The sequence below is a fragment of the Micromonospora matsumotoense genome (assembly GCF_900091525.1).
GTDB lineage: Bacteria > Actinomycetota > Actinomycetes > Mycobacteriales > Micromonosporaceae > Micromonospora > Micromonospora matsumotoensis.
On the sequence record NZ_FMCU01000025.1, the window covers coordinates 1 to 56,708 of the forward strand.

56 protein-coding genes and 1 riboswitch (1 of these 57 running past the window's edge) are annotated in these 56,708 nt (G+C 73.1%); of the genes, 47 read left to right on the forward strand and 9 right to left on the reverse strand.

Annotated features, from left to right (window positions below):
- On the forward strand, positions 1-328 hold a 328-nt coding region (locus tag GA0070216_RS30010; RefSeq protein ID WP_141723243.1), incomplete at its 5' end, for a chorismate synthase.
- A gap of 148 nt (positions 329-476) precedes the next feature.
- Entirely contained in the window at positions 477-983 is a 507-nt protein-coding gene (locus tag GA0070216_RS30015) for a shikimate kinase (RefSeq protein WP_091253146.1), read from the forward strand.
- Here the strand turns inward: GA0070216_RS30015 and GA0070216_RS30020 are convergent.
- Both GA0070216_RS30020 and GA0070216_RS30025 read right to left on the reverse strand, forming a co-directional pair.
- Positions 973-1,764: a cytochrome c oxidase assembly protein gene (locus GA0070216_RS30020; protein ID WP_091253148.1), complete on the reverse strand. Its 792-nt coding sequence runs from the start codon at positions 1,762-1,764 to the stop codon at positions 973-975. The two genes, GA0070216_RS30015 and GA0070216_RS30020, sit on opposite strands and share 11 nt — an antisense overlap.
- Positions 1,761-2,282 (reverse strand): DUF2243 domain-containing protein, encoded by a 522-nt coding sequence (locus GA0070216_RS30025; protein WP_091253151.1) that lies wholly within the window; start codon positions 2,280-2,282, stop codon positions 1,761-1,763. The genes GA0070216_RS30020 and GA0070216_RS30025 overlap by 4 nt, the downstream gene beginning before the upstream one ends.
- A 248-nt stretch (positions 2,283-2,530) precedes the next feature.
- Here GA0070216_RS30025 and aroB point away from each other — a divergent pair, with 248 nt between their 5' ends.
- From aroB to nusB, 4 genes are all read left to right on the forward strand, one after another.
- Positions 2,531-3,607: a 3-dehydroquinate synthase gene (aroB, locus tag GA0070216_RS30035; protein ID WP_091253155.1), complete on the forward strand. Its 1,077-nt coding sequence runs from the start codon at positions 2,531-2,533 to the stop codon at positions 3,605-3,607.
- The gene (gene aroQ / locus GA0070216_RS30040; RefSeq protein ID WP_091253158.1) at positions 3,604-4,077 is read left to right on the forward strand and encodes a type II 3-dehydroquinate dehydratase; all 474 of its coding nucleotides are present in this window, start codon (positions 3,604-3,606) and stop codon (positions 4,075-4,077) included. Before aroB ends, aroQ begins: the two co-directional genes overlap by 4 nt.
- A 115-nt stretch (positions 4,078-4,192) precedes the next feature.
- Positions 4,193-4,750: an elongation factor P gene (gene efp / locus GA0070216_RS30045; RefSeq protein WP_091253160.1), complete on the forward strand. Its 558-nt coding sequence runs from the start codon at positions 4,193-4,195 to the stop codon at positions 4,748-4,750.
- 23 nt (positions 4,751-4,773) lie between these two features.
- Complete coding sequence (nusB, locus tag GA0070216_RS30050) at positions 4,774-5,184, forward strand: transcription antitermination factor NusB (protein WP_176739216.1); 411 nt, start codon at positions 4,774-4,776, stop codon at positions 5,182-5,184.
- A 122-nt stretch (positions 5,185-5,306) separates the two neighbouring features.
- On the opposite strand, the gene bldD is transcribed toward nusB, so the two are convergent.
- On the reverse strand, positions 5,307-5,795 hold the full coding sequence (gene bldD / locus GA0070216_RS30055) for a transcriptional regulator BldD (RefSeq protein ID WP_013285505.1): 489 nt from the start codon (positions 5,793-5,795) through the stop codon (positions 5,307-5,309).
- A gap of 288 nt (positions 5,796-6,083) precedes the next feature.
- On the opposite strand from bldD, the gene pyrR reads away from it, so the two are divergent.
- From pyrR to GA0070216_RS30145, 18 genes are all read left to right on the forward strand, one after another.
- The gene (pyrR, locus tag GA0070216_RS30060; RefSeq protein WP_088645219.1) at positions 6,084-6,665 is read left to right on the forward strand and encodes a bifunctional pyr operon transcriptional regulator/uracil phosphoribosyltransferase PyrR; all 582 of its coding nucleotides are present in this window, start codon (positions 6,084-6,086) and stop codon (positions 6,663-6,665) included.
- Positions 6,666-6,714: 49 nt separating this feature from the next.
- Entirely contained in the window at positions 6,715-7,686 is a 972-nt protein-coding gene (locus GA0070216_RS30065; RefSeq protein ID WP_091253165.1) for an aspartate carbamoyltransferase catalytic subunit, read from the forward strand.
- Positions 7,683-9,014: a dihydroorotase gene (locus GA0070216_RS30070; protein ID WP_091253167.1), complete on the forward strand. Its 1,332-nt coding sequence runs from the start codon at positions 7,683-7,685 to the stop codon at positions 9,012-9,014. The genes GA0070216_RS30065 and GA0070216_RS30070 overlap by 4 nt, the downstream gene beginning before the upstream one ends.
- 118 nt (positions 9,015-9,132) lie before the next feature.
- Positions 9,133-10,338, forward strand: a complete 1,206-nt coding sequence (carA, locus tag GA0070216_RS30075; RefSeq protein WP_091253170.1) for a glutamine-hydrolyzing carbamoyl-phosphate synthase small subunit — start codon at positions 9,133-9,135, stop codon at positions 10,336-10,338.
- Positions 10,331-13,732, forward strand: coding sequence for a carbamoyl-phosphate synthase large subunit (gene carB, locus GA0070216_RS30080; protein WP_091253172.1), 3,402 nt, complete (start codon positions 10,331-10,333; stop codon positions 13,730-13,732). The genes carA and carB overlap by 8 nt, the downstream gene beginning before the upstream one ends.
- A 142-nt stretch (positions 13,733-13,874) precedes the next feature.
- Complete coding sequence (locus GA0070216_RS30085; protein ID WP_091253282.1) at positions 13,875-14,927, forward strand: quinone-dependent dihydroorotate dehydrogenase; 1,053 nt, start codon at positions 13,875-13,877, stop codon at positions 14,925-14,927.
- 679 nt (positions 14,928-15,606) lie between these two features.
- On the forward strand, positions 15,607-16,881 hold the full coding sequence (locus GA0070216_RS30090) for an adenosylmethionine--8-amino-7-oxononanoate transaminase (protein WP_091253174.1): 1,275 nt from the start codon (positions 15,607-15,609) through the stop codon (positions 16,879-16,881).
- 75 nt (positions 16,882-16,956) lie between these two features.
- Positions 16,957-17,796: an orotidine-5'-phosphate decarboxylase gene (gene pyrF, locus GA0070216_RS30095; RefSeq protein WP_091253177.1), complete on the forward strand. Its 840-nt coding sequence runs from the start codon at positions 16,957-16,959 to the stop codon at positions 17,794-17,796.
- A gap of 174 nt (positions 17,797-17,970) precedes the next feature.
- On the forward strand, positions 17,971-18,288 hold the full coding sequence (mihF, locus tag GA0070216_RS30100) for an integration host factor, actinobacterial type (RefSeq protein WP_067309448.1): 318 nt from the start codon (positions 17,971-17,973) through the stop codon (positions 18,286-18,288).
- A 25-nt stretch (positions 18,289-18,313) separates the two neighbouring features.
- Complete coding sequence (locus GA0070216_RS30105; protein ID WP_091253179.1) at positions 18,314-18,814, forward strand: guanylate kinase; 501 nt, start codon at positions 18,314-18,316, stop codon at positions 18,812-18,814.
- Positions 18,815-18,991: 177 nt separating this feature from the next.
- A complete protein-coding gene (rpoZ, locus tag GA0070216_RS30110) occupies positions 18,992-19,255 on the forward strand; it encodes a DNA-directed RNA polymerase subunit omega (protein WP_007075826.1) in 264 nt (87 codons plus the stop codon).
- A 14-nt stretch (positions 19,256-19,269) separates the two neighbouring features.
- The gene (gene coaBC, locus GA0070216_RS30115; RefSeq protein WP_091253180.1) at positions 19,270-20,478 is read left to right on the forward strand and encodes a bifunctional phosphopantothenoylcysteine decarboxylase/phosphopantothenate--cysteine ligase CoaBC; all 1,209 of its coding nucleotides are present in this window, start codon (positions 19,270-19,272) and stop codon (positions 20,476-20,478) included.
- A gap of 89 nt (positions 20,479-20,567) precedes the next feature.
- Complete coding sequence (gene metK / locus GA0070216_RS30120) at positions 20,568-21,761, forward strand: methionine adenosyltransferase (RefSeq protein WP_091253183.1); 1,194 nt, start codon at positions 20,568-20,570, stop codon at positions 21,759-21,761.
- Positions 21,762-21,820: 59 nt separating this feature from the next.
- Complete coding sequence (locus GA0070216_RS30125) at positions 21,821-23,824, forward strand: primosomal protein N' (RefSeq protein WP_245722833.1); 2,004 nt, start codon at positions 21,821-21,823, stop codon at positions 23,822-23,824.
- A 190-nt stretch (positions 23,825-24,014) separates the two neighbouring features.
- Positions 24,015-24,998: an AAA family ATPase gene (locus GA0070216_RS30130; RefSeq protein ID WP_091253284.1), complete on the forward strand. Its 984-nt coding sequence runs from the start codon at positions 24,015-24,017 to the stop codon at positions 24,996-24,998.
- Positions 24,999-25,107: 109 nt separating this feature from the next.
- Positions 25,108-25,668 (forward strand): peptide deformylase, encoded by a 561-nt coding sequence (gene def / locus GA0070216_RS30135; protein WP_091253187.1) that lies wholly within the window; start codon positions 25,108-25,110, stop codon positions 25,666-25,668.
- Positions 25,669-25,675: 7 nt separating this feature from the next.
- A complete protein-coding gene (gene fmt / locus GA0070216_RS30140; RefSeq protein ID WP_091253189.1) occupies positions 25,676-26,602 on the forward strand; it encodes a methionyl-tRNA formyltransferase in 927 nt (308 codons plus the stop codon).
- The gene (locus tag GA0070216_RS30145; RefSeq protein ID WP_245722834.1) at positions 26,599-28,143 is read left to right on the forward strand and encodes an RsmB/NOP family class I SAM-dependent RNA methyltransferase; all 1,545 of its coding nucleotides are present in this window, start codon (positions 26,599-26,601) and stop codon (positions 28,141-28,143) included. Before fmt ends, GA0070216_RS30145 begins: the two co-directional genes overlap by 4 nt.
- 160 nt (positions 28,144-28,303) lie before the next feature.
- Here GA0070216_RS30145 and GA0070216_RS30150 read toward each other — a convergent pair whose 3' ends face one another.
- Together GA0070216_RS30150 and GA0070216_RS30155 are read right to left on the reverse strand one after the other, a co-directional pair.
- Positions 28,304-29,194, reverse strand: coding sequence for a septum formation family protein (locus GA0070216_RS30150; RefSeq protein ID WP_091253192.1), 891 nt, complete (start codon positions 29,192-29,194; stop codon positions 28,304-28,306).
- An 81-nt stretch (positions 29,195-29,275) separates the two neighbouring features.
- Positions 29,276-30,166, reverse strand: a complete 891-nt coding sequence (locus GA0070216_RS30155; protein WP_091253194.1) for a septum formation family protein — start codon at positions 30,164-30,166, stop codon at positions 29,276-29,278.
- 257 nt (positions 30,167-30,423) lie between these two features.
- On the opposite strand from GA0070216_RS30155, the gene rpe reads away from it, so the two are divergent.
- The 7 genes from rpe to ribH all read left to right on the forward strand — a co-directional run bounded on the left by rpe (position 30,424) and on the right by ribH (position 36,743).
- The gene (rpe, locus tag GA0070216_RS30160) at positions 30,424-31,104 is read left to right on the forward strand and encodes a ribulose-phosphate 3-epimerase (RefSeq protein WP_091253196.1); all 681 of its coding nucleotides are present in this window, start codon (positions 30,424-30,426) and stop codon (positions 31,102-31,104) included.
- Complete coding sequence (locus tag GA0070216_RS30165) at positions 31,070-32,065, forward strand: GGDEF domain-containing response regulator (protein ID WP_176739212.1); 996 nt, start codon at positions 31,070-31,072, stop codon at positions 32,063-32,065. The genes rpe and GA0070216_RS30165 overlap by 35 nt, the downstream gene beginning before the upstream one ends.
- 62 nt (positions 32,066-32,127) lie before the next feature.
- Positions 32,128-32,298, forward strand: a riboswitch (FMN riboswitch).
- Positions 32,299-32,437: 139 nt separating this feature from the next.
- The gene (gene ribD, locus GA0070216_RS30170) at positions 32,438-33,499 is read left to right on the forward strand and encodes a bifunctional diaminohydroxyphosphoribosylaminopyrimidine deaminase/5-amino-6-(5-phosphoribosylamino)uracil reductase RibD (RefSeq protein ID WP_091253200.1); all 1,062 of its coding nucleotides are present in this window, start codon (positions 32,438-32,440) and stop codon (positions 33,497-33,499) included.
- Between the two features lies 1 nt (position 33,500).
- The gene (locus tag GA0070216_RS30175; RefSeq protein ID WP_091253202.1) at positions 33,501-34,274 is read left to right on the forward strand and encodes a riboflavin synthase; all 774 of its coding nucleotides are present in this window, start codon (positions 33,501-33,503) and stop codon (positions 34,272-34,274) included.
- Positions 34,271-34,966: a nicotinamide riboside transporter PnuC gene (gene pnuC, locus GA0070216_RS30180; protein WP_091253205.1), complete on the forward strand. Its 696-nt coding sequence runs from the start codon at positions 34,271-34,273 to the stop codon at positions 34,964-34,966. Before GA0070216_RS30175 ends, pnuC begins: the two co-directional genes overlap by 4 nt.
- The gene (locus GA0070216_RS30185; protein ID WP_091253207.1) at positions 34,963-36,240 is read left to right on the forward strand and encodes a bifunctional 3,4-dihydroxy-2-butanone-4-phosphate synthase/GTP cyclohydrolase II; all 1,278 of its coding nucleotides are present in this window, start codon (positions 34,963-34,965) and stop codon (positions 36,238-36,240) included. Before pnuC ends, GA0070216_RS30185 begins: the two co-directional genes overlap by 4 nt.
- 2 nt (positions 36,241-36,242) lie before the next feature.
- Positions 36,243-36,743 carry a 6,7-dimethyl-8-ribityllumazine synthase gene (gene ribH / locus GA0070216_RS30190; protein WP_091253209.1) on the forward strand — a complete coding sequence of 167 codons (501 nt, stop codon included), beginning with the start codon at positions 36,243-36,245 and terminating at the stop codon, positions 36,741-36,743.
- 145 nt (positions 36,744-36,888) lie between these two features.
- Here ribH and GA0070216_RS30195 read toward each other — a convergent pair whose 3' ends face one another.
- The 3 genes from GA0070216_RS30195 to GA0070216_RS30205 are packed head-to-tail and all read right to left on the reverse strand — an operon-like array spanning position 36,889 to position 39,412.
- Entirely contained in the window at positions 36,889-37,632 is a 744-nt protein-coding gene (locus GA0070216_RS30195; RefSeq protein ID WP_091253211.1) for an amino acid ABC transporter ATP-binding protein, read from the reverse strand.
- A 32-nt stretch (positions 37,633-37,664) separates the two neighbouring features.
- On the reverse strand, positions 37,665-38,546 hold the full coding sequence (locus GA0070216_RS30200) for an amino acid ABC transporter permease (protein ID WP_091253214.1): 882 nt from the start codon (positions 38,544-38,546) through the stop codon (positions 37,665-37,667).
- Complete coding sequence (locus GA0070216_RS30205; protein WP_091253216.1) at positions 38,543-39,412, reverse strand: ABC transporter substrate-binding protein; 870 nt, start codon at positions 39,410-39,412, stop codon at positions 38,543-38,545. The genes GA0070216_RS30200 and GA0070216_RS30205 overlap by 4 nt, the downstream gene beginning before the upstream one ends.
- Before the next feature lie 240 nt (positions 39,413-39,652).
- Here GA0070216_RS30205 and GA0070216_RS30210 point away from each other — a divergent pair, with 240 nt between their 5' ends.
- The 9 genes from GA0070216_RS30210 (at position 39,653) to pheT (ending at position 47,872) form a co-directional block, all read left to right on the forward strand.
- The gene (locus GA0070216_RS30210) at positions 39,653-39,916 is read left to right on the forward strand and encodes a phosphoribosyl-ATP diphosphatase (protein WP_091253220.1); all 264 of its coding nucleotides are present in this window, start codon (positions 39,653-39,655) and stop codon (positions 39,914-39,916) included.
- A gap of 46 nt (positions 39,917-39,962) precedes the next feature.
- Positions 39,963-40,808 (forward strand): ATP phosphoribosyltransferase, encoded by an 846-nt coding sequence (hisG, locus tag GA0070216_RS30215; RefSeq protein WP_091253222.1) that lies wholly within the window; start codon positions 39,963-39,965, stop codon positions 40,806-40,808.
- A 203-nt stretch (positions 40,809-41,011) separates the two neighbouring features.
- Positions 41,012-41,485 (forward strand): PH domain-containing protein, encoded by a 474-nt coding sequence (locus tag GA0070216_RS30220; RefSeq protein ID WP_176739213.1) that lies wholly within the window; start codon positions 41,012-41,014, stop codon positions 41,483-41,485.
- A 346-nt stretch (positions 41,486-41,831) separates the two neighbouring features.
- Positions 41,832-42,482: a translation initiation factor IF-3 gene (gene infC / locus GA0070216_RS30225; protein ID WP_091253224.1), complete on the forward strand. Its 651-nt coding sequence runs from the start codon at positions 41,832-41,834 to the stop codon at positions 42,480-42,482.
- Between the two features lie 19 nt (positions 42,483-42,501).
- Positions 42,502-42,696, forward strand: coding sequence for a 50S ribosomal protein L35 (gene rpmI / locus GA0070216_RS30230; RefSeq protein WP_026267805.1), 195 nt, complete (start codon positions 42,502-42,504; stop codon positions 42,694-42,696).
- A gap of 32 nt (positions 42,697-42,728) precedes the next feature.
- Positions 42,729-43,121, forward strand: coding sequence for a 50S ribosomal protein L20 (gene rplT, locus GA0070216_RS30235; protein ID WP_091253226.1), 393 nt, complete (start codon positions 42,729-42,731; stop codon positions 43,119-43,121).
- Between the two features lie 31 nt (positions 43,122-43,152).
- Positions 43,153-43,992 carry a TrmH family RNA methyltransferase gene (locus tag GA0070216_RS30240; RefSeq protein WP_091253229.1) on the forward strand — a complete coding sequence of 280 codons (840 nt, stop codon included), beginning with the start codon at positions 43,153-43,155 and terminating at the stop codon, positions 43,990-43,992.
- 213 nt (positions 43,993-44,205) lie between these two features.
- Positions 44,206-45,285 (forward strand): phenylalanine--tRNA ligase subunit alpha, encoded by a 1,080-nt coding sequence (gene pheS / locus GA0070216_RS30245; RefSeq protein WP_091253232.1) that lies wholly within the window; start codon positions 44,206-44,208, stop codon positions 45,283-45,285.
- A gap of 40 nt (positions 45,286-45,325) precedes the next feature.
- Positions 45,326-47,872, forward strand: coding sequence for a phenylalanine--tRNA ligase subunit beta (gene pheT, locus GA0070216_RS30250; RefSeq protein WP_091253234.1), 2,547 nt, complete (start codon positions 45,326-45,328; stop codon positions 47,870-47,872).
- A 48-nt stretch (positions 47,873-47,920) separates the two neighbouring features.
- Here the strand turns inward: pheT and GA0070216_RS30255 are convergent, their stop codons facing one another.
- Positions 47,921-48,799, reverse strand: a complete 879-nt coding sequence (locus GA0070216_RS30255) for a Crp/Fnr family transcriptional regulator (protein ID WP_245722835.1) — start codon at positions 48,797-48,799, stop codon at positions 47,921-47,923.
- A gap of 172 nt (positions 48,800-48,971) precedes the next feature.
- On the opposite strand from GA0070216_RS30255, the gene GA0070216_RS30260 reads away from it, so the two are divergent.
- The 7 genes from GA0070216_RS30260 to GA0070216_RS30290 form a co-directional block, all read left to right on the forward strand.
- Entirely contained in the window at positions 48,972-49,769 is a 798-nt protein-coding gene (locus GA0070216_RS30260; RefSeq protein WP_091253235.1) for a hypothetical protein, read from the forward strand.
- 179 nt (positions 49,770-49,948) lie between these two features.
- Positions 49,949-52,048, forward strand: a complete 2,100-nt coding sequence (locus GA0070216_RS30265) for a hypothetical protein (protein ID WP_141723244.1) — start codon at positions 49,949-49,951, stop codon at positions 52,046-52,048.
- The gene (locus GA0070216_RS30270) at positions 52,045-52,866 is read left to right on the forward strand and encodes a hypothetical protein (RefSeq protein ID WP_091253237.1); all 822 of its coding nucleotides are present in this window, start codon (positions 52,045-52,047) and stop codon (positions 52,864-52,866) included. The genes GA0070216_RS30265 and GA0070216_RS30270 overlap by 4 nt, the downstream gene beginning before the upstream one ends.
- Positions 52,867-53,069: 203 nt before the next feature.
- Positions 53,070-54,071, forward strand: coding sequence for an N-acetyl-gamma-glutamyl-phosphate reductase (gene argC, locus GA0070216_RS30275; RefSeq protein ID WP_091253238.1), 1,002 nt, complete (start codon positions 53,070-53,072; stop codon positions 54,069-54,071).
- Positions 54,072-54,186: 115 nt separating this feature from the next.
- Positions 54,187-55,359, forward strand: coding sequence for a bifunctional glutamate N-acetyltransferase/amino-acid acetyltransferase ArgJ (argJ, locus tag GA0070216_RS30280; RefSeq protein ID WP_091253239.1), 1,173 nt, complete (start codon positions 54,187-54,189; stop codon positions 55,357-55,359).
- Positions 55,356-56,282: an acetylglutamate kinase gene (gene argB, locus GA0070216_RS30285; RefSeq protein WP_091253240.1), complete on the forward strand. Its 927-nt coding sequence runs from the start codon at positions 55,356-55,358 to the stop codon at positions 56,280-56,282. The genes argJ and argB overlap by 4 nt, the downstream gene beginning before the upstream one ends.
- Positions 56,279-56,708: the beginning of an acetylornithine transaminase gene (locus tag GA0070216_RS30290; RefSeq protein WP_091253241.1), read on the forward strand. Its footprint extends 830 nt past the window's final position; the window shows 430 of its 1,260 coding nt (coding positions 1-430); its start codon is at positions 56,279-56,281; its stop codon lies off the right edge, out of view. Before argB ends, GA0070216_RS30290 begins: the two co-directional genes overlap by 4 nt.

The window sequence follows — 56,708 nt, forward strand, 5'->3', positions numbered from 1 at the left end:
GGCGGCCGGGGTGCGTCGGGTGACGGATCGGGCGGGTGGTCTGGAGGGTGGGATCACGACGGGTGAGCCGGTGCGGGTGCGGGCGGCGATGAAGCCGATCTCGTCGCTGAACCGGGCCCTGGCCACGGTGGATGTGACCACGGGGGAGCCGGCGACCGCGATCAACCAGCGGTCGGATGTGTGTGCGGTTCCTGCTGCGGCGGTGGTCGCGGAGGCGATGGTGGCGTTGGTCCTCGCCGAGGCCGCGGTGGAGAAGTTCGGTGGTGACTCGGTGGCCGAGATCCGCCGCAACCTCGCCGGCTACCTCGACGCGCTGATCATCCGGTGAGCGCCGGCAGCCAAGAAAGGCTGGCTCCGGTGAGGGCGAGGAGTGCAGCGCAGCGGAGCCCCGCAGTCGCGAACGAAAGGCTGGCTCCGGTGAGGGCGAGGAGTGCAGCGCAGCGGAGCCCCGCAGTCGCGAACGAAAGGCTGGCCCAGTGACGAAGCCTGTCTGCGTGCTGGTCGGTGCGCCCGGTTCCGGCAAGAGCACCGTCGGCGCGGAGTTGGCCACCCTGCTCGGGGTGACGTTCCGGGACACCGACACCGACATCGAGGAGATGGCCGGCAAGCCGATCCCGGAGATCTTCATCGACGAGGGTGAAGCGCACTTCCGGGCCCTGGAACGGGCGGCGGTGCTGGCGGCGCTGACGTCGCACGCCGGGGTGCTCGCCCTCGGCGGTGGGGCGATCCTCGCCGAGGAGAACCGGGCCGCCCTGGTCGGGCACACCGTGGTCCACCTGTCCGTGGAGCTTCCCGACGCGGTGAAACGGGTCGGGCTCGGTGCCGGCCGGCCGCTGCTGTCGGTCAATCCGCGCGCCACCCTCAAGTACCTGATGGATCAGCGTCGACCGCTCTACACGGAGGTCGCGACGGCGACGGTGGTCACCGACGGCCGGGCGCCGGAGGAACTCGCCGCCGAGATCGTCGCCCTGCTCAAGCCCTGACCACGTCCATCCGGTGGCGGTCCGGGCCGGCCGACGCCGACCGGTCCCGGCGGGGTGCGGGCCGCCAGGTCACCAGCAGGGCCAGGGCGAGCAGGATCTCGGCCAGGTCGCCGACGTAGTACATCAGGGTCGCCGCCGTCCGTAGCTGATCGGCGGGGACGGCGGCGTCGACCAGGCCGGCGTACATCAGCTGGGCCAGGGTGGCGTGGGCGGCGACGGACAGGCCCAGCACCACCAGGCGCACCGGCACGCCGGGGCGGTGCGGTCCCGGGTCGGGGCCGGCGATCGCCCAGGTGAAGACGTACCCGCTGACCAGGAAGTGCAGCAGGAGCAGCGGGTGCAGGCCGGGGTGGGTCAGGGTGGCCCGGTACAGCGGCGTCAGGTGCAGCAGGTAGAGACCCCCGGTGGCGAGCAGCAGGCCGGTGACCGGGTGGGTGGCCACCGTCAGGGCGGGCCGCCGCAGCAGCCGCAGCGCAGCCCGGCCGGTCCGGGGCCGTACCGTCCGCAGGGCCAGCGTGCCGGGTGCGCCGAGCACCAGCCCGAGCGGCGTCAGCATGCCGACCAGCAGGTGCTGCCACACGTGCCCGACCAGGTCGTGGGCGGGCAGCAGCAGGGCCACCGCCAGCAGCGCCGTGCCCGCGCCGAAGCTGGCCGTCCGCCAGTGGCTCCAGCCGGCCCGGCCCGGGTCGCGCTGGCGCAGGGCGGCGGCCAGATAACCCCAGAACACCACCGCCGGTACGAGCAGCAGCGGCCCGACCCCGCCGCCGTGCGCCCCGGTCATCGCCGCTCGGCGCAGGTGTCCACGGCGGCGGCACGACGCTGGATCGCCCAGCCGAGGGCCACCAGCGCCGCCCCGAGCAGCAGGAAGCCGATGTCCCAGGCGGTCTGGTGCGGGCCACCGTGGACGTGGTGGATGCCGAGCAGGTGGTGGTCGATCACCCCCTCGACCAGGTTGAACAGCCCCCACCCGACCAGCGCCCAGCCCCAGAGCATCCCGGAGCGCCACAGCCGGCCCCGGGACCGGGTGACCCGGGAGTAGAGCAGGGCCAACCCGGTGAGCACCGCCACCCAGGTCACCACGTGGAACAGTCCGTCCCACAGGGTGTTCATCTGCAACCCGGACACGGTGTCCACCGGGTACGCCCTGATCCCGACGTTGTCGCTGCCGGTGCTGCTGAGCATGTGGTGCCACTGGAGCACCTGGTGCAGGACGATGCCGTCGACGAACCCGCCGAGGCCGACGCCGAGGATGACGGCCGGTAGCCGGATGTCCGCGCCGTCGATGGTGGTGCTGGCCATGGGTTCCTCCGCGTTCGGGTCGATCCCGTCCCCGGTGCCCGGGTCCCGTCCGGCTAAACGCCGACCCCGCCGTCCCGGTCACGCGGCGGGGGTCCGGCACCCGGCCGGGGTCCGGCACCCGGCGGAGGTCCGGCGTCCGGTCGGGGTCCGGTCACCCGGCTGACGGCCCGGTCGGCCACCCCGTCCCGGTGCCGCCATCAGGTGGACAGTCGCCGTGTCGGGGTCGACGCTCGACTAGGCTCCCGGCGATGGACGAGGTGACCCGGATTCCGGTCGGCGGCGAGCGGCCGTACGACGTACTGGTCGGGCGGGGCCTGCTGGCCGAACTGCCCGCGTTGCTGCCCGAGGCGACCCGGGTGGCGGTGCTGCACGCGCCACCGCTCAGGGAGTTGGCCGAGGCGCTCGGCGAGCGGCTGGCCGCCGCCGGGGTGACGCCACTGGCGATCGAGGTGCCCGACGCCGAGGCGGGCAAGCGGGTCGAGGTGGCCGCCGACTGCTGGGAGCAGCTCGGTGCGGCCGGCTTCACCCGTACCGACGCGGTGGTCGGGGTGGGCGGCGGTGCGGTGACCGATCTGGCCGGCTTCGTCGCGGCCTGCTGGTTGCGCGGGGTGCGCTGGGTGCCGGTGGCGACGTCGCTGCTCGGCATGGTCGACGCCGCCGTCGGCGGCAAGACCGGCGTCAACACCGGGGCCGGCAAGAACCTGGTGGGCGCCTTCCACCCGCCGGTCGGGGTGCTGGCCGACCTGGGCACCCTGGACAGCCTCCCGCCGGCCGACCTGGCCGCCGGGCTGGCCGAGGTGGTCAAGTGCGGCTTCATCGCCGACCCGGCGATCCTGGACCTGGTCGAGGCGGACCCGGCCGCCGCCACCGATCCGACCGGCCCGGTGGCCCGGGAGCTGATCGAGCGGGCGATCCGGGTCAAGGCCGACGTGGTCTCCGGTGACCTGCGGGAGTCGGGCGTCCGGGAGGTGCTCAACTACGGGCACACGCTGGCGCACGCGATCGAGAAGGTCGAGCGGTACCGCTGGCGGCACGGGCACGCGGTCTCGGTCGGCACCGTCTATGCCGGCACCCTGGCCCGGTTGGCCGGGCGGCTCGACGCGGCGACCGCCGAGCGGCACCGCAGCGTGCTGTCCGCGCTGGACCTGCCGACCAGCTACCCGGCGGATGCCTGGCCCGACCTGCTGGCGGCGATGCGGGTGGACAAGAAGACCCGGGGCAGCCGACTGCGGTTCGTGGTGCTGGACGGCCTGGCCCGGCCGGCGATCCTGGAGGGTCCGGACGACGCGCTGCTGCACGCCGCCTTCCGGGAGGTCAGCCGGTGACCGGGCCCGCCACCCCCCGGGTGTACGTGCTCAACGGGCCGAACCTGGGCCGGTTGGGCACCCGCCAGGTCGACGTGTACGGCCTGACCAGCTATGCGGATCTGGTGACGCTCTGCGTCGAGACGGGCCGCGAACTGGGGCTGGACGTGGTGGTCCGGCAGACCGACGCCGAGCACGAGATGTTGGGCTGGCTGCACGGCGCGGCGGACGAGGGCGCGGCGGTGGTGCTCAACCCGGCGGCCTGGTCGCACTACTCGATCGCCGTGCGGGACGCCTGTGCGTTGCTGCGCGGGCCCCTGGTCGAGGTGCACATCTCCAACATCCATGCCCGGGAGGAGTTCCGGCACCACTCGGTGGTCTCGGCGGTGGCCACCGGCGTCATCTGCGGGCTCGGCGTGGACGGCTACCTGCTGGCCCTGCGGCACCTCGCCACCCGGCTGGCGGCCGACCTTCATCGTCGCTCTGAGTGACAATCGGGGCGGTACGGTCGGTCGGGCCGGTACCCCGGCCGCCGGAACCGCCGCCGATTAGACGCAGCTAGTAGACTTGCCTGGTCTGTCCGCCAATTGATGATCAAGGCAGGAAATGGCATCCACCAACGACCTCAAGAACGGCCTGGTACTCAACCTCGACGGGGAGCTCTGGGCCGTCGTCGAGTTCCAGCACGTCAAGCCTGGTAAGGGTGGGGCGTTCGTCCGCACCACGCTGAAGAACGTGCTGTCCGGCAAGGTCGTCGACAAGACCTTCAACGCGGGCACCAAGGTCGAGACCGCCACCGTCGACAAGCGCACCATGCAATACCTCTACGCCGACGGCGAGGACTACGTCTTCATGGATCTGGAGACGTTCGACCAGATCACCGTCCCCGGTGGCACCGTCGGCGAGGCCGCCAACTACCTCCTCCCCGAGGCCGAGGCGACCGTCGCCACCCATGAGGGCGTGCCGCTCTACATCGAGCTGCCGACCAGCGTGGTGCTCCAGGTCACCTACACCGAGCCGGGTCTGCAGGGCGACCGGTCGACCGGCGGCAACAAGCCGGCCACCGTCGAGACCGGCGCGACCGTGCAGGTGCCGCTCTTCATCACCACCGACGAGAAGATCAAGGTCGACACCCGCGACGGCCGTTACCTCGGCCGAGCCTGATGGCCGAGGGCCCCAAGCAGCAGATGCCGTCGCGCCGCAAGGCGCGTAAGCGGGCGCTGGACGTGCTCTTCGAGGCGGACCTGCGGGACCGGCCCCCGGTCGAGGTGCTCGCCGGCTACGTCGAGCGGATCGAGAAGCCGCGTCCCGAGCACCTGGACTACGCGGTCGGCCTGGTCGAGGGGGTCGCCGCGCACCTCGACCGGATCGACGAGGTGATCGCCAGCTACGCCGAGGGCTGGACCCTGGACCGGATGCCGGCGGTCGACCGCAACCTGGCCCGGATCGCCGTCTACGAGCTGCTCTACGTCGACGAGATCGACGACGCGGTGGCGATCAGCGAGGCGGTGGAGCTGGCCCGGCAGATGTCGACCGACGATTCGCCGCGCTTCCTCAACGGCATCCTCGGCCGGATCGCCGAGTACGCCACCCGCTGACCGGGTCGCGCGCGTGCCGCCCCACCAGGGCCGGTCGTTCGGGGCGCCAGGGGCGGGAGACGGTGTGACAGAAGGGCCCGTGCCGGACGGCACGGGCCCTTCTCGTTGTCAACGACCGCGGATCAGGAGGCGAAGAACGCCCGCGGGTCGGCGACCAGCACACCGTGCTCGGTGAGCCGCTCGATCAGCCCGGACGGCGAGGCGTCGTAGACGATCGCCAGGGCGCGCAGGTCGTCGGCGCGGATGGAGAGCACCCGGCCGTTGTAGTCGCCACGTTGCTGCTGGATCGCCCGGGCGTAGCGGGCGACGTACGCGAGGTCCTCGGAGGCCTCGTCGTAGAGCCGCTCCAGGTCCAGGACGATCTTGCTGGTGGGCTCGTGCCGTACACCGCTGCCGTCGGGCAGCAGCTCCGAGACGGGAACGCGGTAGAAGTCGGCCAGCTCCGCCAGCCGGGACACGGTGACGGCCCGGTCGCCGCGCTCGTACGAGCCGACCACCACCGCCTTCCAGCGTCCGTTTGACTTCTCCTCCACCCCCTGCAGGGACAGGCCCTGCTGCTGGCGGATGGAGCGCAGGCGGGCGCCCAGCGACTTGGCGTATTCAGAGGGCATTCGGACACTCCCAGTGCTGTGCTTTGGGGTTCTCCCAGCGATCGCTACGGAGCGTGACGGTACGGGGATTGCGACACGTGGTCAAGTGCTCGTGACATTCCCATCGGAGATAGTGGGGGAGTTGTCCCCATTTCACCGTCCTGATCCGGGGATCAGTGGGTCGCGGCGAACGGCCAGGTGACCGCTGGTAACGTGGCCGTCAGCCCCGGTCGGGCCGTCCGCGACCTGACCGGACACCCCCGACATCCTTTAACGACCCGTCCCGTGAGGCGGGGAAGGAGGTCCGCCGTGGCCTGCCCACCGGCTGCCCACCCGTCGCCCGAGCGACAACCCTCGGTGAAGGTGATCCTCGCCAGCGCCGACGTCCAGCGCGTGGTCGACCGGATCGCCCACCAGATCCTGGAGAAGACCCAGGGCGCCGCCGACACCGTCCTGCTGGGCATCCCCACCCGGGGCGCCCCGCTCGCCCGGCGGCTCGCCGCCCGGATCAGCACCTTCGAGGACGTCGACGTCCCGGTCGGGGTGCTCGACATCACCCTCTACCGCGACGACCTGCGTCGGCACGCCACCCGCGCGGTCGGCCCGACCCAACTGCCCCCCGGTGGCATCGACGGCAAGCGGGTCGTCCTCGTCGACGACGTGCTCTTCTCCGGCCGTACCGTCCGGGCCGCCCTCGACGCCCTGAACGACGTCGGCCGACCCGCCTCGGTGCAGCTCGCCGTGCTGGTCGACCGGGGCCACCGGGAACTGCCGATCCGCGCCGACTACGTCGGCAAGAACATCCCGACCGCGCTCGCCGAGAGCGTCAAGGTCACCCTCGTCGAGACCGACGGCGCCGACGAGGTCCGGCTCTGCGGGGGTACCCGGTGAGCGCGACACGACGGCATCCCGCAGGCGCGAACGAGAGGCGGCCCCGCTCATGATCAGACACCTGCTCTCCGGGGCCGACCTGGACGCTGACACCGCCACCCAGATCCTCGACACCGCCGCCGAGATGGCCACCGTCGCCGGCCGCGAGGTCAAGAAGCTGCCGGCGCTGCGCGGCCGGACCGTGGTGAACCTCTTCTACGAGGACTCCACCCGGACCCGGATCTCGTTCGAGGCCGCCGCCAAGCGACTCAGCGCCGATGTGATCAACTTTTCCGCCAAGGGTTCCAGCGTCACCAAGGGCGAGAGCCTGAAGGACACCGCGCTGACCCTCCAGGCGATGGGGGCCGACGCGGTGGTCGTCCGGCACCCCGCCTCCGGCGCCCCGCACCGGCTGGCCAACTGGGTGGACGGGTCGGTGGTCAACGCCGGCGACGGCACCCACGAGCACCCGACCCAGGCGCTGCTCGACGCGTACACCATGCGGGCCCGGCTCGGACGGCTCGCCGGCCTGCACGTGGCGATCGTCGGGGACGTCCTGCACTCCCGGGTGGCCCGCTCCAACGTGCTGCTGCTGAGCACCCTCGGCGCCAAGGTCACCCTGGTCGGCCCGCCGACGCTGATCCCGGTCGACTGGGCCGCCCGCGCGGGTGCCGCGCCGGCGGTCACCGACGCCGGCCCGGCCGCCGGGTCCCACCCCGGCACCGACGTCTGCTACGACCTCGACGCCGTGCTGCCCGGGGTGGACGTGGTGATGATGCTGCGGGTGCAGCGGGAGCGGATGAACGACTCCTACTTCCCGTCCGCCCGTGAGTACGCCCGCCGCTACGGGCTGGACGGCCCACGCATGCGCCGGCTGCCCGAACACGCGATCGTCATGCACCCCGGGCCGATGAACCGGGGGATGGAGATCACCCCCGAGGTCGCCGACTCACCCCGCTCCACCATCGTCGAACAGGTCGCCAACGGGGTCTCCGTGCGGATGGCCGTGCTCTACCTGCTGCTCGGAGGAAACAACCGGTGACCGCGTACCTGATCAAGAACGTGAGCGTCGTCGGCGGTGCGCCGACCGACCTGCTGATCCGCGACGGCGTCGTCGCCGCGACCGGGTCCGGGCTGACCGCCCCGGACGCCGCCGTCATCGACGGCACCGGGCTGGTCGCCCTGCCCGGCCTGGTCGACCTGCACACCCACCTGCGCGAACCCGGCCGGGAGGACGCCGAGACCGTGGAGTCCGGCTCCCGGGCGGCGGCGCTCGGCGGCTACACCGCGGTCTGCGCGATGGCGAACACCTCGCCGGTCGCCGACACCGCCGGCGTGGTCGAGCAGGTCTGGCGGCTCGGCCGGCAGGCCGGGCTGGTCGACGTGCAGCCGATCGGCGCGGTCACCGTCGGGCTGGCCGGCGAGCGGCTCGCCGAACTCGGCGCGATGGCCGACTCGGCGGCCCGGGTGCGGATCTTCTCCGACGACGGGCACTGCGTCGCCGACCCCAAGCTGATGCGCCGGGCCCTGGAGTACGTCAAGGCGTTCGACGGGATCATCGCCCAGCACGCCGAGGAGCCCCGGCTCACCGAGGGCGCGCAGATGCACGAGGGCGAGGTCTCCACCCGGCTCGGGCTGACCGGCTGGCCGGCGGTCGCCGAGGAGGCGATCATCGCTCGCGACGTGCTGCTCGCCGAGCACGTCGGCAGCCGGCTGCACGTCTGCCACGTCTCCACCGCCGGCAGCGTCGAGGTGCTGCGCCAGGCCAAGGCCCGGGGGGTACGGGTCACCGCCGAGGTCACCCCGCACCACCTGCTGCTCACCGACGAGGTGGTGGGCGGCCGGGGTGAGCTGGCGAGCCCCGCGCTCTCGCCCGACTGGAGCCCGACGGCCAGCTACGACCCGGTCTTCAAGGTCAATCCGCCGTTGCGGACCGGCACCGACGTCGCCGCGCTGCGCGCCGCGCTCGCCGAGGGCGTCATCGACATCGTCGCCACCGACCACGCCCCGCACGCGGTGGAGGACAAGGAGTGCGAGTGGGCGTACGCCCGGCCGGGCATGCTCGGTCTGGAGACGGCGCTGTCCATCGCCCTCGACGTGCTCGGCCCGCAGTGGGACCTGATCGCCGACCGGATGTCGCGGACCCCGGCCCGGATCGCCGGACTCGACGGCCACGGCCTCGACCCGGCACCCGGGGCACCGGCCAACCTGACCCTGGTCGACCCGGCCGCCCGTCGGGTGATCGAGCCCACGGAGCTGGCCAGCCGCAGTCGCAACACCCCGTACGCCCGCATGACGCTGCCGGGTCGCATCGTGGCGACCTTCCTGCGCGGCGAGCCGACGGTCCTGGACGGAAAGGCTGTCAAGTGATTCGAGCGAGGAACGCAGCGAAGCGGAGTCCCGCAGTCCGGATCGGGGGAGGGCGCGTGATTCGAGCGAGGAACGCAGCGAAGCGGAGTCCCGCAGTCCGGATCGGAGGTGACGTGTGATGGCGAAGCGCAGATCGGCGATCCTGGTCCTGGAGGACGGGCGGACCTTCCACGGTGAGGCGTACGGCAGTGTCGGGGAGACCTTCGGCGAGGCGGTCTTCAACACCGGGATGACCGGCTACCAGGAGACCCTGACCGACCCGTCCTACCACCGGCAGGTGGTGGTGCAGACCGCGCCGCACATCGGCAACACCGGCGTCAACGGCGAGGACGACGAGTCCGACCGGATCTGGGTCGCCGGGTACGTGGTCCGCGACCCGGCCCGGATCGGCTCCAACTGGCGGTCCACCGGTGGCCTGGAGGACCGGCTCGGCGTCGAGGGCGTCGTCGGCATCGCCGGGGTGGACACCCGGGCGCTCACCCGGCACCTGCGCGAACGCGGCGCGATGCGGGTCGGCATCTCCAGCGTCGAGGACGATCCGCGCGCCCTGCTGGAGCGGGTCCGGCAGTCCCCGCAGATGGTCGGCGCGGACCTCTCCGCCGAGGTGACCACCGCCACCCCGTACGTGGTCGAGGCGGAGGGCGTGCACCGCTACACCGTCGCCGCGGTGGACCTGGGCATCAAGCGCAACGTGCCGCGGCGGTTGGCCGCCCGGGGGGTCACCACCCACGTGCTGCCCGCCGGTTCCACCATCGACGACCTGCTCGCCACCGGCGCGGACGCGGTCTTCTTCTCGCCCGGCCCGGGTGACCCGGCCACCGCCGACGGGCCGGTGACGCTGGCCCGGGAGGTGCTGAGCCGGCGGATTCCGCTGTTCGGCATCTGCTTCGGCAGCCAGATCCTCGGCCGGGCGCTCGGCTTCGGCACCTACAAGCTGGGCTACGGCCACCGGGGCATCAACCAGCCGGTGCTCGACCGGGTCACCGGCAAGGTCGAGGTGACCAGCCACAACCACGGCTTCGCGGTGGCCTGGCCGGGTCGCGAGCCCGGGACGGCGGCCGGCCCGGTCGTTCCCGACGAGGTCATCGAGACCGAGTTCGGTGGCGTGCAGGTGTCGCACGTCTGCCTCAACGACAACGTCGTCGAGGGGCTGCGGGCCGTGGACGTGCCCGCCTTCACCGTCCAGTACCACCCGGAGGCGGCAGCCGGCCCGCACGACGCCGACTACCTCTTCGACCGCTTCGCCGAGCTGATCGAGGGCCGTGGCCCCGACGGGCAGCCCGGCGCGGGCCGGAACCACAGCGAGGGGCGCACGAATGCCTAAGCGCGACGATCTCAAGCACATCCTGGTGATCGGCTCCGGGCCGATCGTGATCGGGCAGGCCTGCGAGTTCGACTACTCCGGCACCCAGGCCTGCCGGGTGCTGCGCAGCGAGGGGATCCGGGTCAGCCTGGTCAACTCCAACCCGGCGACCATCATGACCGACCCGGAGTTCGCCGACGCCACCTACGTCGAGCCGATCACCCCGGAGTTCGTCGAGCTGGTCATCGCCAAGGAGCGCCCCGACGCGCTGCTGGCCACCCTGGGCGGGCAGACCGCGCTGAACACCGCGGTCGCCCTGCACGCCGCGGGCGTGCTCGACAAGTACGGCGTCGAGCTGATCGGCGCGAACATCGAGGCGATCAACCGGGGTGAGGACCGCCAGCTGTTCAAGGAGATCGTCGCCAAGGCCGGCGTACGGCTGGGGCTGGCCGATCCGGACGGCCTGGTGCCCCGGTCCCGGGTCTGTCACTCGATGGACGAGGTCCGCGAGACCGTCGCGGAGCTGGGCCTGCCGGTGGTGATCCGGCCGTCGTTCACGATGGGCGGCCTGGGTTCCGGCATGGCGCACACCGACGAGGACCTGACCCGGATCGCCGGCTCGGGCCTGGCCGCCAGCCCGGTGCACGAGGTGCTCATCGAGGAGAGTGTGCTCGGCTGGAAGGAGTACGAGCTGGAGCTGATGCGCGACCGGCACGACAACGTGGTGGTGGTCTGCTCGATCGAGAACATCGACCCGATGGGCGTGCACACCGGCGACAGCGTCACCGTCGCCCCGGCGATGACGCTCACCGACCGGGAGTACCAGAACCTGCGCGACCTGGGCATCGCGGTGCTGCGCGAGGTCGGGGTGGACACCGGCGGCTGCAACATCCAGTTCGCGGTCAACCCGGCCGACGGCCGGATCGTGGTGATCGAGATGAACCCCCGGGTGTCCCGCTCGTCGGCGCTGGCGTCGAAGGCCACCGGCTTCCCGATCGCCAAGATCGCCGCGAAGCTGGCCATCGGCTACACCCTCGACGAGATTCCCAACGACATCACCCGCAAGACCCCGGCGGCGTTCGAGCCGGCCCTGGACTACGTGGTGGTCAAGATCCCGCGGTTCGCGTTCGAGAAGTTCCCCGGCGCCGACCCGGAGTTGACCACCACGATGAAGTCGGTCGGTGAGGCGATGAGCCTCGGCCGCAACTTCACCGAGGCGCTCAACAAGGCGATGCGCTCGATGGAAACCACGTCGTCGGGTTTCTGGACCACCCCGGACCCGGAGGGGGCGACGCGGGAGAGCACCCTCGCCGCGCTGGGGATGCCGCACGACGGCCGGCTCTACACCGTCGAGCGGGCGCTGCGGCTGGGCGCGTCGATCGCCGAGGTCACGGCGGCGTCCGGCGGAATCGACCCGTGGTTCCTGGACCAGATCGCCAGCCTGGTCGAGCTGCGGACCGAGATCGTGGCCGCCCCGGTGCTCGACGCCGACCTGCTGCGCCGGGCCAAGCGGGCCGGGCTGTCCGACCGGCAGCTCGCCGCGCTCCGCCCGGAGCTGGCCGCCGAGGACGGCGTCCGCATCCTGCGGCACCGGCTCGACGTACGCCCGGTCTACAAGACGGTGGACACCTGCGCCGCCGAGTTCGAGGCGACCACCCCTTACCACTACTCGACGTACGACGAGGAGACCGAGGTCGCCCCGTCGGACCGGCCCAAGGTGCTGATCCTGGGCTCCGGCCCGAACCGGATCGGGCAGGGCATCGAGTTCGACTACTCCTGTGTGCACGCCGTCCAGGCGCTGCGCGCCGCCCCGCTCGGCGCGGCGGGTTCCGCCGCCACGGACGCGGCCGGGTCGGGTGCTGTCGGCTACGAGACCGTCATGGTCAACTGCAACCCGGAGACGGTCTCCACCGACTACGACACCGCGGACCGGCTCTACTTCGAGCCGCTGACCTTCGAGGACGTGCTGGAGGTCTGGCACGCCGAGGACTCCTCCGGGAAGGCGGCCGGCGGCCCCGGCGTGGTCGGGGTGATCGTGCAGCTGGGCGGGCAGACCCCGCTGGGGCTGGCGCAGCGGCTCAAGGACGCCGGGGTGCCGGTGGTCGGCACCTCCCCGGAGTCGATCCACCTGGCCGAGGAGCGCGGCGCGTTCGGCCTGGTGCTGGCCCGGGCCGGCCTGCGCGCCCCGGCACACGGCATGGCCACCTCGTACGACGAGGCGAAGGCGATCGCCGACGAGATCGGCTACCCGGTGCTGGTCCGGCCGTCGTACGTGCTCGGTGGGCGGGGCATGGAGATCGTCTACGACGACGCCACGCTGCGCGACTACATCGGGCGGGCCACCGAGATCTCCCCGGACCACCCGGTGCTGGTCGACCGGTTCCTCGACGACGCCATCGAGATCGACGTGGACGCGCTCTGCGACGCCGACGGTGAGGTCTATCTGGGTGGCGTGATGGAGCACATCGAGGAGGCCGGCATCCACTCCGGCGACTCCTCGTGCGCGCTGCCGCCGATCACGCTGGCCGGGTCGCACCTGACCGAGGTGCGCCGCTACACCGAGGCGATCGCCCGGGGGGTGGGGGTGCGCGGCCTGCTCAACGTCCAGTACGCCCTCAAGGACGACATGCTCTACGTGCTGGAGGCGAACCCGCGGGCCTCCCGTACCGTGCCGTTCGTCTCGAAGGCCACCGCCGTGCCGCTGGCCAAGGCGGCGGCCCGGATCGCCCTCGGCGCGACCATCGCCGAGCTGCGCGCCGAGGGGCTGCTCCCGGCGACCGGCGACGGCGGGGTGCTGCCGCCCGACGCCCCGATCGCGGTCAAGGAGGCGGTGCTGCCGTTCAAGCGGTTCCGCACCCCGGCCGGCAAGGGGGTCGACTCGCTGCTCGGCCCGGAGATGAAGTCCACCGGCGAGGTGATGGGCATCGACACCAGCTTCGGGCACGCCTTCGCCAAGAGCCAGTCCGCCGCGTACGGCTCGCTGCCGACCGCCGGGAAGATCTTCGTCTCGGTGGCCAACCGGGACAAGCGTGGCATGATCTTCCCGATCAAGCGGCTCGCCGACCTGGGCTTCGAGATCGTCGCCACCACCGGCACCGCGGAGGTGCTGCGTCGGCACGGCATCGCCTGCGAGCAGATCCGTAAGCACTACCAGACGGGCGAGGGCGCGGACGCGGTCTCGATGATCCTCGCCGGTGACGTGGCACTGGTGGTGAACACCCCGCAGGGCTCCGGCGCGAGCGCCCGCTCGGACGGTTACGAGATCCGTAGCGCCGCCGTCACGGCCGACATCCCCTGCATCACCACCGTGCCGGGCGCGGCGGCGGCGGTCATGGGCATCGAGGCCCGCATCCGGGGCGACATGCGCGTGCGCCCCCTCCAGGAACTCCACGCCGCCCTCCGAGCCGCCCAATGACCCCCCACCCCCCGCGCGCCCCCCGCGCCCCCCGCCCCCCGCTCGGTCCGGTGATCAAGAGGTTTCGGTCACCGGACGGCGGGTGGGGTGACGCAAACCTCTTGATCACCGACGAGAGTGTCGAGCGGGAGGTCGGGGCGTGGTGATGTTCGAGAAGGGGGTTCGGGAGGTTCTGTTCCGGATCGGGGGTGGGGACGCCGAGGCGGCGCACGAGTGGACGCTGCGGCGGTTGGCGAGTGTGTCGCGGCGGCCGGCGGCGCTGGCGTTGCTGCGGGCCCGCAATCTGCACCGGGCACCTCGGACGGTGTTCGGGGTGGAATTCCCCAACCCGGTGGGACTGGCGGCGGGGATGGACAAGAACGGGGTGGCCCTGCCGGCCTGGCCGGCGCTGGGGTTCGGCTTCGTCGAGGTGGGCACCGTCACCGCGCACGCCCAGCCGGGCAACCCACGGCCCCGGCTGTTCCGGCTGCCCGACAGCGCGGCCGTGATCAACCGGATGGGCTTCAACAACGCCGGTGCGCAGGCCCTCGCCGACCGGCTGGCCGCCCTGCCCCGCCCGCTCGGGGTGCCGCTGGGCATCTCGCTCGGCAAGTCCAAGGTGACCCCGCTGGACGAGGCGGTCGAGGACTACCTCACCTCGTACCAGGCGTTGCGTGGGCACGGTGACTACTTCGCGGTCAACGTCTCCTCCCCGAACACCCCCGGGCTGCGGTCGTTGCAGGACAAGGCGCACCTGGACGCCCTGCTGACCGCCCTGGTGGGGGAGAAGCCCGTCCTGGTGAAGATCGCCCCTGACCTCACCGAGCCGGCCGTGGCCGAACTGTTGGAGGTCTGCCTGGCCCGTGGGGCGGCCGGGGTGATCGCCACCAACACCACCCTGGCCCGCGACGGCCTCGCGTCCGCCGACGGGGAACGTGGCGCGCAGGCGGGCGGTCTGTCCGGTCGCCCGCTGACCGGGCGGGCCCGGGAGATGGTCGCCTTCGTCCACCGGGAGACCGGCGGCCGGCTCCCGGTGATCGGCGTCGGCGGCATCCTCGACCCGGACGACGCGGCCCGGATGTTCGACGCCGGAGCCAGCCTGGTCCAGCTCTACACCGGCTTCATCTACCGGGGCCCGGCCCTGGTCCGGGCCGCCGCCCGCGTCTCCACCGGGGCCGGGGTGTCGGCCGGCGATCCGGCGGTGAGCGGCCGGTGAACCGGCGGGCACGTCCGGCGGACCCGGTCGTGCCCGCCGTGGCGCGGCCGGGAACACGACACTCCCCGGCCGCCCCCAGGACTCCCGCTGCCGCTGCTCGCGCTCGGGCACGAGGAAGGGTGGCCACAGCGCGCGCCACCGCCGGAGTCACCGCGGCGGCGGCGCGCGCCCGCTCCGGGCTGGCCATGGCAGCAGTACGCGCCGACGCTGCCGCCGCCACAGCGGCAGCGTCCGCCCACCCCGGCCCGGCCGGGTGCGCCCGCTCCGGGCTCACCCCGGTGACGGTCGCTGCCGAAGCGGGGCGACCGGGCCGGCAGCGTGTTCCTGCTCCAGGGCGACCGGCTCGGCAGCGGGCACCGGACTCGGGGCGACCGGTCCGCCGCACCTCCCCACGGCCGCGGCGCACCGCCTCCTCTCGCCTCACCGTCACCGGCGCCGCGCAGGCGGATCGGCGCACCGCCCTCGCCGTCGTGATCGCCGGACGGGCGGGCCGGAGCGCAGTGGTAGCCGTGCGGGCGGGCCGGAGCGCATTGGCCGCCATGGGAGCGGGCCACGGCACCGCTGTCCCCGTCGCGGTCGCCGTGCGGCCGGTCCAGACCGACCGCTGTCGCCGTCAGGGCAGCAGAGCAGGGCCGGCCGCCGGTGGTGCGGCGGCCGACGAGGGTACGGAGGAACGCGCGTGACGCCCGAGGAGATCCTGGCCGTCGACCGGGCCCGTGTCTGGCATCCGTACGCGGCGCTGCCGCCGGCACACCCGCCGTACGTGGTGCACAGCGCGCAGGGTGTCCGGTTGCGCCTGGCCGACGGCCGGGAACTGGTCGACGGGATGTCGTCCTGGTGGGCGGCGATCCACGGTTACCGGCATCCGGTGCTGGACGCGGCGGTCACCGACCAGCTCGGCCGGATGAGTCACGTGATGTTCGGCGGGCTCACCCACGAGCCGGCGGTCCGGCTGGCCGAGACCCTGGTCGAGTTGGCCCCGGACGGGTTGGCGCACGTCTTCCTGGCCGACTCGGGCTCGGTGTCGGTCGAGGTGGCGATCAAGATGTGCCTGCAGTACCAGCGGGCCGTCGGCCGGCCGCAGCGCCGTCGGCTGGCCACCTGGCGGGGCGGTTACCACGGTGACACCTTCCACCCGATGAGCGTCTGCGATCCCGAGGGCGGGATGCACCACCTCTGGGGGGACGTGCTGCCCCGGCAGGTCTTCGCCCCGGTGCCGCCCGGCGGCTTCACCGACCCGCCCGACCCGGCGTACGTGACGGCGCTCACCGACGCGGTCGCCCGGCACGCCGACGAGTTGGCCGCGGTGATCGTCGAGCCGGTGGTGCAGGGCGCCGGCGGGATGCGCTTCCACCATCCGGGTTACCTGCGGGTACTGCGCGAGGTGACCCGGGCGCACGGGGTGCTGCTGATCTTCGACGAGATCGCCACCGGGTTCGGTCGGACCGGGCGGATGTTCGCCGCGGAGTACGCCGGGGTGACCCCGGACGTGCTCTGCGTCGGCAAGGCGCTCACCGGTGGCTACCTCACCCTGGCGGCGGCGCTGTGCACCCCGGAGGTGGCCCGGGGGATCTCCGCCGACGGGGTGCTGGCACACGGCCCGACGTTCATGGGCAACCCGTTGGCGTGTGCGGTGGCCAACGCCTCTCTGGGGCTGTTGCGGGCCGGCGACTGGGCCGCCGAGGTGGCGCGGGTGGGTGCGGGGCTGCGGACCGGCCTGGAGCCGCTGCGGGGGGCGTCGGGGGTGGTGGACGTCCGGGTGCTGGGCGCGATCGGTGTGGTGCAGCTGGACCACGAGGTGGACGTGGCGGCGGCGACGGCCGCTGCGGTGGCCCGGGGCGTGTGGCTGCGCCCCTTCCGCGATCTGGTGTACACCATGCCGCCGTACCTGACCGGGGATGACGACGTGGCCCGGATCGCCGCCGGGATCGCCGCCGCGGTGGCGGCCGGCTGACCGGGCCGCAGGAGGACTGAGGCCGGGGTGGCGACCGCCGCTGCCGGCGCGCAGTAGGAGACGAGAGGAGCATCGATGGAGACCTTCGGAACCCGGTTGCACCGGGCGGTGGCGGAGCGTGGGCCGCTCTGCGTGGGCATCGACCCGCATCCCGGGCTGTTGGCCCGCTGGGGTCTGCCGGACGACGTGGACGGGTTGGCGCGGTTCGCCCGGACCGTCGCGGAAGCGCTTGGTGACCGGGTTGCGGTGATCAAGCCTCAGTCGGCCTTCTTCGAGCGATTCGGGAGCCGCGGAGTGGCGATTCTTGAGTCAACTATCCGACAGTTGCGCGAAGCTGGCTCGCTCGTTCTGCTCGACGTCAAGCGCGGCGACATCGGTTCGACCGTCGCGGCGTACGCCTCCGCGTACCTTGATCCATCCAGCCCGCTGTATGTCGACGCGGTCACCGCGAGCCCCTACCTGGGAGTAGGTTCGCTGGCCCCGATGTTCGAGTCGGCCGCCGCGCACGGCGGTGGGGTGTTCGTGTTAGCGCTCACCTCGAACCCGGAGGGGGCGCAGGTGCAGCGCGCCGTCACCTCCGGTGGGCGGACGGTCGCGCAGCTTGTTATCGATGAGATTTCCCAGCTCAACAGGGGTGCGGAGCCGCTCGGCAGCATCGGTCTGGTGGTCGGCGCGACCATCGGCGACACCGGTCACGACCTGTCCCGGGTCAACGGTCCACTGCTGGCTCCGGGCCTCGGCGCGCAGGGCGCGACGGCTGCCGACCTACCGACCGTGTTCGGTTCGAGCCTGTCCGCAGTGCTGCCGTCGTACTCCCGGGAGGTGCTCAACGCGGGCCCGGACGCCGACGCGTTGCGGGCCGCCGCGGACCGTGCGGTGGCCGACTGCCGACACATTCTGGCTGCGCGTCACTGACTGACGGCTCGGTCACTTTACGTTGATCATCGCGCGTCCACGTTGCCGAAAGCTCCGCCGAACGCTAGTTTTCCCCGCGCTGGGAACCACGGACCCCTTTGGTTTTCAGCGACACCACGTTTCACAGAGCGGCGGTGCGTACCGCCCGTCGCGATAGGGACCTGAGGAGAACTGGTGCCGCTCCCGTCACTGACCCCCGAGCAGCGCGCTGCCGCGCTGGAAAAGGCCGCGGAGATCCGCAAGGCCCGTGCTGAGCTGAAGGAGCAGCTCAAGCAGGGCAAGACCACCCTGGCCGCAGTCCTTGCGCGAGCCGAGTCCGACGATGTCGTCGGCAAGCTCAAGGTGTCGGCCGTGCTTCAGGCGATGCCGGGTATCGGCAAGATCCGGGCCACCCAGATCATGGAGAAGCTCAAGATCGCCGACAGCCGCCGCCTGCGTGGCCTGGGCGAGCAGCAGCGTAAGGCGCTGCTTGGAGAGTTCGCCGCCAACTGAACGCCGCAGCAGGTAGAAACAAGCGGTGAGCACGGATGACGAGGCGTGCCCGGCGGCACGACTCACCGTCCTGACCGGACCTTCGGGTGCCGGTCGGGGCGGTGTGGTCGAGGCGGTCCGGGCACGTTCTCCATCCGTGTGGGTGCCGGTTCCGGTGACCACCCGGGCACGTCGCCCCGGCGAGTCCGACGGCGTCGACCGGCTCTTCCGGGAGCCGGCCGAGTTCGATCGGATGATCGCCGCGGGCGGATTGCTGGAGTGGTCCCGGGCCGGGCCGTACCGCCGGGGCACGCCGCGTGCCCCGCTGATCGACCGACTGGGGCGGGGACGGCCGGTGCTGCTTCCGCTGGACCCGCCCGGGGCGCTCGCCGTGACCGCGGCTGTGCCATCGGCCCGGCTGGTGCTGCTGCTCCCGCCCGGACACCGCGCGGACCCGGCCCTGGCGGCCCTCGCCGCGCACACCGTCCACCACGACCGCACCGAGCGCGCCGCCGCTGAGCTGGTAGGCTTGCTCGGTTCGTCCTAATCTGGCTCCCGTCCGACCGCAGACCGTGTTCGAGCGACCGCCTTGTTCGAGCGACCGCCTTGTTCGAGCGACCGCCTTGTTCGAGCGACCAGCCGGGATCGAGCGCCCAGCCGCGTCCGCGCGGCCCGAGCGACCAGCTGCGCTCGCGCGGACACCTTTCAGACGCAGAGGTATTTCGTGGGATCCATCGCCAACCCCGAGGGCATCACCAACCCGCCGATCGACGAGCTGCTCGAGAAGACCACCTCGAAGTACGCGCTGGTGATCTTCGCTGCCAAGCGTGCGCGTCAGGTCAACGCCTACTACAGCCAGCTCGGTGAGGGCCTGCTGGAGTACGTCGGCCCGCTCGTGGAGACCACCCCGCAGGAGAAGCCGCTCTCCATCGCCATGCGCGAGATCAACGCGGGCCTGCTCACCGCCGAGCCGACCGACCAGCCGTAACCCCCGTAGCCCCGATGTCCGCCGAGATCGTGCTCGGAGTCGGCGGCGGCATCGCCGCCTACAAGGCGTGTGAGCTGCTGCGACTCTTCACCGAATCGGGTCACCGGGTCCGGGTCGTGCCGACCGCGTCGGCGCTCCGCTTCGTCGGGGCGCCGACCTGGGCGGCGCTGTCCGGCCAGCCGGTCGCCGACGACGTCTGGTCCGAGGTGCACGAGGTCCCGCACGTCCGGCTCGGCCAGCGGGCCGACCTGGTGGTGGTCGCGCCGGCCACGGCGGACCTGCTCGCCCGCGCCGCCCACGGCCTCGCCGACGACCTGCTCACCAACACCCTGCTCACCGCCCGCTGCCCGGTGGTGCTCGCCCCGGCGATGCACACCGAGATGTGGGAGCACCCGGCCACCGTCGCTAACGTGGCCACCCTGCGGGCCCGCGGCGTCCGGGTGATCGAGCCCGCTGTGGGCCGGCTCACCGGCGCCGACAGCGGCAAGGGGCGGCTGCCCGACCCGGCCGAGATCTTCGCGGTCGCCCGCCGGGCCCTCGCCCGGGGTGTCGACGCCCCCGCCGATCTGGCCGGCCGGCACCTGGTGGTCACCGCCGGCGGCACCCGGGAACCCCTCGACCCGGTCCGGTTCCTCGGCAACCGCTCCTCCGGCAAGCAGGGTTACGCGTTCGCCCGCGCGGCCGTCGCCCGGGGCGCCCGGGTCACCCTGATCGCCGCCAACGTGTCGTTGGCCGACCCGGCCGGGGTCGACCTGGTCCGGGTGGGCACCACCGAGGAGTTGCGCACGGCGACCCTGACCGCCGCCGCCGGTGCCGACGCGGTGGTGATGGCGGCGGCACCGGCGGACTTCCGACCGGCGACCTACGCGACTGGCAAGATCAAGAAGCCGGACGACGGCAGCGCGCCGACCATCGCCCTCGTCACCAACCCGGACATCGCCGCCGAGTTGGGCCGCCGCCGTCGTCCGGAGCAGGTGCTGGTGGTGTTCGCCGCCGAGACCGGCGACGCCGAGGCCAACGGCCGGGCCAAACTCGCCCGGAAACGGGCCGACCTCGTCGTCGTCAACGAGGTCGGCGTCGACAAGGTCTTCGGGGCCGAGACCAACGCGGCCACCGTGATCGGCGCCGACGGCGCCGTGCACCGCCTGCCCGAGCAGGACAAGGAGGACCTGGCCGACCGTGTCTGGGACCTCGTGCTCGCCCGGTGGGCGACCCGGTCCTGAACAGTGGATGCCGACTCGCCCAGTCGTGAGCGGTACGCGAGGGTGACTAGACTGCTGCGGAACGATTATCTAAAGAGCTTAGGAGTGCCGTGACACGCCGCCTCTTCACGTCCGAATCGGTCACGGAAGGCCACCCGGACAAGATCGCCGACCAGATCAGCGACGGAATCCTCGACGCCCTGCTCACCCAGGACCCGCACAGTCGGGTGGCGGTCGAGACCCTGATCACCACCGGTCAGGTCCATGTCGCCGGTGAGGTGACCACCAAGGCGTACGCCGACATCCCGACAATCGTCCGCGAGACGATCCTCGGCATCGGGTACGACTCGTCGAAGAAGGGCTTCGACGGCGCGTCCTGCGGCGTCAGTGTCTCCATCGGCGCCCAGTCGCCGGACATCGCACAGGGTGTCGACAACGCCTTCGAGCTGCGGACCGGGGCGTCGGAGAGCGCGCTGGACGCGCAGGGCGCCGGCGACCAGGGCATGATGTTCGGCTTCGCCTGCTCCGAGACGCCGGAGCTGATGCCGCTGCCGATCGCGCTCGCGCACCGGCTGGCCCAGCGGCTGTCCGCGGTGCGCAAGGACGGGACCATCCCGTACCTGCGGCCGGACGGCAAGACGCAGGTCACCATCGAGTACGAGGGGCTGCGCCCGGTCCGGCTGAACACCGTCGTGGTGTCCAGCCAGCACGCCGCGGACATCTCGCTGGACTCGCTGCTCACCCCGGACGTGCGCGACCACGTCATCGCGCCGGAGCTGGAGAGCCTGGGCCTGGACATCGACGGCTACCGGCTGCTGGTCAACCCGACCGGCCGGTTCGAGATCGGTGGCCCGATGGGCGACGCCGGGCTGACCGGTCGGAAGATCATCGTCGACACCTACGGCGGGTACTCCCGGCACGGTGGCGGCGCGTTCTCCGGCAAGGACCCGTCCAAGGTGGACCGCTCCGCCGCGTACGCGATGCGCTGGGTGGCCAAGAACGTGGTCGCCGCCGGCCTGGCCGAGCGCTGCGAGGCGCAGGTCGCGTACGCGATCGGCAAGGCCCACCCGGTCAGCCTCTTCATCGAGACCTTCGGCACCGAGACGGTGCCGGTGGCCGCGATCGAGAAGGCGGTCGGTGAGGTCTTCGACCTGCGACCGGCGGCCATCATCCGGGATCTCAACCTGCTCCGCCCGATCTACCAGCAGACTGCGGCCTACGGCCACTTCGGCCGGGAGTTGCCGGAGCTGAGCTGGGAGAGCACCGACCGGGCGGCCGACCTGAAGTCGGTAGCGGGCGCCTGACCGGCACCACGCCCAGCGACCGGCGACCCGCAGACGGGTCGCCGGTCGCTCGGGTTTGCGTGGATGTCCCGTTGCCGCACCTCGACCGTCCCTTCGACTATCTGGTCCCCGCAGGTCTGGCCGACGTCGCGGTGCCCGGGGTCCGGGTCAAGGTCCGTTTCGCCGGCCAACTGGTCGACGGTTGGCTGCTGGAACGTGTCGACGCCTCGGCGCACGGCGGCAGGTTGGCATACCTGGAGAAGGTGGTCTCCCCGGAGCCGGTGCTGGCCGCCGAGGTGGCCGGGCTGGCCCGGGCGGTCGCCGACCGCTACGCCGGCAACCTCGCCGACGTGCTCCGGCTGGCCGTCCCGCCCCGGCACGCCCGGGTCGAGAAGGAACCCCGCACCGTCCCCGAGCCGGCTGGCACCGATTCGGCCGGCATTGAGCCGGCTGGCACCGGTCCGGCCGGCATTGAGCAGGCTGGCACCGGTCCGGGCGGCGGAGCGGCGGTGGCACCGCGTCGGACCGTGCCCGACCCGCGCGGGTGGCGGGACTATCCGGCCGGCCCGGCATACCTGACGGCGCTCGCCGACGGGCGGGCGCCCCGGGCCGTCTGGTCGGCGCTGGCCGGGGAGGACTGGGCGGCCCGCTACGCCGACACGGTCGCCGCCACCCTCGCCGGAGGGCGGGGCGCGCTGGTGGTGGTGGCCGACGCCCGGGACCTCGACCGGCTCGACGCGGCGTTGACCGCGTTGCTCGGCCCCGGACAGCACGTGACCCTCTCGGCGGCGCTCGGCCCGGCCCGTCGCTACCGGGCGTTCCTGGCCGTCCGGCGGGGCGACGTGCCGGTGGTGATCGGCACCCGGGCCGCCATGTTCGCCCCGGTGGCGCGGCTCGGCCTGGTGGCGATCTGGGACGACGGGGACGACCTGCACGCCGAGCCGCGCGCGCCCTACCCGCACGCGCGGGAGGTGCTGCTCACCCGGGCCCGGCTCGGCGAGGCCGCCGCGTTGGTCGGCGGCTGGACCCGGACCGCCGAGGGGCAGTTGCTGGTGGAGACCGGCTGGGCCCGTGAGGTGGTCGCGGACCGGGCGACCCTGCGGGCGCGTACCCCGGCCATCGCCCCGACCGGCGACGACCCGCAGTTGGCCCGCGACCCGGGGGCCGCGACGGCCCGGCTGCCCAGCCTGGCCTGGACCACCGCCCGGGACACCCTGCGCGCCGACGCGCCGGTGCTGGTCCAGGTGCCCCGCCGGGGCTACCTGCCGTCGGTCTCCTGCGCCGACTGCCGGACCCCGGCCCGCTGCCCGCACTGCGCCGGCCCGCTGGCGTTGCCCGCCGCCGACGCCCCACCGGCCTGCCGTTGGTGCGGCCGGGTCGCTGCCGCGTACGCCTGCCCGCAGTGCGGTGGGCGGCGGCTTCGGGCGGCGGTCACCGGTGCCCGGCGAACCGCCGAGGAGTTGGGTCGGGCCTTTCCCGGGGTGCCGGTGCGCACCTCGGGCCGCGACGAGGTGCTGACCGACGTCCCGGCCGGCGCTGGACTGGTCGTCGCCACCCCCGGCGCCGAGCCGGTGGCCGAGGGGGGGTACGGCGCGGTCCTGCTGCTGGACTCCTGGGCCCTGCTCACCCGGGCCGATCTGCGGGCCGGCGAGGAGACCCTGCGCCGGTGGCTGTCCGCCGCGGCCCTGGCCCGACCCGCTCCGGCCGGTGGGAAGGTGGTGGTGGTCGCCGACGGCGCGCTCGCCCCGGTGCAGGCGTTGCTGCGCTGGGACCCCGGCTGGTTCGCCGCCCGGGAGTTGGCCGAGCGCCGGGAGTTGGGTTTCCCCCCGGCGGTGAAGATGGCCAGCGTCACCGGCGGCGCGGACGCGGTGGCCGACCTGCTGGCTCAGGCCCGGCTGCCTGACGGGGCGGAGGTGCTCGGCCCGGTCCCTGCCGATCAGGACCGGGAACGGATGCTGGTCCGGGTGCCCCGGTCCCGGGCCGCCGCGCTGGCCGAGGCGCTGCACACCGCGGCCGGGGCACGCAGCGCCCGCCGGGCTGCCGATCCGGTCCGCCTCCAAGTCGATCCGCTCAGCCTCTTCTGAGTCACCAGTCAGTGTCGGGAAGCGCCTGGCCAGTCGTCCGTCGCACACCGCGTGCGGCGGGAGGCGACAGGCCGCGTGATAGCATCGCCCGTCATACCCGGGCGCACGATGGCGCGACGAAGGCGGAAGCGCGTCGGATCTACGCCGGATCGATGAAGTCAAGCAGCCGGTGAGCAGGGGTGGACCAGTGGTGACCGTTCGTCAGTCGATCGTCTTCAACGGTGACCTCGGCAGCGGCAAGAGCACCGTCTCCGTCGAGATCGCCCAGCGGTTGGGCCTGCGCCGAGTCAGCGTCGGCGATCTCTACCGGCAGATGGCGCAGGAGCGGCAGATGACCGCCCTCCAGCTCAACCTGCACGCCGAGCTGGACCAGGCCGTCGACGGCTACGTCGACCAACTCCAGCGCAACATCGCCGCCTCCGGCGAGTCGCTGGTGATGGACTCCCGGCTGGCCTGGCACTTCTTCACCGACGCGCTCAAGGTGCACATGATCACCGAGCCGGCCGAGGCGGCCCGACGGGTGCTGCTGCGTCCGTCCGGCCCCGCCGAGAGCTACACCTCGCTGGACGAGGCGGAAGCCAAGCTGCGCGAACGCAGCGAGAGCGAGCGGAACCGGTTCATCCTCCGCTACGGCGTCGACAAGGCCCGGCTGCGCAACTACGACCTGGTCTGCGACACCACCCGGGCCTCCGCCGAGGAGGTCATCACGCACATCATCGACGCGTACGAGGGCCGGCTCGGTGCCGACGTGCTGCGCGACGCCCCGCCGCTGCTGCTGCTGGACCCGGCCCGGGTCTACCCGACCGAGGACGTCACCACCCTGCGCGGGCTCGACGGGTCCGAGTTCGTCGGAGACCTGGCGGCAGCCGGCGACGAGACCCTCGAACCGCTGCGGATCGGCTTCACCGGCGAGTACTTCTTCGTGGTCGACGGGCACCGCCGGCTCAGCGCCGCCCTGCGCAACGGCTTCCCGCTGGTGCCGGCGCACCTGGTCGCCGAGGTGGACGAACCGGTCGTCGGCGGGACGAGTGCGGTCGACTACTTCGCCAGCCAGGTCCGCCCGAGCCTGGTCCACGACTGGGAGGCCGCCCACGGCACCCGGCTCCCGCTGCCCGCGCACGCCCTGCTCGGCGGGGACGCCGTGCTCGCCGGCGAACCGGGCACCAGCGCCTGAGCCGGCGTCACGGCCCGATCCCGACCCGTCGCGGTACGCCGGCCGGCACCCCCTCGGCACTCCGTAGACTGGTACGGCACCACGCCGTCCAACGAAGGAGCCACCCCGCGTGACCGTCCAGCCCATCCGTCTGTTCGGGGACCCGGTGCTGCGCACGCCGGCCGATCCGGTCGTCGACTTCGACGTCGAGCTACGTAAGCTCATCGCCGACCTCACCGACACGATGCGCGACCGTGGCGGCGCCGGGCTGGCCGCGCCCCAGCTCGGGGTGAGCCTGCGGGCCTTCACCTTCGAGGTGGACGACGTGCTCGGCCACCTGGTCAACCCGGTGCTGGAGTTCCCCGACACCGAGGAGCAGGACGGCCCGGAGGGCTGTCTGTCGATTCCCGGGCTCTACTTCGACACCAAGCGCCGGCAGAACGTGATCGCCAAGGGCTTCAACGGCTACGGCGACCCGATGCAGATCGTCGGCACCGGGCTGATGGCGCGCTGTGTCCAGCACGAGACCGACCACCTCGACGGGGTGCTCTTCCTCGACCGGTTGGACCCGGCCGGCCGCAAGGAGGCGATGAAGGCGATCCGCCAGGCCGACTGGTACGACGCCGCCGCCCCGCCCACGGTCAAGGTCAGCCCGCACGCCGCCGGCGGCCCCTTCGGTCTGGGTCGGTGACCCGCCGATGCGTCTGATCTTCGCCGGTACCCCGGCCGTCGCCGTCCCCGCCCTGGCCGCGGTGCACGCCTCCGGGCACGACCTGGTGGCCGTGGTGACCCGCCCCGACGCGCCCGCCGGCCGGGGCCGGGGTGTGCTCCGCTCGCCCGTCGGCGCCTGGGCCGACGAGCACGGCGTCGAGGTGCTCACCCCGGCCCGGCCCCGGGAGCCCGAGTTCCTCGACCGGCTCGGCGCGCTGGCACCCGACTGCGTGCCGGTCGTCGCGTACGGCGCGCTGGTGCCCCCGACGGCGCTGGAGATCCCCCGGTTCGGCTGGATCAACCTGCACTTCTCGCTGCTGCCCGCGTGGCGTGGCGCGGCGCCCGTGCAGCACGCGGTGCTGCATGGCGACGAGCTGACCGGGGCCAGCGTCTTCCAGTTGGAGCAGGGGCTGGACACCGGCCCGGTCTACGGCACGCTCACCGACGAGGTCCGCCCCACCGACACCTCCGGCGACCTGCTGGAGCGGCTCGCCCACTCCGGTGCGGGGCTGCTGGTGGCCGTCCTGGACGCGATCGAGGCGGGCACCGCGCGGGCCGAGCCGCAGCCCGCCGACGGGGTCTCGCTGGCCCCGAAGCTGACCGTGGACGACGCCCGGGTGCGCTGGACCGACCCCGCCTTCGCGGTGGACCGGCGGGTCCGCGCGTGCACCCCGGCACCCGGCCCGTGGACGACCTTCCGGGGCGACCGGGTCAAGCTCGGCACGGTGACACCGGTCGGCAACGGCCCCGATCTGAAACCTGGAGAACTGCTGGTGGAGAAATCCCGCGTGTGGGCCGGCACGGCGACCGTGCCCGTGCAACTCGGTGAGGTACGCGCGGCGGGCAAGCGGGCCATGCCGGCGACCGACTGGGCGCGTGGCGTACGGGTCGGTGCCGGGGAGGAGTTCGCGTGACCGGGCCGACGCACCGACCCGAGCGTCCCGTCGACGGCGCGCGGCGCGAGCAGCGCGGCGACGACCGGCGGCCCGAGCGGTCGGCCGGCGGCTTCCGGGGGGACCGCACCGCCCGCACCGGCGGGTGGGGTGACCGGGGTGGCGCCGACCGGTGGGGCGGGCGACCCGGCCGGCCGGTCCGCCCGGCGGTGGACCTGCCCCGCTACGCGGCGTACCAGGCGGTCGCGGCGGTGCACCGCGACGACGCGTACGCCAATCTGGTGCTGCCGGCGATCCTGCGCGAGCAGGGGCTGACCGGGCGGGATGCCGCCTTCGCCACCGAGCTGACCTATGGCACGCTGCGTCAGCTCGGGACCCTGGACACGATCCTCACCGCCGCGGCCGGCCGGGACGTGGAGCGGATCGACCCGCCGGTGCGCGACGCGCTGCGGCTCGGGGCCTACCAACTGCTGCACACCCGGGTGCCGGCGCACGCGGCCGTGTCGTCCACGGTCGACCTGGTCCGCACGGTGGGGGAGGGCGCCACCGGGTTCGCCAATGCGGTGCTGCGCGAGGTGGCCGGCCAGGACCTCGACGCCTGGGTGACCAAGCTCGCCCCGTCCCCGGCGGCCGACCCGATCGGCCACCTGGCCGTGACCTACAGCCACCCGCAGTGGATCGTGCGGGCCTTCGCCGACGCCCTCGGCGGTGACCTGGGCGAGGTCACCCGGCTGCTGATCGAGGACAACGAGCGCCCGCCGGTGCACCTGTGCGTCCGTCCCGGCCGGGCCGACGCGGTGGAGTTGGCCGACGAGGTCGGCGGCGCCCCGGGCGCGTTCTCCCCGTATGCGGTCTATCTGTCCGGTGGTGCCCCCGGTGACCTGCCGGCGCTGACCGACGGTCGGGCGCACGTGCAGGACGAGGGCTCCCAGTTGGTGGCGAACGCGCTGGCGACGGCCCCCCTCGACGGCCCCGACGGCCGCTGGCTGGACCTGTGCGCCGGTCCCGGCGGCAAGGCCGGCCTGCTCGGCGCGCTCGCCGCGCAACGGGGTGCCCGGGTGACCGCGGTCGAGGTCTCCGAGCACCGCGCCCGGCTGGTCGAGCAGGCCACCCGGGGTCTGCCGGTGAACGTGCTGCACACCGACGGCCGTACCGTCGGGGCGGACCCGAACCTGCCGGAGGGGCACTTCGACCGGGTGCTGGTCGACGCCCCGTGCACCGGGCTGGGTTCGCTGCGTCGCCGCCCCGAGTCGCGCTGGCGGCGGCAGCCGTCGGACCTGCCACCGTTGACCCGGTTGCAGCGGGAACTGCTCGCCGCCGCGCTGCGGGCGACCCGCCCGGGTGGTCTGGTCGCCTATGTGACCTGTTCCCCGCACACCGTGGAGACGCACGTGACGGTCACCGAGGCCGCCCGCCGTGCCGGTGTGGCGGCGGACTTCGTCGACGCCCGCACCCTGCTCCCGCCCGGCATGCCCGGCCTGGGCGACGGGCCCACCGTCCAACTCTGGCCGCACCGCCACGGCACCGACGCCATGTTCCTGGCCGTCCTCCGCCGCGACTAACCCCCTGCTCTTCTCCCTCCCCCCGCCCACCCCCGCCCGACCTCGGTGATCAAGAGGTTTACGTCAGGATCGCGCTGGCGGATGACGCAAACCTCTTGATCAACCCGCTTGGGTGGGTGGGGCGGCGGGGGCGTGGGGGAGCGGGGGTGGGTGGGTGGGGTTAGCGGAGGGGGAGGGAGTGGGGGCCGGCGTTCTTGAGGGTGCGGGTGAGGGTGCGGTCGGAGAGCCAGAGGAAGCACTGGACCCCGTGGTTGCCGCTGCGCCACTCGCGCTCGACGGGGTGGTAGTAGATCGAGCCGGCCCGGAGCTTCAGGTCGCCGTTGTCCGGCACTCCGGTGTGCCGGGCGATCAGGCCGAGGCAGCCCCGGTGGGTCCGGTCGGCGGTGCGGCGGAACTCGGCATAGCTGACGTCGGGGGCCTGCCACACGCCGACGAACTCCGCGTGGTGCGGGGCGGTGCAGGAGACCGCCTTCATCGCCCGCACGTCGTCCCGGGTGACCTTCGGGTTGAAGCAACCGAGCCCCAGGCCGGTGTCGTCGGCCAGGGCGCCCCGCAGGCTCCCGGTGCGGGGGCGGATTCCCGGCTCGTCGATGCTGCTGATCTCGCCGAGGTCGCAGCGGAACCAGCGGGCCCCGCCGGTCCAGCCCTGCGCCGAGGGCAGGACGACGGTCAGGCCGAGCCGACCGGCCCGCCAGTCCGCGCCGATCTCCCGGCGTACCTCCCGGTCGCACTCGGCGCGGACCGCCCGGACGGCGGGTGAGCCGGTCGCCGGGGGAGCGGTCAGCCCGGCCGGTGCCCCGGTCAGGATGCCCACGTGCATCGTCTCGGTGTGGTGGGTGCCGGCACAGTCGACCGGGTTCCCGCCGCTGAGGTAACCGACGTCCTGCACCCCGGTGTGGCAGACGCCCTCGGTGGGGACGAAGACCTGCGGCACGGCCAGCGCCGGCCACTCGTCGGTCAGGTCACGGTCGACCCCGGCCGGGGTGACGCAGCCCGCCAGCGCCAGCGCCGCCGCGGCGACCGTCGCGACCGCTGTCCCGCACCGTCGCATGGCATCCGCCCCCGTTCGTCACCGGCATGGCGTCGGTCCGTCGCGACGACGTCACGGTGCGGCAGCTTACGGCACCGGGGCTCAGATCGCGGGTAGTCCCTTGGGGCCGGCGCCGCGCATCGAGCGGGTCAGCTTCCGGTCGTCGCTCCACAGGAAGCAGCGGATCCCCCGGTCGCCCTCATCCCACTCCCGCTGCGACGGTGGATAGAAGATCGACCCGGCCCGGTACGGCAGGTCGCTGTTGTTGGGCACCTCGGCGAACCCGGCGATCAGCGCCATGCACCGCCGGTGCACCCGCTGGTTGGCGCGACTGAAGTCGGCCCAGCTCAGGTCGCTGCGTTCCAGATAGACGCCGACGAACTCGGCGCGGTGCGGCTCGGAGCAGAGCACCGGCGCCATGTAGTTGAGGTTGTTGCCGATCAGCTTGGGATCGAAGCAGCGGTGGCTGAGTGGATTGTCACCGACCATCGCCCCCCGCAGGCTGCCGATGCGGTTGACCGGCCGGGTGTTGTCGATGCTGTCGGTCTCGCTGAGGTCGCAACGGAACCAGCGGGCACCGCTGTTCCAGGCCGAGTTGGACGGCAGCGCGATGTTCATGGTGAGCCGGGCCGAGTGCCAGTCACCGCCGAGCACGTCCCGGGCCCGTTGGTCGCACTCGGTGCGGGCGGGGCGCAGCGCGGCGGACCCGGGCTCGGGCCGTTCACCCCGGACCACCGCGCCGGTGAAGGTGCCGACGTGGATGGCTTCGGCCAGGTGGCTGCGCGCACAGTCCACCGTCTCGTAGGTGCCGGCCTGCACCACGGGGGTTATCCGGGGCAGGCAGGCGTCGGTGGCGGGCACGAACGACTGGGCCACCGGCAGCACCGGCCAGTCGTCGAGCAGGTCACCGTCGGCATTGTGCTGCGGTACGCAGCCGCTGAGCGCCACCGTCACCGTGCCGGCCAGCGCCAGCGCTACGAGCCACCGTCGCATCGTTCGCCCTTCCCGGGGAATGACGGTCCGTCGCTGCGCCCGCGTGGCGTTGCCCGCCGCCGGGCGAGCAGCATACGTGACCATCCTTGATGGAGTGTTGCGGTTTCGGAGCCGTTCGGCCAGTCGGCACTGGCTCTTCGTCCCCCACTCCCGCCGAGGGGAGCTGATGTTGCACCATGGGTCACGCCTGGATCACAGGACGTCGCACATGGTGCCGCGCTGTCCGCAGCGGGTGGCCGCGTTCGTACACTTGCCCTGTGACCGTACCGCCGTCGATCATCGCGCCCAGCATCCTCGCCGCCGATTTCGCCCGCCTCGCCGATGAAGTCCGCGCCGTCGAGGGCGCTGCGGACTGGCTGCACGTCGACGTGATGGACAACCACTTCGTCCCCAACCTGACCATCGGCCTGCCGGTGGTACAGAGCCTGCGGGCGGTGACCCGGCTCCCGTTCGACGTGCATCTCATGATCACCGACCCGCGGCGGTGGGCACCCGGGTACGCCGATGCCGGCGCGTACAACGTCACGTTCCACGCGGAGGCGTGTGACGACCCGGTCGCCCTGGCCAAGGATCTCCGCTCGGCCGGCGCGAAGGCCGGGTTGGCGATCGACCGGGACACCCCGATCGAGCCGTACCTCGACCTGCTGCCCAGCTTCGACACCCTGCTGATCATGACGATCAAGGCCGGGTTCGGCGGGCAGCGGTTCATCCCGCAACTGCTGGACAAGGTGCGGGCGGCCCGGCGGCACGTCGACAGCGGCCATCTGGAGTTGCGGATCGAGGTCGACGGCGGGATCGCCGCCGACACCATCGAGCAGGCCTCGGCGGCCGGCGCGGACGCCTTCGTCGCCGGCACCGCCGTGTACGGGGCGGCCGACCCGGCCGAGGCGGTCCGCCGTCTGCGTGGGCTCGCGGAGCGCGCGGCCTCCGGCGCCTGAGGTGGAACCGGCAGGTGACCGTCCCGACGTGATCCTGGTCGTCGACGACGACGAGGACATCGCCCGCTTCGTCGAGTTCAACCTGCGGCTGCACGGCTTCGAGGTGCTGCACGCCGGTGACGGCCAGGAGGCCCTCGACATGATCGAGCAGCACCGGCCGGACCTGGCCGTGGTGGACCTGATGATGCCGCGCATCGACGGCCTGGAGCTGACCCGCCGGCTGCGGGCCAACCCGATCACCTCGGCGCTGCCGGTGATCATGCTGACCGCCAAGGGAATGACCGTGGACAAGGTGCACGGGCTCAGCGCCGGTGCCGACGACTACCTGGTCAAGCCGTTCGACACCGCCGAGTTGGTGGCCCGGGTCAGCTCCACGCTGCGCCGCAACAAGGAATTCCGCGAGGTCTCCCCGCTGACCGGCCTGCCCGGCAACAGCCGCATCCGCCGGGAGATCAGCGACCGGGTACGCAGCGGCGTCGACTACGCCGTCGGTTACATCGACATCGACCGGTTCAAGAGCGTCAACGACCGGTACGGCTTCGTCCGGGGCGACGAGTTCATCTCCGCGCTGGCCCGCAGCCTGCACCGGGCGGTGGTGGCGATCGGGCTGCCGCCGGCCTTCCTCGGCCACGTCGGCGGCGACGACTTCGTGATCGTCTGCGCCCCCGAGCAGATCCGGCCGCTGACCTCCCGGTCGGTGGTCGACTTCGAGAAGTCCGCCGACACCCTCTACGACCCGACCGACCGGGAGCGCGGCTTCGTCGAGCTGAAGGACCGCCGGGGCAACATCCGGCGGGCAGCCCTGGTCACGCTGTCGATCGGCGTCTCGCTCTCGGACGCCCGGAAGCGCTTCACCGACCCCCTGGACGCGATCGCCGTGGCCAGCGAGATGAAAACGGTCGCCAAGAGCCAACCGGGGTCATACGTCGCGGTGGACCGCCGACGCGCCGACGGGGTGTGAAGTAGCACGCTGGAGGTGGCGGACCTCCCGGGGGAACGTGTAAGACTTCGCATGTACCCACCACGCGCTGGCGGGGCTCGGTGAAATTCCGAACCGGCGGTGATCCACGGTCAACGTGGTAAGCCCGCGACCCGGACGGCTCTGCCGCCCGGTGGACCTGGTGAGAATCCGGGGCCGACGGTGGGGGAGCGGTTCGTCCGCACCCCCGACAGTCCGGATGGGAGACAGCGCGCGGGCGGGGCGGCCCTGCGCGGGCGTCATCCGGCTGCGCGTGGGCTCCCCGGGGGCGGCCCTGCCGTTCCCGGTTCCGCCGCCGCCTGCCCGCTCCTCCCGTACCGCCCGCGCACGGACCGGCGAGGGAGAGGGCAGGGCATGGGCGGCGTCTCCGTGGACGAGGCGATGCGTCGTGCCATCGAGCTGGGCGCCCGGGGCCTCGGCACCACCAGCCCCAACCCGGTGGTCGGGTGCGTGCTGCTCGACCCCGACGGCACCGTCGTCGGGGAGGGCTTCCACGCCTACACCGGTGGGCCGCACGCCGAGATCGTCGCGCTCGCCCAGGCCGGCGAGCGGGCCCGGGGCGGCACCGCCGTGGTCACCCTGGAGCCCTGCGACCACACCGGTCGCACCGGCCCGTGCAGTCACGCGCTGATCCGCGCCGGGATCGCCCGGGTCGTCGTCGCCGTGCCCGACCCCAACCCGGTCGCCTCGGGCGGTGCCGCCACCCTGCGCGCCGCCGGGGTGCGGGTGGAGTTCGGGGTACGCGCCGACGAGGCCGAGGCCGGCAACGTCGCCTGGCTGACCTCGATGCGGCGGGGCTGGCCGTACCTGATCTGGAAGTACGCCGCCACCCTCGACGGGCGGTCGGCGGCGGTCGACGGCAGCAGCATGTGGATCACCTCCGAGGCCGCCCGGATGGACGTGCACGCGCTGCGCGGCACGGTGGACGCGGTCATCGCCGGGGTGGGCACCGTGCTCACCGACGACCCCCGGCTCACCGCCCGCAACCTGCGCGACGGCACCCTGGCCATCCGGCAGCCGCTGCGGGTGGTGGTGGACAGCGCGGGGCGTACCCCGGCCGACGCCCGGGTCCGCGACGGCGCCGCCCGGACCTGGATCGCCACCGTCGCGGAGGTCGGCGCCGGCCCGGACGGCCGGGTCGACCTGCCGGCCCTGCTGGCCGAACTGCACCACCGGGGGGTACGCGCCGCGCTGCTGGAGGGCGGCCCCCGGCTGGCCGGGGCGTTCCTCGCCGCCGGGCTGGTCGACCGGGTCGTCGGCTATGTCGCGCCGAAGCTGCTCGGGGGCGGCCCCACCGCATTGATCGACGCCGGTGTGACGACCATCGCCGACGCCATCGATCTGGAACTCACCGACGTTACCCGGGTCGGGTCCGACCTGCGGATCACCGCGCTGCCCCGGAAGAGGGAGGCCTGAGATGTTCACCGGCATCGTCGAGGAGTTGGGCGAGGTCGTCCGGATCGCCGACACCGGGGGTGACTCGGCGCTGGTCGCGATCCGCGGCCCGCTGGTCACCTCGGACGCCCGGCACGGCGACTCCATCGCGGTCAACGGGGTCTGTCTGACCGTGGTCGAGGTCGACGGCGGGGTGTTCACCGCCGACGTGATGGGGGAGACCCTGCGCCGCTCGGCGCTCGGCGGGTTGCGCCCCGGCGACCCGGTCAACCTGGAGCGGGCCGCCGCGCTGAACAGCCGGCTCGGCGGGCACCTGGTGCAGGGCCACGTCGACGGGGTCGGCGAGGTGCTCTCCCGGGAGCCGGCCGCGCAGTGGGAGACGCTGCGGTTCCGGCTCCCCACCACCCTGGCCCGGTACGTGGTGGAGAAGGGTTCGATCACCGTCGACGGGGTGTCGTTGACCGTGGCGGCGGTGGGCGACGACTGGTTCACCGTCGGGTTGATCCCCACCACCCTCGGCCTCACCACGCTCGGCGCCCGGGGCGTCGGCGCCCCGGTCAACCTGGAGGTGGACGTGCTGGCCAAGTACGTCGAACGCCTCCTCGACGCCCGGCTGGCCGGTGGCGGCCCGCCGCCACCCGCCGCCCCCCACGGCCTGGTGGCCGAGAACGCCGGTGGCCCGGTGGTGGCCGGGGGCGCCGGTGGCCCGGTGGTGGCCGGGGGCGCCGGTGGCCCGGTGGTGGCCGGGGGCGCCGGTGGCCCGGTGGTTCCGCCGGTCGGCGGGGGTGCGCGGTGACCGGCCCGATAGGTTGGCTGCTCGACGCCCAGGTGCAGGTCGTCGGTTCCCCGGTGCTGGTCCGGGAGATCGTCGGCAACGGCTTCGGGCTGGTCTCGGCGCTGCTCGGGCTGCGCCGACTGGTCTGGGCCTGGCCGGTCGGCATGATCGGCAACGGGTTGCTGTTCACCGTCTTCCTCGGCGGGGTGTTCGCCACCCCGCAGGCGCACGACCTCTACGGCCAGGCCGGCCGGCAGGTCTTCTTCTTCGCGGTCAGCGTCTACGGCTGGTGGCGGTGGTCGCGCAACCGCCGCCACGGCGGGGCCGGCGCGGCGGTCAGCCCCCGCTGGGCCACCGGCCGGGAACGGCTGGGCCTGCTGGTCGCCGCCGTCGTCGGCACCGCGCTCGGCTATCCGCTGCTCGCCGCGCTCGGCTCGTGGGGGCCGTTGCCGGACGCCTGGATCCTCACCGGCAGCCTGCTGGCCACCTACGGCATGGCCCGGGGGTGGGTGGAGTTCTGGCTGGTCTGGATCGCCGTGGACGCGGTCGGCGTACCGCTGCTGCTGCGGGGTGGTTTCTATCCCTCGGCGGCCATGTACCTGGTCTACGGCGCCCTCTGCGTCTGGGGCTTCGCCGCCTGGTGGCGCAGCTCGCGGGCCACCCGCCCGGCGTCCGCACCGATCCCGCCCACCTACTCGGAGGTCGTGGCATGAGCACGCGCGCGGTCACCTTTGCCCGCATCGAGGAGGCGGTGGCGGACATCGCCGCCGGCCGGCCCGTCGTGGTGGTCGACGACGAGCACCGGGAGAACGAGGGCGACCTTATCTTCGCCGCCGAGCTGGCCACCCCGGAGCTGCTCGCCTTCATGGTCCGCTTTACCTCTGGTTACGTCTGCGTCCCGCTGACCGAGTCGGAGTGCGACCGGCTGGACCTGCCGCCGATGCACCACACCAACCAGGACCGGCGCGGCACCGCGTACACGGTGACCGTGGACGCCCGGGAGGGGGTCAGCACCGGCATCTCCGCCGCGGACCGGGCGCACACCATCAGGCTGCTCGCCGACCCCGGCACCGACCCGACGGACCTGGCCCGTCCCGGTCACGTGGTGCCGCTGCGGGCCCGCGAGGGCGGGGTGCTGCGTCGACCCGGGCACACCGAGGCGGCGGTCGACCTGACCCGGCTGGCGGGACTGCGGCCCGCCGGGGTGCTCTGCGAGCTGGTCAACGACGACGGCACCATGATGCGCCTGCCGGATCTGGAGAAGTTCTGCGTCGAGCACGCGCTCACCCTGGTCACCATCGCCGACCTGGTCGCCTACCGGCGGCGGCACGAGAAGCAGGTGGAGCAGGTCGCCGAGGCCCGGATGCCCACCCCGTACGGGGTGTTCCGGGCGCTGGGCTACCGGGCCGAACACGACCCGGCCGAACACGTCGCGCTGGTCTTCGGCGAGCTGGGCGAGGGCGACGACGTGCTGGTCCGGGTGCACTCCGAGTGCCTCACCGGGGATGTCTTCGGCTCGTTGCGCTGTGACTGCGGGCCGCAGCTGCAGGCGTCGCTGGCCCGGGTCGCCCGGGAGGGGCGGGGGGTGGTCCTCTACGTGCGCGGGCACGAGGGGCGCGGCATCGGGCTGCTGCACAAGCTCCAGGCGTACCAGCTCCAGGACCAGGGCCGCGACACCGTGGACGCGAACCTCGACCTGGGGTTGCCCGCCGACGCCCGGGACTACGGCACCGGCGCGCAGATCCTCTACGACCTGGGTGTGCGGTCGATGCGGCTGCTCACCAACAACCCGGCCAAGCGCGCCGGCCTGGAGGGGTACGGGCTGACCATCACCGGCCGGGAGGGGCTGCCGGTCCGGCCGCACCCGGAGAACGTGCGCTACCTGCGGACCAAGCGGGACCGGATGGGCCACCTGTTGGACGAGCTGGACGAGGTGACGGAGGCCCCGATGGGTCGTCCCGTCCCCGGCGACGAGATCGGAGCATGACCATGGCGGGTTTCGGTGAACCCGGAGTGACCCCGGTGGACGCCGCCGGGCTGACCGTCGGGGTGGTGGCGGCGCGCTGGCACGGCGAGCTGACCGACCACATGCTCGACCGGGCGGTGGCCGCCGCGCAGGCGTGCGGGGCGCGGGTCGTGACGGCCCGGGTGGCCGGCTCGGTGGAGCTGCCGGTGGTGGCGCAGGCCCTGGCGCGGCGTTGCGACGTGGTGGTGGCGCTGGGCGTGGTGGTGCGGGGCGCGACCGCCCACTTCGACTACGTCTGCCGGTCGGTGACCGACGGGCTGACCCGGGTCGCCCTGGACGAGGGCAAGCCGGTGGCGCACGGGGTGCTGACCGTGGAGACCCTCGACCAGGCCCGCGACCGGGCCGGGCTGCCCGGCTCGGCCGAGGACAAGGGCTGGTCGGCGACGGTGGCCGCGCTGGACGCCGCGCTGGCGGTCCGCGACGTCACCACCGCCAACGGCCACCGCGTCGGCTTCGCCGGCTGACCGCCCCCGACCCGGCCGCCCCCGATCCGGCCGGGCTCGTGGGCTGGGGGCGCGCCTGTCGAGGCAATGTTGCGGTGTCCGGTGGACGTGGACACCGCAACTCGCCCCACCGGAGTCGATCTTGCGCTGCGGTCTGAGGCGGGCCCTACAAACGGCCGGCGTCGATGATCCGCTTGAGGAACTGGCGGGTACGCGGCTGGGTCGGCTCGCCCAGCACCTGGGCGGGCGGCCCGGCCTCGACCACCCGACCGGCGTCGAGGAAACAGACCTGGTCGGCGACCTCCCGGGCGAAGCCCATCTCGTGGGTGGCCAGCACCATGGTCATCCCGTCCGCCTTCAGGTCCCGGATCATCGCCAGCACCTCCCCGACCAGCTCCGGGTCGAGTGCCGAAGTGACCTCGTCCAGCAGCATCAGCCGGGGCGAGTTGGCCAGCGCCCGGACGATCGCCACCCGCTGCTGCTGGCCGCCGGAGAGCCGGTCCGGGTAGGCGTCCGCCTTTGCGCCCAACCCCACCCGGTCGAGTAGGTCCCGGGCCTGCGCCTCGGCCTCGGCCCGCTCCCGCCGGTGCACCCGGCGCGGGGCGAGGGTGACGTTGTCCAGCACGCTCAGGTGCGGAAACAGGTTGTACGACTGGAAGACCATGCCGATGCGGCGGCGGACCCGGTCGGGGTCGACGCGGGGGTCGGAGATCTCCTCGCCGTCCAGCGTGATGGTCCCGTCGTCCAGCTCCTCCAGCAGGTTGACGCAGCGCAGCAGGGTCGACTTGCCCGACCCGGACGCGCCGATCAGGGCGACCACCCGGTGTTCCTCGACGGTCAAGTCGAGCCCGTCGAGCACCACCTGGCCGGCGAACTCCTTGCGCAGCCCCCGGCAGGTCAGCACGGCCATCTCGACCTCCGACGGGTCGGCACCGTCATCTCTCAGCTTCCGCTCTGGCGTCGGGCCGAGCGCAGTGTCACCCAGTCGGTGACCGCGATCAGCGGAATGGCGAGCAGCACGAACAGCACCCCGGCCAGGATGTACGGGGTGTAGTTGAAGGTCTGCGCGGTGGCGATCTGGGCGGCCCGGACCGCGTCGATCGGGCCGGCCAGGGAGACCAGGCCGACGTCCTTCTGCAACGCCACCACGTCGTTGAGCAGCGGCGGCGCGACCCGCCGGACGGCCTGCGGCAGCACCACGTGCCGCATGGTCTGCCGGTAGGTCAGCCCCAGCGAGCGGGCCGCCGCGAGCTGGCTCGGATGGATCGACTCGATACCGGCCCGGAACACCTCCGCCAGGTAACCGCCGTAGGTGAGCACCAGCGCCAGCCCGCCGAGCACCAGCACCGGGGGCATGCCCTGCAACCGCAGGCCGGGCACGCCGAGGGTCAGCACGTACAGCACGATGATCAGCGGCAGGCCCCGGAAGGTGTACGTGTAGCCCGCCGCGAGCGCGCGGACCGGGAAGAAGACCGGGCCCCGCAGGGTGCGCAGCAGCGCGATCAGCAGGCCGAGCAGCAGCGCCCCGACGGCGCAGCAGACCAGCAGCCGGACGTTGAGCCACAGCCCGGCGAGCACCTCCGGCAGGGCGTCCCGGGCGATCTCCGGGTCCAGGAACGACCGGCGGACCCGGTCCCAGCCGGGTGCGCCGGTGACCGCGACGACCAGCAGCGTGCCGAGCGCCGCCGTGGAGGCGGCGGCGACCAGCACGCTGCGGGTCGTCTGCCGACGCCGGTACGCGGCCCGCCGCCGCTGGGCCGCCGAGGGGGTGCGCTGCCGGAGCGCGGCCGGGCTGTCGTGGTGGGGTGCTGGTGCCCGGGTCACTGGAGTTCGGTCGCCCCCGCCACCTGGGTGAGCCACTTCTGCTCCAGCTGCTTGAGCGTGCCGTCCCCGGAGAGCTCGCCGACCGTCTTGCTGACGCAGAGGGTGAGCGGGGAGTCCTTGTCCAGCAGCAGCCCGAACGCCTCCGGGGCACCCACCTGCGGCAGTTGGCCGACGATGGTGGCCTCGGGGAGTTCCGACCCGGTGATGTAGAACGCGGTCGGCAGGTCGACCACCAGGCCGTCGAGCTGACCGTTCTGCAGGGCCTTCTTGGCGTCGTCGTTGCTGTTGTAGACCTGCGGCTTCACCGTCGGCTGGATCAGCGCGGTGATCGCCTGGTAACTGGTGGTGCCCACCTGGGCGCCGAGCTTGGCGTTCTTGAGGTCCGCCACCGACTTCTTCCCGGCGATCTTCGACGACTTGAGCGCGATGACCGTCTGCCGCACCAGGTAGTACGGGGCGGAGAAGTCGGCCGCCTGCTTGCGTTCCTCGGTGATGGAGAACTGGTTGATGTCGAAGTCGAAGGTCTTCGGGCCGGGGGCGATGGCGGTGTCGAACTTGACCCGGGTCCAGGTGACGTCCCCTGGGGTGTACCCGAGCTTCCCGGCCACCGCGTACGCGACGGCGGCCTCGAAGCCCTCGCCGCTGTCCGGCTTGTTGCCCTTGAACCACGGCTCGTACGCGGGCTCGTCGGTGGCGACGGTGAGCTTGCCCGGCGTCCGGGTCTTCAGGCTGTCCTTGGCGCAGGTGGCCGCCGTGGGGACGGCGTCGGGGGTGGGGGTGACTTCCTGGGGTGCGCATCCGGCCACGGCGACGAGGAGAACGGCGGCGGTGGCGGCGGCGCGGGTACGTGAGCTGCTGCTGACCATGGCCGCCAGGATAGAGAAGAGCGCCGATCCCTCGAAGGGTGTCCCATCAGGTAGATGAGAGATCGATGTCCAAACGTGTCCGGCCCGTTGCCGGCGTACCGTCCGGTGGCCCCGGCTGGGGTGTCGTGCCGCCGGGCGGCCGGGCGTGTCCCAGCCTGCGGGAACCCGGCGGTGGGCAGCGCGACTCGCCCGGACCCCGGAGCGCACGGCGTCGGTGGGTGGCTGGAAGAATCCGGTCCCGTGAAGACGTTCGAGGAGTTGTTCGCCGAGCTCCAGGCCAAGGCCGCCGCCGGCACGCCGGGCTCGGGCACGGTCGACGCCCTGGCCAAGGGGGTGCACTTCGTCGGCAAGAAGGTCGTCGAGGAGGCGGCCGAGTCGTGGATGGCCGCCGAGCACGAGGGACCGGAGCGTACCGCCGAGGAGATCTCCCAACTGCTGTACCAGGTGCAGGTGCTGATGCTGGCCAGCGGTCTGGAGTTGGAGGACGTCTACCGACATCTGTGAGTGCGCCCGCGTCGTTGATCTGATCCGATCGAAGGAGCACTCCGTCATGTTGCGTGTCGCCGTACCCAACAAGGGCGCCCTGGCCGAGAAGGCCGCCCAGATGCTGCGCGAGGCGGGCTACCGCCAGCGCACCGACCCCAAGGACCTGGTCTGCCCGGACGAGGCCAACGACATCGAGTTCTTCTACCTGCGGCCCAAGGACATCGCCACCTACGTCGGCTCGGGTGACCTGGACGTCGGGATCACCGGCCGGGACCTGCTGATCGACTCGGGCGCCCCCGCCGAGGAGGTGGTCGACCTGGCGTTCGGCCGGGCCACCTTCCGCTTCGCCGCCCGCCCGGAGGACGTCGGCGACGTCCAGGAGCTGGGCGGGCACCGGATCGCCACCGCGTACCCGGGGCTGGTCGAGCGGTACCTCGCCGACCTGGGGGTCAAGGCCGACGTGATCCGGCTCGACGGCGCGGTGGAGAACGCCATCCGGCTCGGGGTCGCCGACGTCGTCGCCGACGTGGTGGAGACCGGCGCGACGTTGCGCCAGGCCGGGCTGGTGGTCTTCGGGGACCCGCTGCTGCGCTCCTCGGCGGTGCTGGTGCGGCGGGCCGGTGCGCCGGGGCACCCGCAGGCGGAGCAGTTGCTGCGCCGGCTGCACGGGGTGCTGGTGGCCCGCCGCTACGTGATGCTCGCCTACGACGTGCCGGCCGGTCTGCTCGACCGGGCCAGCGCGCTCACCCCGGGCATCGAGTCGCCGACGGTCTCCCCGCTGCACCGGGAGGGCTGGGTCGCCGTGCAGGCGATGGTGCTCCGCGACGACGTGCACCGGATCATGGACGAGCTGTACGAGTTGGGTGCCCGCGCCATCCTGGTCACCAACATCCACGCCTGTCGGCTCTGATCCGGCCACTGCCCGCGCTCCGCCACCGCCCGGCCCGTCCGGTCGCCGCGCCATGATCCACTCAACCGGGCCGACGGGGCGGTGTCGACACCACGCTGACACCGCCCCGTCGGCCCGGTGGCGAACGTCCCCCGGCACGGCCCCGCCCAGGTCGGTCGGGTGGCGGCGCGGGGGTGGGCTGCGGCGGGTGGCAGACTGGACCGGTGAGCGACACCGAGTTGATCCGCCTCAAACCGCGCCGCATCCGGGTCGTCTGCTGGGCCTCGGCGGTCGCCCTGCTGGTGGTGTTGAGCCTGGTGGCGACGTCGCTGACCGGGGCGACCGGCGAGGGCTACGGCACCTTCCAGCGCGGTGACCAGTTCGCCATGGTCGGTCTCGGGGTGCTCGGCGCGCTCGGCCTCCTGCTGTTCACCCGGCCCCGGGTCGAGGCGGACGCCCGGGGGGTCCGGGTGCGCAACGTGATCGGCGCGTACGAGCTGCCCTGGGAGGTGGTCCGGGGGGTGCGCTTCGACCGGGGTGCGCCGTGGGCCAGCCTGGAGCTGCACGACGACGACCTGCTGCCGATGGTGGCCCTCCAGGCGGCCGACAAGGAGATCGCGGTCGACGGGGTGCGGGCGCTGCGCCGGCTGCACCAGGCCCATCTGGCCCGCCTCGGTGGCGCATCGACCCCGGGCTGAGGGTTTCCCACCCCCACTGACCTGCGGGCCCGGTTTGGGGATGGCTGGGGCCGGGGTGTAGTGTTGCCGAGTCGACCAGACTGCCTCCGCCTTTGGCGGCCCGGCGGTCCCGAAGCGGAGCGCCTGCTCCCACCCGAGTTGCCCCAGTCGGTGGCCGGGTCCGGTCACCGGTTCCGGGCATGTCCCGGTCCCGGATGCGCGATCATATGATCGTGCCGACCGGTCGAGCGGGCCCTGGCATGTGCCGGGGCCTTCTGCTTTCCGAGTCGTCCCCACCCGGGGGCCGCGCGGAGTCGGCCACACAGCAGACTCGACTCGAGGAGGCCCCATCAGCGTCGAACCACGCGTGAACGAGCAGATCCGGGCACGTGAGGTCCGACTGGTCGGCCCTGAGGGTGAGCAGGTGGGCATCGTCCCGCTGGAGCGCGCCCTGCAGCTGGCCGCGGACGTCGACCTGGACCTGGTCGAGGTTGCGCCGATGGCGCGCCCGCCGGTGTGCAAGCTCATGGACTTCGGCAAGTTCAAGTACGAGAGCGCACTCAAGGCGCGCGAAGCGCGGCGTAACCAGCAGCAGACCGTCATCAAGGAGATGAAGCTCCGGCCGAAGATCGACCCGCACGACTACGAGACCAAGAAGGGTCACGTGGTGCGGTTCCTCAAGGCGGGTGACAAGGTCAAGGTGACGATCATGTTCCGCGGTCGCGAGCAGAGCCGCCCGGAGCTGGGTTACCGGCTCCTGCGCCGGCTCGAGTCCGAGATCACGGACCTGGGATACGTCGAGGCCGCTCCGAAGCAGGACGGTCGAAACATGATCATGGTCCTCGCTCCGCACCGGGCCGTCAAGGCCTCCGCGGTCGCCGCCACGGCGTCCCGCACCGGTCCCCGGGACCGGACCGGGGACGAGTCCGCGCCGTCGGCAGACGGCGAGACCCCGGTGGTCGGCGAGACCGCAGCAGCCGGCGAGACCGGCCCGACCGCTGACACCAGCGGCCAGTAACAGGGAGAAGACGTTCCACATGCCGAAGATGAAGAGCCACACGGGTATGGGCAAGCGGGTCAAGGTGACCGGCAAGGGCAAGATCGTTGCCCAGCAGGCCGGCCTTCGCCACAACCTGGAGAAGAAGCCGTCCACCCAGACCCGGCGGCTGACCGGCACGGTCGAGCTGGCCAAGGCCGACGTCAAGCGCATCAAGAAGCTGCTCGGCCGCTGACGCGCGCCACCTTTACCTAACAAGGAGTTGAGATGGCACGCGTCAAGCGGGCTGTGAACGCCCAGAAGAAGCGTCGTACCCTGCTGGAGTCCGCGAGCGGTTACCGCGGTCAGCGCTCCCGGCTGTACCGCAAGGCCAAGGAGCAGGTGCTGCACTCGATGCAGTACGCCTACCGGGACCGTCGCGACCGCAAGGGCGACTTCCGGCAGCTCTGGATCCAGCGCATCAACGCTGGCGCCCGGGCCAACGGCATGACCTACAACCGGCTCATCCAGGGCCTGCGCCTGGCCGGCATCGAGGTCGACCGCAAGATCCTGGCCGACCTGGCCGTCCACGACGCCGCGGCGTTCGCCGCGATCGTCGAGCTGGCCCGGGCCGCCGTGACGGCCGAGGGCACCGGTGGCGCCGCGGCCCAGGCCGCCTGACCCGTCCCGGCAGCAGATCGAGGCGTCTCCCATGCAGTCACCAGCGCACGGGAGACGCCTCGACGCCGTCACCGGCCCGTTCACCCCGCGTACCCCCAGGGTGGTCGCCGCCCGCCGGCTGCACCGGCGTCGGGACCGCGACACGGCCGGCCGGTTCCTCGCCGAGGGCCCGCAGGCGGTCCGCGAGGCCCTCGACCGCACCGACACGGTGGTGGAACTCTTCGGCACCCCGACCGCCCTGGACCGGCACGCCGACCTGGCGGCCCGCGCCGCCCGCGCCGACCTGCCGGTCTCCGAGATCACCGACGAGGCCCTGGCCGCGTTGACCGAGACCGTCGCCCCGCAGGGGCTGGTCGCCGTCTGCCGGCACCTCGACGTGCCGTTGCGGACCGCCCTGGCGCGCGGACCGCGCCTGGTCGCGGTGCTCGCCGGCATCCGTGACCCGGGCAACGCCGGCACCGTGCTGCGCACCGCCGACGCGGCCGGCGCGGGCGTGGTGGTCTTCGCCGGTGACACCGTCGACCCCTACAACGGCAAGTGCGTGCGGGCCTCCGCCGGCAGCCTCTTCCACGTCGACGTGGTCCGCGCCGCCGACCCCGGCGCGGCGGTCGCCGGGCTCCGCGCCGCCGGGCTCACGATTCTCGCCACCACCGGGTACGGCGACAGCGACCTCGACGACCTCGTCGACCACGGCCGGCTCGCCGCCCCCACCGCCTGGCTGTTCGGGGCCGAGGCGCACGGCCTGCCCGAGGAGTTGACCGCGGTCGCCGACGCCCGGGTCCGGGTGCCGCTGCACGGGCGGGCCGAGAGCCTGAACCTGGCTGCGGCTGCCGCCGTCTGCCTGTACGCTTCAGCCCGAGCACTGCGCTGACCCCGGTCAGGCGCACACCCAGCAGGGGAGTCGGTCACGTGAGGAACGCGCCACGGCGTTCGTTTAGCCAGCCCGCCGGTGTCGGCGGGCGGCGGGCCTGACCCTTTCCCCGCGCGCAACTCCCACCGGCGGGCTGCGGCGAAGCCGCGCGTCCGTAGACTCGCCTAGCCGCCCGGGAGGGCCGGCGCCGCCGTGAGGGAGTGCCCGTACGCCATGAGCTACCGCAACGATCCGTACGACCCGAAGCAGGTCGCCCTGCTCGACCCGGCCGCCCTGGCCGAGGCGGTGGCCACCGCCGAGCAGGCGTTCGCCGCCGCCGCCGACCCCGACGCGCTGACCGCGCTGCGCCCCGCGCACCTCGGCGACCGGTCCCCGGTGTCGCTGGCCCGCCGGGAGATCGGCGCGCTGCCGCCGGCCGCGAAATCCGACTCCGGCAAGCGGGTCAACGAGGCCCGCCGGGCGATCGACGCCGCGTACGCCGCCCGCGCCGAGGTGCTCGACCGGGAGCAGGCCGCCCGGGTGCTGGTCGAGGAGCGGGTCGACGTGACCCTGCCGTACGACCGGCGGCCCCGGGGCGCACGGCACCCGCTGTCGACCCTGATGGAGCAGATCAGCGACCTGTTCGTCGGGATGGGCTACGAGGTGGCCGAGGGCCCCGAGGTCGAGTTGGAGTGGACCAACTTCGACGCGTTGAACATCCCCGCCGACCATCCGGCGCGCGGGTTGATGGACACCTTCCACATCGCACCACCGGCCGGCGCGGAGACCTCCGGCCTGGTGCTGCGCACCCACACCTCGCCCGTGCAGGCGCGCACCATGCTCACCCGCAAGCCCCCCATCTACGTGGTGGTGCCCGGCCGGGTCTACCGCACCGACGAGCTGGACGCCACCCATGCGCCCGTCTTCCACCAGGTCGAGGGCCTGGTGGTGGACCGGGGCATCACGATGGCGCACCTGCGCGGCACTCTGGACCACTTCGCGCGGGCCATGTTCGGCGCGGGGGCGAAGACCCGCTGGCGGCCGCACTACTTCCCGTTCACCGAGCCGTCGGGGGAGTTCGACGTGTGGTTCCCCGAGCACCGCGACGGCCCGCGCTGGGTCGAGTGGGGCGGCTGCGGCATGGTCAACCCGAGGGTGCTGCGGGCCTGCGGCATCGATCCGGAGGTCTACTCCGGGTTCGCGTTCGGCATGGGCATCGACCGGACGGTGATGTTCCGGCACGGGGTCAGCGACATGCGGGACATGGCCGAGGGCGACGTGCGGTTCACCCGCGCGTTCGGGGCCGGGGCGTAGGGCGATGCGGGTACGAGTCACGGAGACGGTGGTCTGAGTCATGCGAGTTTCTGTCAGTTGGCTGCGGGAGTACGTCGATCTCCCCGTCGACCTGCCCACCGAGGATCTGGAACAGGCCCTGGTGGACCTCGGCATCGAGGTCGAGTCCGTGGTGGACCTGCGCCGGACGGTCACCGGTCCGCTGGTCGTCGGTGAGGTCCGCGAGATCGAGGAGCTGACCGGTTTCAAGAAGCCGATCCGGCACTGCCTGGTCGACGTCGGCGCCGCCAACGGCACCGGCGAGCCGCAGGAGATCGTCTGCGGGGCGCGCAACTTCGCCCCCGGCGACCGGGTGGTGGTGATCCTGCCCGGCGGGGTGCTGCCCGGGAACTTCGCCATCGGCGCGCGCAAGACGTACGGGCGCACCTCGGCCGGCATGATCTGCTCCGCGCAGGAGCTGGGCCTGGGTGACGACCACTCCGGCATCATCGTGCTGCCGCCGGACACCGCCGCCCGACCCGGCGACGACGCCCGGCCGGTGGTGGGCCTCGACGACGTCGTGGTCGAGCTGGAGATCACCCCCGACCGGGGGTACGCGCTGAGCGTGCGCGGCATCGCCCGGGAGTTGGCGTACGCCCTGGGGTTGTCCTTCCGCGACCCGGGTCGGCAGCCCGCGTCGGCCGGGACGGCCGAGCCGGCGTACCCGGTGCAGCTGCGCGACACCGTCGGCTGCGACCGGTTCACCGCCCGGATGGTCCGGGGCGTCGACCCGACGGCGGCCACGCCCGGCTGGATGCGGCAGCGGCTGACCGTGGCCGGCATCCGCAGCATCTCGCTGGCGGTCGACATCACCAACTACGTGATGCTCGAACTGGGCCAGCCGATGCACGCCTTCGACGCCGACCGGATCACCGGCCCGCTGGTGGTGCGCCGGGCCGAGGCGGGCGAGAAGGTGACCACCCTGGACGGTGTGGTCCGCGCGCTCACCGCCGAGGACATGGTGATCTGCGACGACACCGGCCCGATCTCGCTGGCCGCGGTGATGGGCGGCGAGACCAGCGAGGTGGTCGGCGGCACCACCAATGTGCTGTTGGAGGCCGCCCACTGGGACCCGGTGATGGTGGGCCGCACCGCCCGCCGGCACAAGCTGTTCAGCGAGGCGGCCAAGCGGTGGGAGCGGGGGGTCGATCCGGCCCTGCCGCTGGTGGCCCTCCAGCGTGCCGTCGAGCTGCTCACCGCGCACGGCGGTGGCGAGACCGGCGCGGAGGTCCTCGACCTCGACCACGTCCGGCCGATGCGTCCGGTCGTCCTCCCGGCCGACCTGCCGTCGCGTCGGGTCGGGGTGGCCTACTCCCCGCAGCGGGTGGTCGACCTGCTGGAGCAGGTGGGCTGCACGGTGATCCGGGGCAGCGACCAGCTGGGTGCGGACCCGGGGACGGTCGGGACGGCCGCCGGTGTCGGCGACGTGCTCACCGTCACCCCGCCGACCTGGCGACCCGACCTCACCGACCCGGCCGACCTGGTCGAGGAGGTGGTCCGCCTCGACGGGTACGACCGGGTGCCGTCGGTGCTGCCCACCGCGCCGCCCGGCCGGGGTCTGACCTGGCAGCAGCGCCGCCGCCGGGCGGTGGCCCGCTCGCTGGCCGAACGTGGGTACGTCGAGGTGCTGGCCCTGCCGTTCGTCGCCCCGGAGCTGGCCGACCAGCTCGGGCTGCCCGCCGACGACCCGCGTCGGCCGGCGGTGCGGTTGGCCAACCCGCTGTCGGAGGAGGAGCCGCTGCTGCGCACCACGCTGCTCGGCCCGCTGCTCGGCATCCTCAAGCGCAACCTGGGCCGGGGCCACCGTGACCTCGCGCTCTATGAGATCGGCACGGTGTTCCACCCACGTCCCGGCGCGGGCGCGCCGCCGGTCATGGGGGTGGACCGACGTCCCACCGACGCCGAGTTCGCCGCCGCCGACGCGGTGGTGCCGGCCCAGCCCCGGCACGTCGCGGTGGTGCTCACCGGTGACGTGGAGCCGGCCGGCTGGTGGGGCGCGGGCCGGGCCGCCGGTTGGGCCGACGCCGTGGAGGCCGGCCGGGCGGTGCTCGCCGCCGCCGACCTGCCGGCCGACCGGATCGAGGTACGGGCCGCCGAACACGCCCCCTGGCACCCCGGTCGCTGTGCCGCGCTGGTGGTCGACGGGGTGGTGGTCGGCCACGCCGGTGAGCTGCACCCGACGGTGCTGGCGGCGCTGGAGCTGCCCCGCCGCACCAGCGCCATGGAGTTGGACCTGGACGCCCTGCCGGCCGCGCCGGTGGTGTCCGCGCCGGCCGTGTCCGGGTTCCCCCCGGCGTTGATCGACGTGGCGTTGGTGCTGGACGAGTCGGTGCCGGCGGCCGATGTCCGGGCCGCGCTGGTCGAGGGGGCCGGTGCGCTGTTGGAGCACGTCCGCCTCTTCGACGTGTACGCCTCGGAGGCGCTCGGCGCGGGTCGCCGGTCGCTGGCGTACAAGCTCACCTTCCGGGCCCCGGACCGGACCCTGACGGTGGAGGAGGCGGTGGCCGCCCGGGACGCCGCCGTCGCCGTGGCCGCCCAGCGGTTCGGGGCGACGCTGCGCGGCGCGTAGCCGTACCGGCCCGTCGACGGCCCCGACCCGGTCACCGGGTCGGGGCCGTCACGCGTCGTCCGCGATCTGCCCGCACCGGTGCAGGGTGGCCAGGTCCCGCACCGTGATCCGCCGGTAGTCGGTCTCCACCAGCCCTTCGGTGCGCAGTTCCCGCAGCGCCTTCTGGATCGAGGTCTCGGCCGCCCCGCAGATGGTGGCGAGTTCCGGCTGGGTGAGCCGGACGTCGATGACCACCGCGTCGCGCTCCTGCCGGCCGTGGGAGCGGCACAGATCCGCCACCACCCGGGCCACCCGGATCTTCACCGGGTACGAGGAGAAGTCGATCCGTCGGCGGTTGGACCAGCGCAGCCGGTCGGAGACCATGGCGGCCAGTTCGAGGGCGGCGTTCGGGTGGTCCCGCAGGAAGGTCTTGAACTGCTCGGGCTGGATGACGCTGTAGGTGGTCGGGCCGCAGGTGGTCACCGTCGCCGACCGGGGTCGGTCGTTGAGCGCCGACATCTCGCCCACCAGGTCACCGCCGACCCGCAACGCCAACAGGGCGGTCCGTCCGTCGGGCAGGGACGCGGTGACCTTCGTCAGACCGTCCTCCAGCAGCACCAGGTGGGCCTCCCGGTGACCCTCGTGGATGAGGATCTGCCCGGCCTGCACCTGCCGCCGGACCCCGGACGCCAGCAACGCGGCCCGTACGGGATCGTCGAGCCGTTGCAGAAAGGTCCCGTACGGCCAGTCGCCGTCGGACCGGACGTGTGGTTGCCGCATCAGCATCAGCACCCTCCTCAGCGGATGAGAGGTGTCGAAGCGTATCCGTGTCGACACGCGTCGCACCGCCCCGCTGCGGACCGCGAGGGTCTCGACGACCACCAGGGTGAGGATCGCGGCGGGGGACAGCCCGAGCGCCAGGAGCAGTTCGGTCAGGTTCGTCCACATGCTCCCAGCAGACCCGGCGTCGTCTAGCACGACATCTGTCCATGGTGGGATGACCGGATGCCGACAGTCCCGGCGATGCCGTACTTCTGAGGGGTCTGCGACCGCCGGGGCGGTTTCGATGTGCGCGGTGGTGCCCGCTCGCCGAGCGGGCTGGCGACGAAGGGTCTGCCCGATGCGACATCCCGAACGACGGCTGCTGATCTCCGTGGACATGGAGCGGTACAGCCGGCGCAGCAACCTTCAGCAGTACGAGGCACAGCAGAACTTCCACACCCTGCTGCGCGCGGCGGCGGCCGACGTGGGCCTGGACCGGGTCGCCTGGAGCACCCAGCAGGCCGGCGACGGTGAGTTGGCGATCCTGCCCCGTGACGTGTCGGAGTCGCGGGTCATCGGCCGGTTCGTGCCGGAGCTGAACCGGCAGCTACGCGCGTTCAACAGCAGCCGGACCGCAGCGGGACAGGTCCGGTTGCGGGTGGCCGTGCACCAGGGATTGGTGCACCTGGACGGGGCGAACGGCTTCCCCGGCCATGCCGTCGTGCACGTCTGCCGGCTCTGCGACGCCGCGCCGGTGCGACAGGCGTTGGCCGCTTTTCCCGAGGCGGGTGTCGCGCTGGTCGTCTCGACGGAGATGTACCGCGACGTGGTCCGCGAGTATCCGGAGGAACTGCGACCGGAACGGTTCCGCCGGATCGAGGTCGAGCATCCGGAGAAGGAGTTCCGGGAGCCGGCCTGGCTCTGCGTGATCGACGAGGACATGTCGTCCTGGTCACCACCGGACCAGACCTCGGCTCCCACCGGCGGGCCGCCGCCTGCCGAGCCGGACACCGGGGGCCGGGCCGGCGCGGCCGGGACGGGCATCCGGACCGGCGACATCCGGGTCCAGGGGCAGAACGCGATCGGGCCGCACGCGACCGCCATCGGCTCGGTCGGGCGCGATGCCGTGTTCGGCGGCGAAGGCAGCAGCCGGTGAGTGGGTCGTCGGGGGTGTGGGAGCCGCCGGAGCCGGACGGCGTCGGAGGGTCACGACCACCGGCCGACGCCACGGCGGACCTCCCCCGCGACGACGAGCGGCGGTCGGCCGAGACGGTGGCCGAATGGTCCGCGGCGACCGACGTACCCCCGCAGGGACCCTCTCCCGATGATGATCCGGTGGACGAGCCGGAGGAGACGCCGGACCCGGCGGACGTCCTCGCCCGCCTCACCGCACTGCTCGGCGTGCCGTCGAGCATCGGGGTCGGTGACGTGCGGGTCCGGGGTCAGAACGCGACCGGCCCGGGGGCGACGGCGATCGGCACCGTGAACATCACCACGGCGACCGTGGGGACGGGCGGCCGGACCTGGTCCGAGACGCTCAGCGGCACCTGGGTCCGGCAACTGGCGGACGGTTATGCGCCCGCGCCCAGCGACCAGCGGCTCGACCGGCAGCTCAAGGTGCGCCACCTGGTCTGCCTGACCGGCGCCGACGGTACGGGTCGGCACACCGCCGCCTGCCTGGCCTCGGCCCGCCGCCACGGCTACGACCGGGTCGGCGTGCTCGACACGGAGCACCTGTCGGACCTGCTGCGTGCCGACCCGCCCGTGCGGCGCGGCCACGGTTACACGTTGGCGCTCGGCGACGAGGCGGTCCGGGACCTGGACGGTATGACCCTGGTGGGTCTCGCGGCGAGGATGGAGAGCACCGGGAGCACCCTGGTGCTGGTCGGTGACTTCGATCGCCGGGATCAGGAGTTCGCCGGGCACCTGGTGCCGCACCGCCCCGCGGCGGCGGTGGAGGTGCTCCGGGCACAGCTGCGCCGGCTGTTGCGTGGGCAGTGCGTCGGATGGTGCGCCGACGGCTGCACCGGTGACTGCCTGGACGTGTACGTCGAGGAGGAGTGCGTCTCACATCCGCTTCTCGCGGCCCACCTGGCCGCCGGCCCGCGCGCCGGTGAGGTGGTCCGGCTGGCGGAGCTGATCGCCCAGGCGCCCCCGCGTGGCGTGGACCTCACCGAGCGGTTGGAGCGGATGCTGCCCCGGCAGTTGCGGGACCGGGCCCGGCGGGTGCTCTCCGGCGAGGACGACGGTGTCGACGGGTCGTCCCGGTGGGACGTCGACCAGCGCCGGGCGTTCCGACTGTCGTGCGCGGTGCTGGCCGGGCAGTCCGTGGTCGAGGTCCAGGCGGCGGCCGGACGGCTGGTGGTGGGGCCGACGCCGGGCACGGACGGCGCGGCCACGGTGCCGGTGGGGTTCCTGGGCGGGGTGGTCGACCTGCTGCTCGGCCAGGTGTTGCGGCAGGCCGTCGTCCTGGTCGACGACGACCGGCTCGGCGGCGGGCGGCGCATCGAGTTCTCGCCCGGCAACGACCAGCTGCGGACGAGCCTGTTGGAGGTCGCCTGGTCGGACTGGTGGCTGCCGGAGCAACTCCTCGGCTGGCTCGCCGAGCTGGTGCGGACGGGCAGGCCAGGTGTCCGGGAGGCCGCCGCGGGTGCGGTCGGGTGGTCGGCCCGGCACGGGGTGGGTGTCGCGCTGGAGACCGTGGACCAGTTGGCCCGGGAGCGTCGCGCCGGTGTCCGGCAGGCCGCCGCCATCGCCCTGGTGGCCATGGCCATGCAACCGGAGCTACGGCAACGCGTGCGTACGGAGTTGGACCGGTGGGCGTCTGCGGGGCCGGCCCACCTGCGGGACACGGTGGCCCGCGCCTATGCGCTGGGGCTCGCCCGGCTCTGGCCCGACACCGCCCTGCTGCATCTGCGCCAGATCGCCCAGGCGCGCATGCAGCGGTGGCACCACTCGGTGGTGCGTGGCCTGGTCGAGGTGCACACTGCCGGTCACCAGGCGACCGTGCTGCCGGCCCTCGCCCAGTGGACCCGGTCGGAGGAGCCGGAGGTGTGGTTGCACGCCGGACGGGCCTTGCGACTACTCGCCGACCGGTGGGCGCCGGCCCCTCGGGAACACTGGCCGGAACTGCTCGACCTGGTGCGGGTCGGCACCGTGTCGGTGACCGACCTGGCCAGTTGCTGGGTGAACGCGCTCAGCCTGCCCACGACCGCCTACCGCTCGTGGCGCACGCTCGGCTTCTGGCTCAACCGGGCCGACGGCCACCCCGAGGTCGCCGCCCACTGTCTGGAGTTGCTCGGTCTGGTGGTGGCGGGCCGGGCACCCCTGCGGCATCGACTGGACCACCAGCTGTGCCACGTCTGGGGACCCCTGATGCCCCGCAACACCCTGCTTGCCGACGTACGCCGACTCACCCTCGAGGACCGCCGATGAACCCGCATCCCAGCACCACCTCCGGCGCCCAGATTCCGGTGCCGCAGCGCCGCCACTGGTGGCAGAGCATGTTCGGCACGCCGGCTCCCCTCGCGCCGGTGCCGCCGCTGCCACCGCCGCCGCCCGTCACGGTGTCGTTCCGGCAGGACGTCGGGCACCCGCTGCTGGTGCCGGCGAAGGGGGACGCCTTCGATTTCCGGGTGCACCCCGTGTATCTCTGGACCGGCCGGCGCATGACGTTCGACGAGCTGAAGTTCCGCGCCGAGCGGTATCTCGACTGGGCCGGCGGGATCGTCCGGGAGCGGATCGTCGACGTGTCGCGGGAGTTCGAGCCGCATCGCGCACATGAGCTGGAGCGGGTGCTCAACGAGCGGCTCGCCGGCCAGCGGTGGCCGGCGAACGAGTCGTTGCCGCAGTTCACCGCCCACGTGCGGGTCAGCCCCGACGAGCGGGTACGCGATCGGCTGCGGCCGTACTGGGAGGAGCGGATCAGGCTGGAGTGCGACCACGAGTTGCAGAAGATCCGGGCCCGGCACGTCGACGACCTGACCCGCCGGTGGTGTGCCGTTCTCCAGGCGTTGGAGGCCGATCCGGTGACCGCGCACGCGGCGCGGCTGACCGGGGAGCAGTTCGCCGACGTCTTCCGCCGCTATGTCGACGAGCGCCGGGGGACGGTGCCGGAGCTGGTGACCCTGCTCCGGGAGGCGGTCCGGGGGCATCACGATCTCAACCTGGGCCCGTCGGAGTACACCGAGGCGTGGGACGTGGCGCTACGGACCTACCAACGACAGCACGGGTTGGCCGAGCGGGCCGGTTGAGCCGGTGGTCGGGCCTTGGGTCGGCAAACCGGGGCCCGGCCACCTTGTCGGCCGGTGGACACGGGACGACGCGGGAGGTTCGCGAAGGGTGGTCGGAGCGTCACGTGACGCTTATGATGTCATTTACATGCGGGCAGATGTATGAAGTTGCATCTGGCCCAGGTGCGGACTAGCCTTCTCTGCATAGTCATGCGGAGGTAGGAATGGGTATCCGAGTTGGGGTCGCCGGAGCGAGCGGTTACGCCGGAGGTGAGCTGCTGCGCCTGATCGCCGGTCATCCCGAGTTCGACCTGGTCGCCGCCACCGCCCACCGCCAGGCCGGTGCGCCGGTCACCGCCGTACACCCGCAGCTCGTGGGGTGGGATCTGGTGTTCGCGGCGACCGATGCGGCCACGCTGGCCGACGCCGACCTGGTCTTCCTGGCCCTGCCGCACGGCGAGTCGGCGGCGCTGGCCGCCGAGCTGCCGGAGTCGGTCCGGGTGGTCGACCTCGGTGCCGACCACCGGCTCCGCGACGCCGACGCCTGGTCCCGCTACTACGGCGGCCCGCACGCCGGGGCCTGGACGTACGGCCTGCCGGAGCTGCCCGGCCAGCGGGCCGCGATCGCCGGGGCCACCCGGGTGGCCAACACCGGCTGTTACGCCGTCGCCATCACGTTGGCTCTGGCGCCGCTGATCGCCGCCGGCGCGGTCTCGCCGGCCGACGTGGTCGTGGTCGCCGCCTCCGGCACCTCCGGGGCCGGGCGGGCCGCCAAGACACACCTGCTCGGCAGCGAGGTGATGGGGGACCTGTCGCCCTACAAGGTCGGCGCCCACCAGCACGTGCCGGAGATCAAGCAGGCCACCGGCGCGACCGGGCTGTCGCTGACCCCGGTGCTCGCGCCCATGCCGCGCGGCATCCTCGCCACCGTCACCGCCGTGCCCACCGGCGACGCCGACCCGCGCGCGGTGCTGGCCGCCGCGTACGCCGACACGCCGTTCGTGCACCTGCTGCCCGAGGGGGCGTGGCCGCACACCGCCGCCACCGCCGGGGCGAACTCCTGCCACCTCCAGGCCACCGTCGACGTCGACTCCGGCCGGGTGATCGTGGTCAGCGCCATCGACAACCTCGGCAAGGGCGCCGCCGGCCAGGCGGTGCAGAACGCCAACCTGATGCTCGGCCTGCCCGAGACCACCGGCCTGTCCACCTTCGGAGTTGCACCGTGAGCGCGAGGAGCGCAGCGCAGCGGAGCCCCGCAGTCGCGAACGAAAGGTCAGCATCGGTGAGCGCGAGGAGCGCAGCGCAGCGGAGCCCCGCAGTCGCGAACGAAAGGCCTGCACCATGAGTGTCACCGCCCCTCGGGGGTTTCGTGCGGCCGGTGTCGCGGCCGGGTTGAAGAGCGGCGGGGCCACCGATGTGGCCCTGGTCGTCAACGACGGCCCGGACGCGGGGGTGGCCGGCGTCTTCACCACCAACCGGGTCAGGGCCGCGCCGGTGCGGTGGACCCAGCAGGTCGTCCGGGGCGGCGTGGTCCGTGCGGTGGTGCTCAACTCCGGCGGGGCGAACGCCTGCACCGGCCCGGCCGGCTTCCAGGACACCCACGCCACCGCCGAGCACACCGCCGCCGCGCTCACCGCGTCCAGCCCCCGGCTGCGGCTCGGCGCCGGTGACGTGGCGGTCTGCTCGACCGGCCTGATCGGCGAGCGGCTGCCGATGGACCGGCTGCTGCCCGGGGTGCGTACCGCGATCCGGGCGCTGGCCCGCGACGGCGGCCCGGCCGCCGCAGTGGCGATCATGACCACGGACACCCGGCCGAAGACCACCGTCGTCCGGGGGGCCGGCTGGACCGTGGGCGGGATGGCCAAGGGCGCCGGGATGCTCGCCCCCGGCATGGCCACCATGCTCTGCGTGCTGACCACCGACGCGGTGGCCGGGCCGGAGTTGCTCGACGCCGCGCTGCGGGCCGCCACCCGGGTCACCTTCGACCGGGTCGACTCCGACGGGTGCATGTCCACCAACGACACGGTGCTGCTGCTGTCCAGCGGGGCGTCCGGGGTGGAGCCCACCGAGGCCGAGCTGGCCGCCGCCGTCACCGCCGCCTGCCACGACCTGGCCCAGCAACTGGTCGCCGACGCCGAGGGGGCCACCAAGCAGGTCGCCATCGACGTGGTCGGTGCCGCCGACGAGGACGACGCGGTCGAGGTGGGCCGCTCGGTGGCCCGCAACAACCTGGTCAAGACCGCGCTGTTCGGCAACGACCCGAACTGGGGTCGGATCCTCGCCGCGGTCGGCACCACCGCCGCCGCGTTCGATCCGGACGCCGTGGACGTCGCGGTCAACGGGATCTGGGTGTGCCGCTCCGGGGCCGCCGCCGAGGACCGCGCCAAGGTCGACCTGACCGGTCGGAACGTCACCATCCGGATCGACCTGCACGCCGGTGCGGCGGCGGCCACCATCTGGACCAACGACCTGTCGCACGCGTACGTGCACGAGAACTCGGCGTACTCGACATGAGCCTCTCCGCGGACCTCACCCGGGCCCAGGTGAAGGCCGAGACGCTGATCGAGGCGCTGCCCTGGCTGGCCCGTTTCTCCGGGGCCACCGTGGTGGTCAAGTACGGCGGCAACGCGATGGTCGACCCGACCCTGCAACGGGCCTTCGCCGCCGACATGATCTTCCTGCGGTACGCCGGCCTCAAGCCGGTCGTGGTGCATGGCGGCGGACCGCAGATCTCCGCGATGCTCGGTCGGCTCGGCATCGCCAGCGAGTTCAAGGGCGGCCTGCGGGTCACCACCCCCGAGGCGATGGACGTCGTCCGGATGGTGCTGGTCGGCCAGGTCGGCCGGGAGCTGGTCGGCCTGATCAACGCGCACGGCCCGTACGCCGTCGGCCTCTCCGGCGAGGACGCCGGCCTGTTCACCGCCGTACGCCGGCCCGCCTGGGTCGACGGCCAGGCGGTCGACATCGGGCAGGTCGGTGACGTGGAGTCGGTGGACGTCTCGGCGGTGACCGACCTGATCGCGGCCGGCCGGATACCGGTCATCTCCACCGTCGCGCCGGACGTCGACGGGGTGTTGCACAACCTCAACGCCGACACCGCCGCCGCCGCGCTGGCGATCGCCCTGCACGCCCGCAAGCTGGTCGTCCTCACCGACGTCGCCGGCCTGTACGCCGACTGGCCGGACACCGCCAGCCTGGTCAGCGAGATCGACGCCGAGGCGTTGGCGACGCTGCTGCCGTCCCTGGAATCGGGGATGGTGCCCAAGATGGAGGCCTGCCTGCGGGCGGTGCGCGGGGGAGTGCCCGCCGCGCACGTCGTCGACGGCCGGGTCGCCCACTCCACTCTGCTGGAGGTCTTCACCTCGGAGGGGTTCGGCACGATGGTCGTCGATACCCCGCCCGGGTCCACCCACGAGGAAGGCACGGTCGGCGCATGAGCACGCTGGTGGCACGCTGGGGCGAGTCCATGATGGACAACTACGGCACCCCGCCGTTGGCGCTGGTCTCCGGCTCCGGCTCGGTCGTCGTCGACGAGGCCGGCCGGGAGTACGTCGACCTGCTCGGCGGCATCGCGGTCAACGCCCTCGGGCACGCCCACCCCGCCGTGGTGGCCGCCGTCTCCAAACAGATCGCCACCCTCGGCCACGTCTCCAACCTGTTCGTCGCGGAGCCCCCGGTGGCGTTGGCCGAACTGCTGTTGGCGTTGGCCGGTCGGCCCGGCCGGGTGTTCTTCGCCAACTCCGGCGCGGAGGTCAACGAGGCCGCGTTCAAGCTGTCCCGGCTCACCGGTCGGTCCCACGTCGTGGCCACCGCCGGTGGCTTCCACGGTCGCACCATGGGCGCGCTCGCCCTCACCGGCCAGC

Bases quoted from the DNA above. Each gene is read 5' to 3' on its own strand.
- GA0070216_RS30270 (WP_091253237.1), top strand. From the start codon at position 52,045: ATGAACCCGCATCCCAGCACCACCTCCGGCGCCCAGATTCCGGTGCCG.
- argJ (WP_091253239.1), top strand. From the start codon at position 54,187: ATGAGTGTCACCGCCCCTCGGGGGTTTCGTGCGGCCGGTGTCGCGGCC.
- GA0070216_RS30185 (WP_091253207.1), top strand. From the start codon at position 34,963: ATGAGCACGCGCGCGGTCACCTTTGCCCGCATCGAGGAGGCGGTGGCG.
- pheS (WP_091253232.1), top strand. From the start codon at position 44,206: ATGAGCTACCGCAACGATCCGTACGACCCGAAGCAGGTCGCCCTGCTC.
- argC (WP_091253238.1), top strand. From the start codon at position 53,070: ATGGGTATCCGAGTTGGGGTCGCCGGAGCGAGCGGTTACGCCGGAGGT.
- pyrF (WP_091253177.1), top strand. From the start codon at position 16,957: ATGGAGACCTTCGGAACCCGGTTGCACCGGGCGGTGGCGGAGCGTGGG.
- GA0070216_RS30195 (WP_091253211.1), bottom strand. From the start codon at position 37,632: ATGGCCGTGCTGACCTGCCGGGGGCTGCGCAAGGAGTTCGCCGGCCAG.
- GA0070216_RS30205 (WP_091253216.1), bottom strand. From the start codon at position 39,412: ATGGTCAGCAGCAGCTCACGTACCCGCGCCGCCGCCACCGCCGCCGTT.
- aroB (WP_091253155.1), top strand. From the start codon at position 2,531: ATGGACGAGGTGACCCGGATTCCGGTCGGCGGCGAGCGGCCGTACGAC.
- GA0070216_RS30020 (WP_091253148.1), bottom strand. From the start codon at position 1,764: ATGACCGGGGCGCACGGCGGCGGGGTCGGGCCGCTGCTGCTCGTACCG.
- pheT (WP_091253234.1), top strand. From the start codon at position 45,326: ATGCGAGTTTCTGTCAGTTGGCTGCGGGAGTACGTCGATCTCCCCGTC.
- efp (WP_091253160.1), top strand. From the start codon at position 4,193: ATGGCATCCACCAACGACCTCAAGAACGGCCTGGTACTCAACCTCGAC.
- argB (WP_091253240.1), top strand. From the start codon at position 55,356: ATGAGCCTCTCCGCGGACCTCACCCGGGCCCAGGTGAAGGCCGAGACG.
- hisG (WP_091253222.1), top strand. From the start codon at position 39,963: ATGTTGCGTGTCGCCGTACCCAACAAGGGCGCCCTGGCCGAGAAGGCC.
- GA0070216_RS30150 (WP_091253192.1), bottom strand. From the start codon at position 29,194: ATGCGACGGTGCGGGACAGCGGTCGCGACGGTCGCCGCGGCGGCGCTG.
- carA (WP_091253170.1), top strand. From the start codon at position 9,133: ATGGCGAAGCGCAGATCGGCGATCCTGGTCCTGGAGGACGGGCGGACC.
- GA0070216_RS30240 (WP_091253229.1), top strand. From the start codon at position 43,153: ATGCAGTCACCAGCGCACGGGAGACGCCTCGACGCCGTCACCGGCCCG.
- GA0070216_RS30155 (WP_091253194.1), bottom strand. From the start codon at position 30,166: ATGCGACGGTGGCTCGTAGCGCTGGCGCTGGCCGGCACGGTGACGGTG.
- rplT (WP_091253226.1), top strand. From the start codon at position 42,729: ATGGCACGCGTCAAGCGGGCTGTGAACGCCCAGAAGAAGCGTCGTACC.
- carB (WP_091253172.1), top strand. From the start codon at position 10,331: ATGCCTAAGCGCGACGATCTCAAGCACATCCTGGTGATCGGCTCCGGG.
- coaBC (WP_091253180.1), top strand. From the start codon at position 19,270: ATGTCCGCCGAGATCGTGCTCGGAGTCGGCGGCGGCATCGCCGCCTAC.
- ribD (WP_091253200.1), top strand. From the start codon at position 32,438: ATGGGCGGCGTCTCCGTGGACGAGGCGATGCGTCGTGCCATCGAGCTG.
- rpmI (WP_026267805.1), top strand. From the start codon at position 42,502: ATGCCGAAGATGAAGAGCCACACGGGTATGGGCAAGCGGGTCAAGGTG.
- GA0070216_RS30025 (WP_091253151.1), bottom strand. From the start codon at position 2,282: ATGGCCAGCACCACCATCGACGGCGCGGACATCCGGCTACCGGCCGTC.
- GA0070216_RS30260 (WP_091253235.1), top strand. From the start codon at position 48,972: ATGCGACATCCCGAACGACGGCTGCTGATCTCCGTGGACATGGAGCGG.
- GA0070216_RS30255 (WP_245722835.1), bottom strand. From the start codon at position 48,799: ATGTGGACGAACCTGACCGAACTGCTCCTGGCGCTCGGGCTGTCCCCC.
- GA0070216_RS30175 (WP_091253202.1), top strand. From the start codon at position 33,501: ATGTTCACCGGCATCGTCGAGGAGTTGGGCGAGGTCGTCCGGATCGCC.
- nusB (WP_176739216.1), top strand. From the start codon at position 4,774: ATGCCGTCGCGCCGCAAGGCGCGTAAGCGGGCGCTGGACGTGCTCTTC.
- fmt (WP_091253189.1), top strand. From the start codon at position 25,676: ATGCGTCTGATCTTCGCCGGTACCCCGGCCGTCGCCGTCCCCGCCCTG.
- GA0070216_RS30065 (WP_091253165.1), top strand. From the start codon at position 6,715: ATGATCAGACACCTGCTCTCCGGGGCCGACCTGGACGCTGACACCGCC.
- ribH (WP_091253209.1), top strand. From the start codon at position 36,243: ATGGCGGGTTTCGGTGAACCCGGAGTGACCCCGGTGGACGCCGCCGGG.
- bldD (WP_013285505.1), bottom strand. From the start codon at position 5,795: ATGCCCTCTGAATACGCCAAGTCGCTGGGCGCCCGCCTGCGCTCCATC.